The following is a 49,357-nucleotide window of genomic DNA, read 5'->3' as shown; positions in this document are numbered from 1 at the left end:
GCCAAACATTGTAATATGTGCCAGCTTCCAAAGGAATGAATGCCCAAACGATAGAAACCATACCGGAAAAATCTTTTAAGAAAGTAATAGAATTGTTATCACAATCATAATAAAATTCATCTTTATTGTAAGAATCCGGCCGAAAAGTCAAATTATTATCAGAATCAATAGAGTGCCCACAGCCACTATCAAAACCCGTGAAAAACTGAACATGAAAACAAGGGACAATTAACTCACCATCGGAAGAAACCTCCACAGCAGGAAGTAGTTTAATATACTCGTCCTCAGAAGAATCAGAGGAAAAAAGATCAGACCAAAAATCAAAAATATCACGGAAAGAATCACCCATGATATTAATCATCGTATCTCTAATCTCATCAGAACTTTGAAGAACATCAACAACAAGATCAGTCCAGGGAACAATAACATAATCATTGACTGTATCAGCCCAAGAAGCAGTAGCATGAACCGGGAAAACGCCAACTATTAAACAAAAAGCAGCCATAAATAAACAGAAAAAACGCCGCAACATTGACGTACCCCCCAAACACATGGTAAAATATCCAAAAAAGAGAAAGACAGGTGAGAAAATGAATTACCTGATAAAATCTCAAATCACAAACATGATTGCAATAGCAAAAACGTTTGACCAATCATGCAAAATGTCCACAATTATGGATGATGGCAAACCCGATAAAGCAGAAGCCAAGCTGCTCCAAAAGATAACCAATGCCACAACGCAATACATAAAAGAACTAGAAAAACTCAAAGGTACGGACGGTTTCCTTGATGTAGGAGAAATCTTAAAACTATTCAAAAAGAAGGCTGCTTAAATAAAAGCTAAGAGAAACCGTGAGAAATCACGGTTTCTTTTTTCTACACTACTTTTGAAAGTGCGCGGTCAAACTGGATCATCTACCACAGTAAAATAAGCCTTAACCTTGTCGGCAAAAGCTTCCTTCCGGGCCTGATGCTCCTTTACAATCAGCTCATACTTGGGATTGGGCTTGCAGCGGCGCATATTGACCATACTCACAAAATCATCAAATGTATCACAGACCTGGAGCATGGCATCAATGGCGTTACCCGCCATCTCAAACACATAGTGCTTGCACTTCTCCAGGTTATAGGCCCCGCCGGGCACTGTAAAGATCTTGATACGGGACACATCACCGATAAGATCATACCAATAATCCGTTGTCTGCCAACGGGACTTGTTACTGTCATCTTCATCCGGCTCCACATAGCGAAGGTAATTGAGCAGCACACCGGCAAAGGCCTCGCCCACATCCATGGGGATCTTGCTGAATTCTTCCGCCCGGCCATCCCGGAGCTGCAGCTCCACACGTACCCAATGACGACCATCACCGAAACCACGCTCGGCGGCCTTATCGTAGATCCGGACAAGGACCTTGCTCCTGGGACTGCCGATCTGGACACTGATGCCTTTGCAAGAACGTGTCACTTCCCACCAATTCATACGGCTGATGTAGTGCTGGGATTCAGTATCCTGCGCCACCCGGTTTATATCCAATATCCCGGTATGGTCGTCATAAGCTACATCCAGCCGGGTCATATGCAAATCATTGCCATGGATGAACGCAAAAAGATCTTCCCACTTATTGGCCAACGTGGTGAGATCCTCAAAATTCCGGCNCAGCGGCGCATATTGACCATACTCACAAAATCATCAAATGTATCACAGACCTGGAGCATGGCATCAATGGCGTTACCCGCCATCTCAAACACATAGTGCTTGCACTTCTCCAGGTTATAGGCCCCGCCGGGCACTGTAAAGATCTTGATACGGGACACATCACCGATAAGATCATACCAATAATCCGTTGTCTGCCAACGGGACTTGTTACTGTCATCTTCATCCGGCTCCACATAGCGAAGGTAATTGAGCAGCACACCGGCAAAGGCCTCGCCCACATCCATGGGGATCTTGCTGAATTCTTCCGCCCGGCCATCCCGGAGCTGCAGCTCCACACGTACCCAATGACGACCATCACCGAAACCACGCTCGGCGGCCTTATCGTAGATCCGGACAAGGACCTTGCTCCTGGGACTGCCGATCTGGACACTGATGCCTTTGCAAGAACGTGTCACTTCCCACCAATTCATACGGCTGATGTAGTGCTGGGATTCAGTATCCTGCGCCACCCGGTTTATATCCAATATCCCGGTATGGTCGTCATAAGCTACATCCAGCCGGGTCATATGCAAATCATTGCCATGGATGAACGCAAAAAGATCTTCCCACTTATTGGCCAACGTGGTGAGATCCTCAAAATTCCGGCAGCCCTGACCGGACATTTCGCACCAGACACCCATATCCTCACGGCCATTATAATGGATGGAGATACAGCCAAAATAGAGCCGGTCCATGTAACCACGGGCGCCTTTTGTTTCAGTCCAGGGACAATGCGACATACCAAGAGCCTCAATCAGCTGCTGCGGAGTATGCTTCTTACTGGTGAATGACAGCCAGTCATACAGCACAACATTTTCATTGATATTACTGTCCATGGTATGCCCCCCATTGTCTCCTATGTAGATAGTGCCCCCCTGTTAGCGAGGGGGGCCTCCCGGAGGGAGCAACCCTCCGGGAGTGCGAGCGCGTTTAACCATCCTGAGCCACCATGACGACCCGCTGCTTATCATCAAAGAACAGCTTTACACGAGTGCCGGGTTCAAGATCCTTCCAGACATCGGGCCCAGAACACTTCTTCTTTTCTGCCTTGTAGCCAGACGCCTGGTAATCCGCAGACTGATACGAACTGACCGGAGAAATGACATACATATTGTAATAGGGCCGTTTCTCCCCTTGCTCCGTGTCAAACTGGCCGGATGCCCAACCGACAAAAACGTAACATTCGTATCCGCCTTCTACGATGAATTCTTTGCCCATATAGAGCCTCTCTTTCTGGGGCTATACCCCTGTTTATATAACAAGCGGGAACCCCAACCAGCGGCAGGGAGCCTATCCTTCCCCTTTCTCTGGCGGATTCCCGCTTGTCTAAATACATATTAGAACTTGCTCGGCGGCCTGCATTGGAACTTTTTCTTGACGTATTCCATAATATATGGTAGAGTAAATAAACTCTTTGCACTGCATTACATCCTTTGACAGGATGCGAGATCAACAGTACAAACTGAGCAGGCGATGCCCGTCGGGCATGGGGCCGGGCCGCGATGGGCGGCAGCAGATGTTAGAAAAGCATCTGTGGGACAGTTGTATGTTCCGCAGATGCTTTTTTGTATTCTTTGGGGAACGGCTTGTCTCGATGAGGTGCTCATAGGAGAAACAACATGGCAATTCATATGTTGCCGACGGGAGGATTCTTTTATGGCAGCCAGAAAGGAAGCGCAGCTTCGCACAACCACACAGCGGGCAAAACCAGATGAGAATGCGGTCATCCGCAAGTTGTCGTTTGTCAGCATTTTCGGAAATACCGTTCTGTCCGGATTCAAAATGTTCGCCGGGATCTCCGGCCATTCCAGCGCCATGATCTCAGATGCGATCCACTCCTTTTCCGATGTGCTCACCACACTGATCGCCTGGATCGGCGTAAAGGTCTCCAAAAAGGCGTCGGATTCCGACCATCCCTACGGCCACGAGCGGCTGGAGTGCATCGCTTCCCTGCTTCTGGGCGCCGTGCTGATGGTAACGGGCCTGGGGGTGGGCAAAGCAGGGTTGGAAAACATCTTCTCCCGCAGTTATGAGACTCTGGCCATTCCCAGCGCCATTGCTCTGGTGGCGGCCGTAATCTCCATCGTGGGAAAAGAGGCCATGTACTGGTACACCCGCTATTATGCCAAGCTGATCAATTCCAGCGCGTTCATGGCGGACGCCTGGCACCACCGGTCGGACGCCTTTTCCTCCATTGGTTCCCTCATCGGAATCGCCGGTGCCATGTTGGGCTTTCCCGTACTGGACTCCGTGGCCAGCGTTGTGATCTGCCTGTTTATTTTGAAGGTATCCTATGACATTTTGAAAGACGCGGTAGCCAAGCTTCTGGACACCTCCTGCGGGGAGGATTATGAACGGAACCTGCGGGAGTTTGTATCCGCACAGGACGGCGTGGTCTGCGTTGATGTACTCCATACCAGAATGTTCGGAAATAAGGTCTACATTGATCTGGAAATTCAGGTGGACGGAGACAAACCGCTGCGTGAGGCCCACGCCATCGCCGAGCATGTGCACGCCAATGTAGAGCACGAATTTCCGGATGTAAAACACATCATGATTCATGTAAATCCCGCAAAGGAACCGACCCAGTACCAGTAAAGGAATACAGGTAATATGACAAAAATACTGTTTGTATGCCACGGCAGTATCTCGAAAAGTCCTAAAAAAGCTTGATATACCAATGGTTTTGCGGCTCAAACCGGTGGTTACTACACCACAACTACACCATATCTGAAAGAGCCTTGATGTGACAATCTGAGTTGCACCATAATATCATAACCACCTGGCATTCAATTGAAAAAATCAGAGCCGTATGTGCAGCGAAGGGAGAACCTTTTTGGAAAGTGATTCGTACGATCTGGCTTGTTTTCTTAAGCATAAAGATAACCCCCGGCTTAGCCGGGGATTTTAACTCAAAACATGATTGACAAAAACTCATCTGAATTTTTCCGCTTTTTTTAATGCTTTAATATATTGATTTTTCACGCCACTTTCGTTTTCTTTTGCGCATAAATCAGAAATCTGTTTGAATAAGGGGCTCTTAGCGTAATGAGGAATCATAATAATACGAGATAATGCATAAGCACTTGCCCATCTAATTACTGTGCCATCATTTCCCGCGTTTTGCAATAAAGCAGTTATCGCATTCTCAAGTTTAGTTGGAAATTTATTTGCAAGATTCCCTACAATTCTGGAAGCTTCCCGTTTGCAGGAATTATCAGAAGATAAAATATATTTTTCTGCCAAATCCAGATACTCTGGTTCTAAAGTAAACTCTTTGGAGCGACTTACTTCTTCAACGGCTTCGAGCAAAAGTGAAATATTTTTTTCAGGCAAAGATTCACAAGCCTCTGAAATTATTGAAAAATTGACTTCGCGATTGATAATTGCTTCAACAATGGAATTTCTCTTTTCTAAACGTTTTAATGATTTGTTATTCATTATTTCTGTGATAGTCATTCTTAATTTCTCCTAAAAAGTAAAATCATGCATTTTTACACTTGCGGTGGAGAAATGCATTGCGGGCGGCAAGTCCACCGGAGAGGATGAAAGCGAGCCCTGCGTTCCCAAGAAACAGTCTGCTTTTTCGTCTCATCATCAATTCCATAGTGATTTTACCATAAGAGTGCGAATAAATCTATCGTCTGACAATGAAAACGCCCTAACGGTTTCCCGCTGCTCAGACAATCTCGTTCAACCGTTTTCCTTCAGTTTGTTGCATCAAAACGCCATGCTGTGTCGCCACCATTCAAAGAACGCTGAAGAAACTGGATGAAGCCGGACCGTTGGAACGGAAAAGGGGCGGGGGTCTCCGCTGACAGTGATCGGTATGTAAAGCTGCCGCCTGACTGAATAATTCATTGAGCAGATGGCTTCCATCTGAAATTTGCGGTGGGAAAGACTGTCTGAATATGGTACAATCAAAGTGTTATAGTAAGGTTCTTTTCAGCACAGCAAGGCGTTTGACGATGTCAAGAAGCACGTATTATCAATTTATTTCTGGCTTGTGAAGGAATGTATAAGAGATGACCAAAATACTTTTTGTTTGCCACGGCAACATCTGCCGCAGCCCTATGGCGGAATTTGTAATGAAGGATCTGGTAAGGAAAGCAGGGCGGGAATCGGAATTCGAGATCGCCTCCGCCGCCACCAGCACCGAAGAGATCGGAAACCCGGTCTATCCCCCTGCCCGGCGAAAGCTGGCTGAGCACGGCATCAGTTGCGCCGGCAAGACTGCCCGTCAGCTGACCTCAGATGATTATGGCCGTTGGGACCTGATCATCGGCATGGACCAGGCCAACCTGCGCAACATGCGCCGGCTCTTTCCCGAGGACCGGGGGCACAAGCTTCATCTGCTGATGGACTATACCACCCGGCCCGGTCAGGTAGCCGACCCGTGGTATACAGGGGATTTTGACGCCACCTGGCGGGATGTCTCAGAGGGATGCCAGGCTCTGCTCGCTCAGATATAAGAAGAGAGGGGTGCGGACTGCTTTGCAGTCCGCACCCCTCTCTTTTCTCTGCCTCAGGCGGCGCGCTCCGCCGCCAGCTGCCTGCGAAACAGGGTCCGGAAAATCAGCCGGGCCAGCGGGCCGCAGAAAAGCAGCTGCCAAATCAGCGCCATAGGCATATTGCATCCAAAGGTCTGGATCCAGGTGCCAAAGCTGGGCTCCTTAAACAACAGCGTGGCGATCAGGCTCATAGTGGGACACATGATGCACACGATCATGGTAGAGATGGCGTAAGTAATGATCTGAGGCCGGTCAGTGGGCCGCACCACCGTAAAGGCCAATTTGGTAGCCAGTCTTTCCACTACAAAAAACTCCAGGACAAAGGCCACAGGCACCATGATCGGCATCTCATGGAGCGCCATCCCAAAGGTGGCGTTGGTGACCCCGCCGGTATTCAGCGCCACATTATAGACGATCATTCCGTAGACCATGATCACTGCCATGATGATGGTAAAAATCACATTCTGAAATTTCGTTTTCGGCATACCTTTTTGTCTCCCTTTCTTTTCTGTTCCAAAACGGCGCACAAAAAAATAGCAGCGAAACTTTCGTCTCGCTACTATCCTTCACTGCGACTACCATTCATTGGTATGATTATACCATGCTGCCATGGCCGATGTAAGCGTTTTTTGCTGTGCGGAACGAACAAACTTTATCTGCCAAGCGCCCCCCTTTTGCTGCTCCGCACAAAGGAGGGCCGTGAAAAAAGATGGAAATGCATGACCAGGAAGATAACTTTAAAAGCAGCAGATGATATATGACAGCATTTGAAGTATAATGGTGCTGACAAGAAATGATATCAGACACGCTTGCTGCAATAAAGGAGAATCAGATATGAAAGATGCTTTTATGGCAAGTTTCTTCCATGAGGGTGTCCTTGGCGGTGCAATCTATCTTCAAAGCGGCAAAGTACTATATAGGACAAACAAACTTCAAGTGGAAACAAAATATCGCAATCTGGAAATGCCATACAACAGCATTGAGCAGATTAAAACAGGACGGGCACTATGTTTCCCGACAGTCACACTAGCGATGAAAAATGGCAGCTCCTACAGGTTCATTATATTCAATCGGAAAAAGTTTTTGTCCAGATTAAATGAGTTGAGAAATTTATCCTGATTTTCAGCATCAATACTCAGGGCCAGCAGCGCTAAAAAGATAAGGGACATCCTTCCGGATGTCCCTTATCTGGAGCTAGTGGTGGGAATCGAACCCACGGCCTGCTCATTACGAGTGAGCTGCTCTACCTCTGAGCCACACTAGCAGTTTCCCACACGCCCAGTTTGAACGCAGGTAATATAATACTATACTTGTCTTGCCTTGTCAATCTTTTCATGCGGAAACGGAGAAGGACCGGAGCGAACTCCGATCCTTCTCCCTTTGGTCAGGTGCGCTCGGTTTTTTCCTGGCCCTGATTCTTCTTTTTATTGGGCATCTGGGTGGTCTGAGGCTCCGTCTGAGGATTGGGGTCCTGGTTTCTGGACTTCATGTTCTGTCCCTTGCTCTGATTCTGCATGGCACTCACCTCGCTTTCGCCGTTTTCATTCTGCCCCAAAATTTGAGAATTATACGGGAAATTTTTCTTGTGCGGGGATACCATATCCTGCGCTTTTATGTTATAATCCTATCAAATCCACACAAGGGAGGCAATTCGTCATGAGATGCCCGTACTGTGCCCACCCTGAAAGCAAAGTTGTTGATTCCCGCCCATCAGATGAAGGCGCCAGCATCCGCCGCCGCCGGGAATGTCTGGCGTGCCACAAGCGCTTCACCACCTATGAGACGATGGAAAGCCTGCCTCTCATGGTCATCAAAAAGGACGGCAGCCGTCAGAGCTTCGATAAAAGCAAACTGCTCAACGGTATGATCCGGGCCTGTGAAAAGCGGCCGGTCTCCTTCAACACACTGGAGGCCATCGCCAACGAGATTGAGCAGACCCTGCAGAATGATATGGACCGGGAGATTCCCTCTGCCAAAATCGGCGAACTGGTGATGGACCGTTTGAAGGGCGTGGATGAGGTGGCCTATGTCCGCTTTGCTTCCGTCTACCGTCAGTTTAAGGACATCAGTACCTTTATGGCGGAGCTGAACAAGCTGTTGGCAGAAAAATAGTCAAAACTTCCGGCTAAGCCGGAGGCTTGCGTATGCCTTTTATGCCTTCTTGTTCTCGCAACCCGTAAACGGGTCAACAAACTCTTTCAGTCCTATCTGGTCTGCTATTTGATCCGATGCCGATCTGCTTTTTATTTCGTCCCACTGTATCCACATAATATCCTCTGACCCAAAAGTGCTGATTCCCGTACTTATATTTCAGATTTGCATACCGGTCAAATATCATCAGACTACTCTCCCCCTTCAAATACCCCATAATCTGTGATACGCTGTATTTGGGTGCAAATACGACGTGATATTGACCTCTCCAGCTTGTATGCTCTAAACTACTTATGTCTTTGTCTTTCACGATAAAGACCTCCCTGTTATCGCAGTTGTGTGGTCGGCAAGCCACTTCTACCTTATCAGGGAGTTTTTTGTTTTTCTACTGGTGCCACCAGTCAGGACCCCCGGCTAAGCCGGGGGCTTGAGTAAGCCCTAGAAGGGCACAATACGGACAACGCCCCTAAAGGGGCCGCGAATGGGTCGGCCAACTGCATTGCTGACTCATGGCCGGCCCCTGAAGGGGCTATTTTTATGCCTTGGGATTCTTGCTACCCGTAAACGGGTCGATAAATTCCTTGATGCTGATCTGGTCTGCAATCCGGTCCTCCTCTAATTGATGCCGGATGTACTCCTGTATCTGCTTCTTATTGCGCCCCACTGTATCCACATAATACCCTCTTGCCCAGAAATGCCGGTCTCCGTACTTGTATTTTAAATTCGCATGCCGGTCGAATATCATGAGACTGCTTTTCCCTTTGAGATACCCCATGATTTGTGATACACTGTACCTGGGCGGTATGCTGATTAGCATGTGAATATGATCCGGACACGCTTCTGCTTCTATAATTTCCACACCTTTTTGCTCACACAATTTCCGCAGAATTTGTCCGATATCCTTCTTGATTTGTCCATATATCGCTAGCCGTCTATATTTGGGCGCGAATACGATATGGTATTGACATCTCCATGTCGTATGTTGCAAACTCCCTATATCTTTTTCTTTCATCGAAAAAACCTCCTGGTTCTTTGGTGTTGCAGTTGGCCGACCGCAACTTCCATTCTACCAGAAGGTTTTTTCACTATATAATTCTTTTTACTCTCCCCAGCATAGCTGGGGGTTGTCGTTGCGCTGAAGCGGTAACAACGCGAAAACGGGCCGCGGGGAATTTCCCCGCGGCCCGTTTGCATCCTGTTCCCGCTTCTTTATGAGGCTTCGCCTTCTTCAAACTGCGCGTTGTACAGGCCGGCATAGAAGCCGCCCTTGTCCAGCAGCTCCCGATGGGTGCCCTGCTCTATGATGTCGCCGTCCTTCATCACCAGAATCAGGTCAGCCTCCTTGATGGTGGACAGCCGGTGCGCGATCACAAAGGAGGTACGCCCCTTCATCAGGTTGTTCATGGCGGCCTGGATCAGGTGTTCGGTCCGGGTATCCACCGAGGAGGTGGCCTCGTCCAGGATCAGGATCCGGTTGTCCGCCAGGATGGCTCTGGCGATGGTGAGCAGCTGCTTCTGCCCCTGGGACACGTTGGAGGCATCCTCGTTCAGCTCCATCTGGTAACCGCCGGGGAGGGTCTGGATGAAATGGTGGACATGGGCCGCCTTGGCGGCGGCGATCACCTCCTCATCGGTGGCGTCCAGGCGGCCGTAGCGGATGTTTTCCATGATGGTGCCCTTGAACAGCCAGGTATCCTGGAGCACCATGCCAAAAGCCTCCCGCAGCTTGGTGCGGTTGAACTCCCGCACATCGTGGCCATCCACCCGGATAGCCCCGCCGTCCACGTCGTAGAACCGCATGAGCAGCTTGACCATGGTGGTCTTGCCCGCGCCGGTGGGACCCACGATGGCCACTGTCTGGCCCGGCTTTACCTTGGCGGAGAAATCGTGGATGATGGTCTTTTCCGGCACGTAGCCGAACTTCACATGGTCAAACTCCACCGCGCCGGTGAGCTGATCGGCGGGCACCGGGCAGGAATCGGTCTGGTCCTCCTCCTCCTCGGCCAGGAACTCGAACACCCGCTCAGCGGCGGCGGCCATGGACTGGAGCATATTGGACACCTGGGCGATCTGGGTCACCGGCTGGGTGAACTGCCGCAGGTACTGGATAAAGGCCTGGATATCGCCCACGGTGATGGCTCCGGCCACCGCCAGCATGGAGCCGGCCACCGCCACCGCCACATAGCCCAGATTGCCTACGAAGGTCATGATGGGCTGCATCATGCCGGAGAGGAACTGGCTCAGCCAGGCGGACTTGAAGAGGACGGCGTTAGTCTGGTCAAACTCCCGGACCACTTCCTCCTCCCGGTTGAAGGCCCGCACCACACTGTGGCCGGAGTAGGTCTCCTCCACCTGGCCGTTGATCTTGCCCAGGTACTTCTGCTGGGCCACAAAGTATTTCTGGCTGTGCTTCACCACCAGCATCACCAGAGCCGCCGACACCGGCAGGATCACCAGGGCGATCAGGGTCATCAGCGGGGAGATGGTGAGCATCATCACCAGCACGCCGATGAGGGTGGTCACCGAGGTGATGAGGGTGGTCACCGACTGGTTCAGGCTCTGGCCCAGGGTATCCACGTCGTTGGTGATGCGGGAGAGCACCTCGCCTACCGTGCGGGATTCAAAGTACTTCATGGGCATCCGGTGGATCTTTTCCGAGATATCCCGCCGCAGGCCGTAGCAGGTCTTCTGGGTGACCCCGCTCATGATCCAGCCCTGGAGCAGGGAGAAACCGGCACTGATCAGATAAAGCACCAGCAGGATGACCAGGATCCGGCCGATCTTGCCGAAGTCGATGCCCCCGGCTCCCTGTACCTTGGTCACCAGGCCGGTGAAGATCTCGGTGGTGGCCTGGGAGAGCACCTTGGGGCCTACGATATTGAAGATGGTGGAGCAAACGGCGAAGATGCCCACCAGGGCCAGCTGGAGCTTGAAGGTCCCCATGTGGGACAGCAGCTTCTTTACGGTACCCTTGAAATCTTTTGCCTTTTCACCGGGCACCCCCGGGCCGCGGTGACCCATGGGGCCCCGGGGACGGGGCGCGGTCTGATGCTCACTCATGCGCCTACACCTCCCAATTCCGCTTCTGAAAGCTGGCTTCTGGCGATCTCCTGATAGGTGGGACAGGTGGCCATCAGCTCCTCATGGGTGCCGATGCCCGCCACCCTGCCCTCGTCCAGCACGATGATCTGCTGGGCGTGGAGGATGGTGGAGATGCGCTGGGCCACGATGATAACGGCGGCATCCTTCACCTGCTCACTGAGGGCACGGCGCAGAGCCGCGTCGGTCTTGTAGTCCAGGGCGGAGAAGGAATCGTCAAACAGGTAGACCTTGGGGTTCTTTGCCACCGCCCGGGCAATGGACAGCCGCTGCTTCTGGCCGCCGGACACGTTGGTACCCCCCTGGGCGATGGGGGACTGATAGCCCTCCGGTTTGGCATCGATGAAGTCGTCGGCCTGGGCGATGGACGCCGCCTGGCGCATGGCTTCATCCGTGATGTCCGCCCCGCCGAATTTCAGGTTGCTCTCGATGGTGCCCGAGAAGAGCACTCCCTTCTGGGGCACATACCCCAGCAGGCTGTGGAGCTTGTGGAGGGACAGGTTCCGGATGTCCACCCCGTCGATGGTGATGCGGCCGTAGCTCACGTCAAAGAACCGGGGAATCAGGTTGAGCAGCGTGGATTTGCCGCTGCCGGTGGAGCCGATGATAGCGGTGGTCTCCCCTGGCTTCGCGGTAAAGGAGATGTGCTCCAGCACATCGGCCTGAGCGTCGGGGTAGCGGAAGGACACGTCCTCAAAGCACACTTCGCCCCGCCACTCTTTCTTGCTCTCGTCCCGGTTCTTGCCGGGCTCCGGGTCGTGGATGGTCACCCTGGTATCCAGCACCTCCTGGATGCGCTTGGCGGACACCCCCGCCCGGGGCAGCATGATGGACACCACCGAGATCATCAGAAAGGCCATGACGATCTGCATGGTGTAGGTGATAAAGGCGATCATGTCGCCCACCTGCATGGTACCCAGGTCCACCCCGTGGGCGCCCGCCCACACGATGAGCACGGAAATTCCGTTCATGACCAGCATCATCACAGGCATCATCATGGACATGGTGCGGTTGGTGAACAGCTGGGTGCCCATCAGGTCCCGGTTGGCCTTGTCAAAGCGCTTCTCCTCGTACTCTTCCCGGCTGAAGGCCCGGATCACCGGCAGGCCGGTGAGGATCTCCCGGGATACCAGGTTCACCCGGTCAATAAGGGTCTGCATCTTCTTGAACTTGGGCATAGCCACCGTCATCAGCACCACGATGAGGGCCAGCAGCACCCCCACCGCCACAGCGATGATCCAGCCCATGCCGGTGCGGGTGGTAGCCACCCGGACGATGCCGCCGATGCCGATAATGGGGGCGTAGAGCACCAGCCGCAGCAGCATGACCACAACCATCTGGATCTGCTGGATGTCGTTGGTGGACCGGGTAATGAGGGAAGCGGTGGAGAACCGGTCGATCTCCGCGTTGGAGAAGGATACCACCTTGCGGAATACCCGGCTCCGCAGCTCCATGCCCACGCTGGCAGCCACCCGGGAGGCCAGCATGCCCGCCGTAATGGCGGCCGCCACCATCAGCAGGGTGAGAGCCAGCATCTTACCGCCGGTGGTCAGCAGATAGCTCTGCTGGAGGGCGCCCAGATCCACCCCCAGGGCCTGATACTCCTGCCGGACGAACAGAATGGCCATCTGGTCGGTCATGGTCTCAGCGGTGGCGCCGTACTGGTCGGCCATGGCCGTCATCCGCTCCATGAGCTGGGCTTTGAACGCCTCACGGCCCATCTGCTCCGCCTGTCCCACCAGAGCGGCGGGGTCCATCCCCTGCTGCTCCATCTGATAGAGGGCCACCATGGGCAGGCCCAGCATCTCATCCAGGCGGTCCAGCGTATCCCTGTCCTTCACCGTCAGGGTATAGACCCCGGTTCCGTCGGCAGTGTAGGCTGACCGGAGGGCCGCCTCGTCCTCATCGCTCAAAAACAGGGTCAGCGCCTCCATGGTGCTCTCCCGCATCTGATCGGGAGTCACCCGCTCCACGCCGCTCTGCTGGATGCCCACATCCACAATATCCGACGTGTACCGGGGCAGCGTCAGATCACAGTAGGCCTGCACGCACAGCAGCGCCAGGATCAGCACCACCATGCCGCCATGCCGTTTCAAATACCTCAGGATATTCAGCATGTCCTCTACTCCTTATTCTACAGAAATCTTGCTCTGCTCCTCCTGCACGGCCTGGCTCAATCGGTTCAGCTGAGTCACCAGGGCCCGCAGCTCATCGGCGCCCATCCGAGCCTCCACCCGCCGGGCCAGCTCGCCAGTCTGCTCCCTGCACAGGGCCAGCAGCGCTTCTCCTTCTTCCGTCAACACCACAAAGGTGGTACGTCGGTCCCCGGGGTCGGTCCGGCGCTCCGCCAGACCCTTCTCCTCCAACCGCCGGAGGGTACGGGACACCGCCGGTGAAGAGACATGGATGCACCGGGTCAGCTCAGAGACGTAGACACCCTTGGCCTCCGGCTGCTCCTCCCGCCGGTGGCGGATGAGCTGAAGCATCAGGAACTCCCCCATGGGCAGCCCGCCTGTGGGCAGGCTGTGACAGGTATTGACCAGCCGCCGCAGCGCCTGACTGAGCTGAGGCATCAGATTCTCTTCCATTTCATCACCGCCTTAATTCTTAACATTGTTATCTTTTGTGCGTGTGATATGATACGACGGATGCCCCGGGAAGTCAAGGGGATTTCCGGACGTAATTGTAAACACTTTGTGAATCAAAGAGCCGGGCAAATGTTCCCATTGCCCGGCTCTTTGATTCTATTTACTTCTGTTTCCGTCCGGCCCTGGCAGAGCAGAGATAAAGGGGGATGGCAGCCAGCTGGGCCGCAACTGAGATGCCCACCATGACGGGAATACTGACGTCGTACAGCACACCCAGCAGCCAGCTGCCCAAAAACCAGAAGATGCCGAAGGAACACTCGAACATCCCGTAGCCGGTGGCCCGGCTGTCCTTGGGCACCATACTGGTGACCGCCGCCTTCAGGATGGATTCCTGGGCGCCCATACCCACCCCCCACAGGGCGATCCCCAGCAGCACGGCGGGAACCGAGCGGCCGGCAAAGATCAGGATGGGGAACGGAGCGGAGAGCAGCGTGGACAGCACCAGGGCGGCCACGCCCTTTTTGTCATAAATGGCTCCAAAGACCAGGGCGGCCACCGCGTCCACCAGCATGGCACCGGCGTACAGCAGCGGAAGAGTGCCGCTGCTCACCAGTGAGCCGGTCTCGGCCAGGCCGGCCGCCAGGGAGGTGTACGTGCGGGACACATGCATGATGACAATGGAGTAGTCGATGAAGCCGAAGGCAAACAGACTGATCCCCCCGATATACAGGACAAACTCCTTTTTCATACGGAAGGGGGCGCTCTGCTTGGGCTCCGGCTCAAAATTCTCCGGATTGGGGAACTTGCGCTTGGTCACGAACAGCAGCACCAGGGTAATGGCGCCCGGGATGGCCAGCACCGCAAAGGCGGTGGAATAGGCGTCAAACACCGTTCCCTCCGTCCGGAACAGCAGCACCAGATACATGAGGACCGGCCCCAGAAAGGCGCCGATCTGGTCCAGCAGTTCCTGGATACCGAAGCTTTTGCCGATACCCTCCTGGGAGGCGGCAAAGGAGAGAATGGTATCCTTGGCCGGCTTTTTGATGGCCTTGCCCATCCGCTGGATCACCAGCAGTCCGCAGGCCCACACCCAGCCGTACTTCCCCACCAGCGCCAGGGCAGGCACCGCCACGATGTCCAGCACATAGCCCAGAATGGTCATGGGCCAGTAACGCCTGGTCTTGTCGGTCAGCTTACCGAACACATAGCGCATGGAATAGCCGATCAGTTCCCCCAGGCCGGACACAAAGCCGATCACACCGGCCGACGCCCCCAGCAGGGAGAGGTACACCCCCCGGATGCTGTCGGCGCCCTCGTGGGTCACATCGGAAAACAGACTGACAACACCAAAGAGCAGAATGAACAGCATAGCCTGGGAGATCCGCTTTTTCTGTTTCGATCCCATTTCTTATTCCGCCTCCCGCACTTTCGCCTGCATCTGCGGGAAACCCGCCTTGCTCTCCGCCTTGCAGCGCTGATACAGAATGTCCAGCAGCCGGGCAAACTCCTCCCGCTCCTCCCCGGTCAGCGGTTCGGTCAGCCACTCGTAAAACAGCGTCTCCACATGGGCTTTGGAGTTCTTCAGCTGTTGGGCCTGCTCGGTGGCATACAGCAGCTGGCTGCGCCCGTCCGCCGGATTGGGTTTGCGGACCAGATAGCCCTTCTCCTCCAGCCGGACCGCCTGCCGGGCCACCGCCGCCTTGTCGATCCCCAGGATCCTGCACACCCCCGCCTGGGTGATGCCGGGATTCTTGCGGACGGCATGGATAAAGTCAAACTCCGAGGTACCGATCCCATCCGCCTTCAGCGTCCGCACCGTGAATTTCCCCACCTCCCGGGCAATTTTCGTGATCTTCCGCCGGGTAATGTCCATGGTTCTCGCCTCCAATTAGTTGATGGATCAACAAACTAGATGATACATCAACCAACTATCTCTGTCAACCCGACTGCGGAAAAAAAGCGAAGGTGAAAATTCCCATCAAACATGGTATATGGTTCAACATCCATACCTACGGCCTTGCGGTGATCAACTATAACTGTGTGATCCTGGACACCTCACCGGTCCATAGAGGATGTATGGATCGGCGCAAACGCAGTGGTCTGCGGCGGCGTCACCATCGGGAAAGGCTCCGTCATCGGAGCTGGCAGTGTGGTCACCCACGACATCCCGGCCGGGGTGGTGGCGGCGGGTGCTCCCTGCCGCCCGATCCCCCTGTCACAGAGCAGGACAGGATCCCCTGTGAGCAGTCAGCCTTTTAGTCCAAAGCAACCGTTTCTCCGGCCTGTACCATGGGCACCGGCCGGGGCTGGAGCCGGTCGGTAATCTGAGCATAATGCAGATAAAGCACTCCGAAGCGGTAAATGTAGCCCGGTTTCCATGGCTTCGCCTTGCCGCAGAAATGCAGAACCGCCGTATGGCTCATCACCCAGCGCAGATTGCGCTGCCCGGAGCTGGACACCAGGTAGGTGTTGTAGTTGCGGGCATCATAGTTCCAGACGGCGTCGTCCAGCGGGTAGATCTGGCTGCCGTAAAGGGCGTTGAGAATGTCCTGGTCGGGGAGCAGCAGCTCCTTGGCGTGTCTGGAGACGTACTGGAAGATCTCCTCCGGCACCATAAGCTTTCGGCAGGCGGCCACATCCATCAGGAGTACGCCCGAATTATAGTAATCGTGAGCCGTCCCCAGCCGCAGACGGTTTACGTTGTTGGCCAGCTCCGTCTTGCCCGTATGGGCGGCGGCAGCCAGCGCCTTGCCGCCCAAATCCAGCTCCCACAGAGGCCGGAGCGGGTTGAGCACAAGGACGTCGGGGTCCAGATAGAGGATCCGCTCTACCCCGTCCGGAAGCATCCGGCTGGACAGGAGGCGGTAATACATCTCCGGCGGGTAGCGCTTGGACACCGGCGCATCCGCAAATTGCTCCCGGTCTACAGAGATGGGAAACAGCGCGTATCCGTAGGTCTCACACCGGCGGGCCACCTGCTCCAGCTGGGCCGGCTCCATGCCGCTGTGCAGAAGATACAGATCAATCTTTTCTCCGGGATTGTTGCAGTAGATGGAGGTCAGCAGCACATGCAGCTGCGGGAGATAGTTGGCGTTCAGGGACACCAGAACGGAGATGGGATCCATAGGGTTCCTCCTTTGAAATAACAGATCAGGCATTGGACAAGAGGTTCTTTTTCATTGTACCCTTTCTTCACCTCCGGGAAAAGCTATAATGCGTGAAAACTGTATAGACAAAACCCTGAAAGTGGCAAAATTTTTGACACAGCCCGGCTTTTGTCCAGGTACCACATAAAAAATACCCGGCGGACCAACCCGCCGGGTATGTTCGATCATTGGGCGCTCTGAAGCAGCGCCTTCACCTCATCCTTTTTCAGCACACGGCCATAGGACACCACCCGCCCGTCGATGACCAGCGCAGGGGTCGTCATGACGCCGTAGGCCGCGATCCGGGCGGGATCGGTCACGTGGCCCACCGCGGGCTCCTGACCAAGCTCGGCCAGAGCCGCCCGGGCGGCCTCCTCCAGCTCGTTGCATTTGGCGCAGCCGGAGCCCAGCACTTTCACTCTGTACGCCTCCTCCCGCGCTTCCGTCTGGCCTCCGCAGCCACCGCAGCAGCAGGTCTTTTTCTTTCCGAACAGTCCCATTTCTATCAGCTCCTAAATTCAAATGATAAACAGTGCCAGCAAATTGAACAGATAGCCCACCAGAATGATGCCCACGGTACAGATACCCACGAACAGCGCCAGCAGCCTGGGCTTGATGGCACGGCGCAGCATAATGAGGGAGGGCAGGGACAGGGTGGTGACCGCCATCATGAAGGCCAGCACGGTCCCCAGCTGGGCTCCCTTGGACAACAGCGCCTCCGCCACGGGGATGGTCCCAAAAATGTCGGCATACATGGGGATACCTACCGCCACCGCCAGTACCACGCCCAGGGGATTCCCGCTGCCCAGCACGGTCTGGATCCATCCCTCCGGGATCCAGTTGTGAATGATGGCGCCGATGCCCACTCCGACCAGGATGTAGGGAAACACTTTCCGGAAGGTGCCGGTCATCTGCTCCGCGGCATAGGCGGCCCGCTCCCGGGGCGTCAGGCTGTCCGAGGCGGCATCCAGCTTCCCCGCCGAAAATACAAAGTCCTCCACGTACCGCTCCATGCGGAGCCGCTGGATGATCACGCCTCCGGCCACCGCAACCACAAGCCCCACCAGCACATAGAGCACCGCCACCTTGGCGCCGAACACGCTCATCAGCAGCACCAGGCTGCCCAGGTCCACCATGGGCGAGGAGATCAGGAAGGAAAATGTCACGCCCAGGGGCAGCCCCGCGCTGCTGAAGCCGATAAACAGCGGAATGGAGGAGCAGGAGCAGAAGGGCGTCACCGTCCCCAGCAGGGCCGACACCACGCTGGCCCAGATCCCCCGGAACCGCCCCAGGATCCGTCTGCTGCGCTCGGGGGGAAAATAGCTCTGGATGTAGGACACCAGAAAGATCAGCACACACAGCAGAATGGTAATTTTGATCACGTCATAGAGGAAAAAGTTCAGGCTCCCCCCTATCCGGCTGTCCAGGTCCACCCCCAAAGCAGCCAGACCGCCGCCGATCAGATCATTGAGCCAACTCATCCCCAGAATCTGGTTCTGGATCAGATCCCACAATGCCACACGCAACCACCTCGTCAAAAGAATAGATCAAAAATTTTTGATGTTTTGTCCGTAAGAAAGGCCGCCGGTCACAGCGGCCCCTCCGTATTGGGCGTGGTGAGCTCCAGCAGCAGCCTGACCGCCCGCTCCCGGCCCGATGCACTCAGCCGGTAGTGGGTCCACTTCCCCTCCTGGCGGCTGACCACCAGCCCCGACTCACACAAGATCTTCATGTGGTAGGACAGGCCGGACTGGGTCAGGTCCAGCGGCTCCTGCAGCTTACAGGCGCACGTCTCTCCGGTGCGCAGCCGTTCCAGGATGGCCAGGCGCTTGGGATCGCACAGAGCCTTGAACACCCGCGCGTCCTCCTGATAGGTCCCCATGGGGTCACCTCACATCAAATATTTTTGATGTATCGAAGTATATACCCGCCAGCCCGCTTTGTCAAGGGCTTTGAGACAGAAAAAAGCGGGCCCGCCGGTATTGCCGGCGGGCCCGCTGCTTTTCCTTATTCTGCTTTGGTGATGGACACGATGACAGGGTTGGTGCCCTCCGCATCCAGCTGGCCGGTGTAGGTCACGTCCACCTTGTCGCCCTCAGCATAGTCATCCAGGGTGACACCTTCGCCGAAGTCCATGACATGATACTCGCCGTCATCGGTCAGCAGCACCAGATAGTTGTCGATCTTGTTGATGACCCCGCTCACCATCTTTTCCTCCACCTGAGCGGTGGATTCCATGGGCGCGCTCTGGGGCTCATCCTTCTTCTTCCCGCCCCCCATCAGGCTGCAGGCCGTCAGGGAAGTAACCATCAGCATCAGGGCCATCATCATGCAAATTGTACGTTTCATATTCATTACCTCACATTCTGCTGCACAAAGTCCGGCAGCGGTTCTCCAGCAATCTGGTAGAAGGATTCCACCTTCTGCCAGTTCACTTCTTCTTCGTCGTCGTCAAGATCCTGCAGCAGACCACTCAGGCCCCGCAGCATCTCATCCTGCTCCTGCTTGTTGGCCTGAGCGAAATGCTGATCCATGAAGTCCAGCACCGTCTCCACCTTGTCGGCATGGAGCAGCACCCCATAGAACTGGTCCAAAAACCGGCTGCTCTCATAGTCCGCCATGCTCTGGAAAGAGGCGGGCACGTTGTTGCCCGTGCGCCGCTCCACCAGCAGGCCGGTTTTCGCAGCCGCAGCTTCAGCCTCCGCCTGTGTGGCGCACTGGGCAGTTTCCAGGAAGAACAGGCCCATCTCATCCCGCAGGATTCGGACGGAACCGTCCCTGTATTGGCCGGCCATCTCCGCCAGATGTTCCCCATCATAGGACAGGGTACGCACGGAATACACCGTGTCCAGCTGGATCTCCGCCGGCGTCAGCCGGATCACCAGACTGCCGGGATCCCGGTATTCCTGGATCTGCACATCCGCATCGCTCTCCAGCTCCAGCTGGATCACCGTGGTATCCCCGGCGGTCGTGGGCAGCTGGCAGACCGACTTGATGTACTGACTGGTATCCTGCGCCCTGGAGATCTCCGAGAGGATTGTCACGCCGTCGGTGCCGGGCAGGGTGATGGTGACCGTCTTGGGATAGGAGGCAAACTCCGCCTGATACCGGGAGGCGTCCGTCCCGGAGAACTCCAGCCGCATCTGCTCCGTCTCTCCGCTCCGCTCCATGGTGAGCGCCACCGTCCCCCCTTCTGCCTGGCTGCCGCCCTGGACCAGAGGCTCGTTCTCCCCAAAGGCCCGGACCAGCTGTCCGATCACCGGCAGCTCCCGGACGGCGGCGGCAAAGGCGGGCGACAGGTTGATTCCTCCCACAAACAGGGCGGATACCAGCACGACTGAGCAGACCGAGCGCATGACTACCCGTCTGGCACGGCTTCGGCGGGCCGCCGCCTGCTTTCCGTCGCAGATGCCCTGCCGTATCACTTCATCTAAATCTTCCGGAATGTCCACCTGCACATTCCAATTACTCTCCATAGACCAGCATCCTTTCCTTGAGCGATCTTAAACCGCGGTAATACAGAGACTTCACGCTGTTCTCCGATTTCCTGAGAATCTGCGCGATCTCCGCAAAGGTCATATTTTCATATACCTTTAAAATGATGACCGTGCGGCTCCTGCCATCCACCTGGGCCAAGGATTCCTTGACCCAGATGGCGTCTCCCCAGCGCTCCTCTTCCATAACCGGGGTGTCCAGAAGTTCTTCGTCCCATGCAACGGCACGGGTGTGCTTGCGCAGAAAGCTGGCGGCGGTATGGGTCAGGATCCGGTAAAACCAGGGGTAAAATTTGTCCCGGTCCTTCAGGTGGGCTTTGGCTACGTAGGCCCTGCACACCGCCTCCTGCACGATATCCTTGGCATCCTCCGCGTTGCGGACATATCCATAAGCCACTCGATAAAACGAGCCGCCCTTTTCTTCGATCAGTGTTAAAAATTCTCCGTCCGATAGTTGGGTGTGTTCTCTTTGCAGCTGCATTCGGCGAATAACCTCCTTTCACATAGTAAGACACAGTTCAGACACAGATAGTTGCAGCTTTTTCAAAAAGTTTTTTGAATGCCTGTTTTTCAGAAAAAATAAAAAATACCGCCCTTTCCGACCTGTAAAAAGGTGGGAAAGGGCGGTATTTGAGAAAACCGGAACTAGACCATGCCCATAACGCGGAACAGATAGAGCCACAGCGTCAGGGTAAAGGCGCTGAAAAAGGTGGTGAGCATCACGGTGCTGGCGCTCAAAGTGCCCTCATGACCCATGCCCCGGGACATGACGAAGCAGCTGACGGTGGTGGGACTGCCCAGCATGGCCAGGACCGCCACCAGCTTGTCGTCTCTGACCCCCATGGCCGCCGCCGCCGGCAGGAACAGGGCCGTAAATACCACCAGCTTCAGTACCGTCGCCGTCACCGCCGGCCGCCAGCAGCCGGCGGCCTTTTTCCAGTCGAAACTGGCGCCCAGGGCCATCAGGCCCAGAGGCGTGGCGGTAGCGGATACGCTGCTCACCGTTTTCTGCAAAATAGGCGGGAACGGGATCCGCAGCAAGGTCCACACCAGGCCGGCAACTATGCCCAGCAGGATGGGGTTGGTGGCGATCCCCTTCAGCGCCCGCTTCAGCGCCGCCCGGTCCAGACCGTTTTGGCCCGGGCTGGTGAGGGAAAGGGCTATCACCGCCGCCACATTGTACAGCGGCACCGCGCCAATAATCACCAGGCTGGCCGCCCCCGCGGTACCGTAGATATTCTCCAGAAAGGCAGTGCCCAGAAGCGCGATGCTGCTGCGGTAGCTGGCCTGGACAAACTCCCCTCGCATGGGGCGATTCCGGATGGCCTTGCTGATCGCCGCAGAGATGAAGATGGAGAGGAGACTGACCAGAAAGCAGAACAGCACAAAGGGCAGGTCCCACACCGCGAAGAAATTCGATTCCACCAGATCCCGAAAGAGCATCACCGGCAGGCTGACCTTAAATACAAAGGAGTTCAGCCTGTCCGCCAGGATCTGATCAAAAAAACCGATCCGACGGAACACCGCCCCCAGCACCATCAGCAAGAAGATGGGCACGGTGGCATTTAAACAATATATCAGATCATCCATACTTATCCTACCTTTTCGTTAACCGCTTTATTATAGCGGCTTCTTCTCATCCGCGCAAGAGGCGCGCCCGTCCCAATGTCTGATTTTGGGACTGTGCGCATATAAAAAGAGTATATGGGAGGTGCTGCATGATGAGATGCCGGGTTTCGGAACTGCGCTATAAGGAGATCATCGACGTGGCTGACGGCAGCCGGTACGGCTTTGTGGGTGACGTGGAGGTGGATCTGGAGACGGGACAGGTGACCCAGCTGATCGTGCCCGGCCGTCTGCGGCTGTTCGGTCTGCTGGGGCGGTGGGAGGACACTCTGTTCCCCTGGTCCTCCGTGCGCCGCTTCGGTGCGGACACCATTCTGGTGGAACGGGGCCTGCTCCGCCAGGAGAGGCGGCGGGAATAAGCGAGATTTCCACGGTTCCTCCATTGTCTATTCCTTATATCCGTGTTATACTGTATAATTGTTTTAAGTCAAAGTGCCAGGAGGAACGCACATGTGTGGTATCGTTGGATTTGTCGGCCGGGAAGAGGCCTCTCCTATCCTGTTGGACGGCCTGTCCCGTTTGGAATACCGCGGATATGATTCCGCGGGCATCGCGGTATATGATCCGAAACTTGGCCTTCAGGTGGAGAAGGCCAAGGGCCGCCTGAAAGTGCTCTATGATCTGACCAAGGGCGGCAGTACCGTCCACGGCACCCTGGGCCTGGGCCACACCCGCTGGGCCACCCACGGGGAGCCCTCCGATGTGAACTCTCACCCCCAGGTCAGCCAGGACGGCCGGTTTGCCGTGGTACACAACGGCATTATTGAGAACTATGTAGCCCTGCGGGAGTTCCTCCAGTCGGAGGGGGTCCGCTTCGTGTCCCAGACCGACACAGAGGTGGTGGCCCAGCTGCTGGAATACTATTATAAGGACGACCTGCTGGATGCAGTGGTCAAAACCCTCTCCCGCATCCAGGGCGCCTACGCTCTGGGCATCCTGTGCGCCGACTGCCCTGACCGGCTCATCGCCGTGCGCAAGGATTCCCCCCTGATCCTGGGCTTCGGCCAGGGAGCCCACTATCTGGCCAGCGACGTCACCGCCCTGATCAAGTACACCCGGGATGTGTGCTATCTGGACGACGGGGAGATCGCGGAACTGACCCCGGATCACCTGTGGGTATACGATTCCTACCTGCGTCCGGTGGAGAAGGAGCACCACCACGTGGACTGGGAGATCTCCGCCGCTGAGAAGGGCGGCTATGAGCACTTCATGGCCAAGGAGATCATGGAGCAGCCCGAGGCCATCCGCAAGACCATCTCTCCCCGGATCCAGGACGGCAGGGTGGTGCTGGAGGGCCTGTCCTTCACCGCCCAGGACATCCGGGATATGGACAAGCTGTGCATCATCGCCTGCGGCTCTTCCTACCATGTGGGCATGAACGCCAAATACATTCTGGAAAAGCTGCTGCGCAAACCGGTGGAGGTCACCCTGGCCTCGGAGTTCCGGTACTGCGACCCCATCGTGACCGACCGCACCCTGGCTCTGGTCATCAGCCAGTCCGGCGAGACCATCGACACCCTGGCCGCCATGCGGGAGGCAAAACGGCTGGGCGCCAAGGTGCTCTCCATCGTCAACGTGGTGGGCTCCACCATCGCCCGTGAGAGCGACGGTGTGCTGTACACCTGGGCCGGGCCGGAGATCGCCGTTGCCACCACCAAGGCCTACTCCACCCAGCTGGCGGTGATCTACCTCATCGGCCTGTACTGTGCCGACCTGCTGGGCTCCATCTCCCAGGAGGACTACCGGACCATTCTGGAGGAGCTCCAGCGCATTCCCGACAAGATGGAGGAGATCCTGGACAACCGCAGCGACATCCAGTATTTCGCCTCCATCTACTTCAACCACCCCTCCATGTTCTTCATCGGCCGCAACCTGGACTACACCGTGGGTCTGGAGGGCTCCCTCAAGCTGAAGGAGATCTCCTATATCCACTCGGAGGCCTACGCCGCCGGTGAGCTGAAGCACGGCACCATCTCCCTCATCGAGCCGGGCACCCTGGTGGTGGCTCTGGCGGGCTACGGCGCCCTGTTTGAAAAGACCATGAGCAACGTGGTGGAGGTCAAGAGCCGGGGCGCCGACGTGCTGGGTCTCACCACCCGCAGCCGGGCGGCTGAGATGGCCAAAACCGCCGACCACGTGATCTCCGTCCCCGACACTCACCCCCTGCTGCTCCCCTCCCTGGAGGTGGTGCCCATGCAGCTGTTCGCCTACTATGTGGCCCTCCAGCGCGGGTGCGATATCGACAAGCCGAGAAACCTGGCCAAGTCCGTTACGGTAGAATAAGGAGGGGTCTTTTGAAAAAGCTGACTGTATTGTTCCTGACTCTGATCCTGCTCCTCTCCCTGGCCGCCTGCAGGCCCAGCCAGCAAGCGGCCAGCGTGATGCGCTACGGCATGTCCAACGCCTGGGACACCCTCATGCCCTACAACAGCCCTTCGGGAAGCAATTACACCCGCATTGTGTGTGACAAGATCTACGACCGGCTGGCCTACGTCCACGCCGACGGCTCCCTGGATCCCCGGGGGGCAACTTCCTGGGAGAGCGCCGACGACGGCATGTCGGTGGTGTTCCACCTGGACGAGAACGCGGCTTTCCACGACGGCACCCCTGTAACGGCAGAGCACTGGGCGGACACCATCGCCCTGATGACCGACCCCGACTGCCCCACCCTGGGCCGGTCAGTATTCAATGTGCTGGCCGGCACCGATGAAAACGGCGCCGCCATCGAGGGGGAGGCTCTGGGCGCGGAGGCCACGGATGCATACACCCTGCGTCTCACCTTCAAGACCCCCACCACCCCGGAGGACTTCCTGCTGGACCGAAACCGGGAGTTCTACGTGCTGCCCACCTATCTGCTGGAGGACACGGATCCGGCGGAGGTCATGGATCTGGAGCTGTGGCAGGCCCCTGTCGGCTCCGGCCCCTGCAAGTTTGTGGAGGAGATTCCCGGCAGTCAGCTTACGCTCCAGGCCAATCCGGACTATCAGCTGGGGCGGCCCGGTTTTGACAAGCTGGTCATCACCGTGATGGACAAGTCCAATCTGCTCCCCTCCCTGATCGCGGGGGATCTGGACTACTACGCCTTCGGCGGCAACCTGGCCGCGGACGACCTTCAGACCGCCGAGGACGGCGGGATCGAAGTGCTGGAGGGCACGGTGCCCAACACCTTCTATGAGCTGATGCTCAACAACGAGACCATCGGCAGCTCCGCCATCCGCCGGGCCATCGACCTGGCCCTGGACAAGGAGGCCCTGTGTCTCCAGTCCACCCAGGGGCTGGGTGAGCCTACCGCCAGCGACCTGACCCCCGGGACGGCATATACCAGTTCCCTTACCTGGAGCCGGGATGTGGATGAGGCCAGGGCTCTGCTGGAAGAGGGAGGCTATGACGGCACCACCTATACCCTGGCCTGTACCTCCAACCGCTCCGGCCTGGCCGCTCTTATGCAGCAGCAGCTGGCCGAGGCGGACGTTGCCGTCACCATCGAGACGGTGGACTCCGCCACTCTGTTCTCCGGTATGGCGGAGGGCAAGTACGACATGGCCATCGCCAGTCACACCCCGGGCGCCCTCCCCCTCTGGTTCACCGAAAGCCGGTTCAGCCAGGGCAACAACATCTTCCACGTGGCGGATCTGACCCCCTATACCACCCTGATCGCCCAGATCAAGGCCGCTCCCGGCGGCGACGAGCGGCAGGCGCTGGTGGATCAGCTTCAGGACCTGCTGGCCCAGGAGCGGCCCTTCATCCCTCTGTGGTTCGGCCGCACCCTCCACGCCCAGTCACCCACCGTGGACAACATCGACTATCCCTCCTCCAGCTTCTCCAACGAGAACGTGTGGGAGTGGACTTTTAAGGCCGGCTGACCGGGCCGGTCCCATTCAGACAGAAAAAACCTCCGTAGGGCCGCCGCCCATAGCGGCCCGTGCCGCAAGGCCGGAAGTGCAGGAGGAACCGAACGCTTATGGGTCGCTATATCCGTCGCCGTCTCATCACGGCTATTCCCGTCTTTTTCGGGATCACCTTGCTCGTCTTTCTCATGGTCAACCTGGCCCCCGGCACCATCACCGACCTGATGGGTGAGGGAGCCTCCTCCGGGGCGGACAAGGCAGCGCTGGAGGCCTCGCTGGGGCTGGACCAGCCTCTGCCCGTCCGCTATGTGCAATGGCTGGCCGGACTGTTCCGGGGAAATCTGGGGCAATCCTACTTCTATGACCGGCCGGTGAGCCGCCTCATCGCCCAGCGGGTGGGCCCCTCCCTGCTGCTCACCGGCAGCGGGGTGGTGCTGGCGGTGGCCATCGCCCTTCCGCTGGGCATTCTGGCCGCCTGGAAACCCCGGTCGATCTGGGACCGGATCACCTCGGTCCTCAGCCTCATCAGCTACGGTGTGCCCGGCTTTTTCCTCTGCCTGGCCGGCATCGCTGTATTTGCCGTCACCCTGGGCTGGCTGCCCACCCACGGCATGTACACCGCCGGCACCTTCACCTCCCTGCCCGACCTGCTCCGCCACCTGATCCTCCCCGCCGGGGTGGTGTGCGTCAGCAGTCTGGGGGAGCTGGTCAAGCAGACCAGAGCCGCCTGCCTGGAGGCTCTGGGCCAGGACTACATCGTCACCGCCCGGGCCAAGGGGCTGACCGACGGCGCGGTCATGGTGCGCCACGCCTTCCGGGGCTCTCTGGTTCCGGTACTCACCACCATTCTCAGCCACATCCCCCATATCCTGGGCGGCTCGGTGGTGGTGGAGCAGATCTTCGGCTGGCCCGGCATGGGCAGCCTGCTCTTCTCCGGCATCTCCCAGCGGGATTACCCGGTGGTGATGGGTGTGACGGTGGTCATCGCCCTGGCGGTGCTGCTGACCAACCTGCTCCTGGACCTGGTGTATGGCTTTGCCGACCCCAGAGTGCGGTATGGGAAGGGGTAGGGCCATGGAATGTCACGCTTACCTGCCCCGCAGCCCCTGGGCCCGGTTCCGCGGGGATCGGCGGGCCATGTTCTGCCTCATCGTGCTCTGCCTGGAGCTTCTGCTGGTCTTTCTGCTGCCTCCCCTGCTGGGGCTGGAGCCCAATGCCAGCGATATGGAGGCCGGCTTCTGGGCCCCGCCCTCCCGGGAGCACTGGCTGGGTACCGACGACGTGGGCCGGGATCTGCTGGCACGGCTGCTGTGCGGCGGGCAGGTCTCCCTGCTCATCGGCCTGAGCGCCGCCGCCATCAGCGCGGCGGTGGGCATACCCCTTGGCCTGCTGGCCGGCTACCGCCGGGGAGCCTGGGAGTTCTGGATCATGCGGCTGGCCGACATCGTCCAGTCCTTCCCCAGCATCGTGCTGGTACTCTGCCTGGTGGCTCTGGTGGGCCCCTCCGCCCTGAACATCGTGCTGGTACTGGGCCTGCTGGGCTGGACGGGCATCGCCCGGCTGGTCTACGGCAATACCCTCACCATCCGGGATCAGGAGTATATTGTGGCGGTGCGGGCCCTGGGCGCCAGCCGCTCCCTCATCCTGCGGCGCAACGTGCTGCCCAACGTGATCTCCCCGGTGTGGTGCTCCATCCCCCTGCGGGCGGGCCGGGCCATCCTGTCCGAATCCAGCCTCAGCTTTCTGGGTGTGGGCATCCGCACACCCCAGGCCTCCTGGGGCAGCCTCATCAAGGCCGCCGCCGACCTGACCGTTCTCACCGGCCGGCCCTGGGCCTGGCTGCCTCCGGCCCTGTGCATCATCCTGACGGTGTTCTGTCTGGCCGGCATCGGCGACGGCCTGCGGGATGCCCTGGACACCCGGAACCGGCGGCTTCCCACCTGGTGAAGTTTCCCCAAAAAGTCCTCTTCCGTCTGCAGGAAAATATGCATTTTCTCTTGTCACAGGCAAACTTTCGGTGTTATCATTAAGATGACAATAAAAGGGGGGAGCCTGTACATGTCCAGAATCATCGACCTTGAGCAAAAAAGCCAGTTCCGCGTTCTGCTGCATCCTGTCCGACAGGAGATCGTACATCTGCTGCGTCTTGCGGACCACCCCCTGTCCGCCAACGGCGTGGCCAGACGCATGAACCTGTCCCCCGTCTCTACCCAGGGACACCTGAAAAAGCTGGTGGATCTCGGTCTGGTTCTGATGGAGACCAGGCAGGGAAAGAACGGTGAACCGGTCGTGCTCTACTCCCTGGACGACGTGGATATCCGGCTGCATCTGGGGCGAAAGGACACCTTTCAGGGTGAGCGGGAGGCCATGGCCGCCAATCTGGTGGACGGCGTCTTCCGTGGAATGATCAATACCACCCACTTATATTCTGAGGAGGAACTGGACCAGCACAGTCTGCTCCGGTTCGGCGCCCTCCACCTGTCCACGGAGGAGCGAAAGGAGCTGGCGGAACTGGTGGCCAACTACCTGGACAGCCACGGCACCCACACGCCGGAAAACGCGGAGCACTGGGAATACGTCGTTATGGCCTACCGCGCCGAAGAGCCGAAACAGTGACTGCATGAGGCCCGCCGCTTACGCGGCGGGCCTCATTTTTGGAATTTTAATAAAGGATCCCCTGATACGCCGCCAAAAGCCATGGATTTTCCCTATTGAATTCCATTCTGGAACTCTTATAATATTTCGTGCGAAAAAATTTGAGAAGGAGTTCCCATGGAAAAAGCTCTGTGCACCCCGGCGGCGCGGCCCCGCCGGCCCGGTACCATTCTCTCCCTTACCTGGCCTATTTTTATCGAGCTGCTGCTGCAGATGCTGGTCGGCAACGCCGACCAGATCATGGTGGGCTGGTACGACCCCAATGGTGTGGGGGCCATCGGCAACGCCAACCAGATCACCAGCCTGCTGCTGCTGGTCTTTTCGGTGATCTGCACCGCTTCCATGATCCTCATTGCCCAGTACCTGGGCGCTGAGGACACCAAACGGGTCAATGAGACCTACACCATCTCCCTGGTGGTCAACGGCGTGTTCGGTCTGGCCATCGGCGGGCTGCTCATCGCCCTGTGCGGCCCCATCTTCCACCTGATGAAGGTGCCGGAGGAGATCTTTGCCGACACCTGCCTGTACATCCGTATCATCGGCGGCGGCATGGTGTTCCAGTCCATCTACCTCACCTTCACCGCTTTCTTCCGCAGCAGCCAGATGATGAAGGAGACCATGATCATCTCGGTGCTGATGAACCTGCTGAATATCGGCGGCAACGCCCTGCTCATCAACGGAGCCTTCGGCCTGCCGGCCCTGGGTGTGGCGGGGGCCGCGCTGTCCAGCGATATCTCCCGGGTCTTCGGCGTGGTGGTCATCGCACTGCTGTTCCGGCGGCGGTTCGGCCCGGTGATCCGGCTGTCCCACCTGCGCCCCTTCCCCGCCGACCAGCTGCGGCGGCTGCTGCGCATCGGCCTGCCCACCGGCGGCGAGTCCATCTCCTACAACCTCTCCCAGATCTGCATCCAGTCCATCTGCAACCACTTCGCCCTGTTCGTCATCAATACCCGGGTGTACGCCAACATGTTCGCCATGCTGACCTATATGTTCGCCTCCGCTATCGCCCAGGCCGCCCAGGTGGTGGTGGCCCGGCTCATGGGGGCGGAGCGCATCGACGAGGTGGATCGCCGGGTCAAGACTACCCTGGCGGCGGCAGTGACCATCTCCACCATCGTATCTGTGGTTCTGTTCCTGTTCAGTACCCCCCTGCTGCGGCTGTTCACCAGCGATGTGGCTGTGCTGACCCTGTTCCACACCATCATGCTCATTGAGATTCCCCTGGAGGTGGGCCGGGCGGTGAATATCGTCATGTGCCGTACCCTGCAGGCCTGCGGCGACATCCGCTTCCCCATCACCATCTGCGTCATCAGCGCATGGCTTACCGCTGTGGGCGGCGGCCTGCTGCTGTCCATGTCCGCCGGGCTGGGCCTGGCAGGTCTGTGGATCGCCATGGCCTGCGACGAGTGCTTCCGGGCCCTTCTCTTCCTGTGGCGCTGGCACAGCCGGGCCTGGTGCCGCAAGCGGCTGCTGTCCATGTGACCGCGAAAAATGGCTGTCGTCTGAGACGACAGCCATTTTCTTTATTTCTCCCGGCGCCCGAAGATCCTGGCCAGCAGGCCCTTCTTCCGCTCCTGCACCGGCGGGGTCTGGACAGCGGCCAGCGCCTCCCGCTTCGCCTCCTCCATCAGCGCCTCCTGGGCGTTGACGGCGGGAGCGCCCTCCGGCCGCTCCACACGGGTATAAGAGCCGTCGGGCTGGAGTACCCGGGCCTTCACATTGTCGGAGCAATACAGCTCCACATAGTGGCGGATCTGCCGGCGGACCGCCGGGTCCAGCACCGGGCAGGCGATCTCCACCCGACGCTCGGTGTTCCGGGTCATCAGGTCCGCCGAGCCGATATAGAGCTTCGTCTCCTCCCCCACGCCGAAGGCGTAGATCCGGGGGTGCTCCAGGAACCGGCCCACGATGGAGAACACTTTGATATGGTCGGTGAGACCCGGCACACCGGGCCGCAGGCAGCAGATGCCCCGGACATTCATGGTCACCGGCACGCCCGCCTGACTGGCCTGGGCCAGCTTGTCAATGAGGGCCCGGTCGGTCACCGAGTTGACCTTGACGAAAATCCGGGCCGGCTTGCCCTGACGGGCCTTTTCGATCTCCCCGTCCATCAGGTCCAGCAGCTTGTTCTTCAGACTGTTGGGGGCCACCAGCAGCTGGTGGTACTCCCCGTTCAGGTTGGAGATGGCCATGTTCTGGAAAAAAGCCGTCCCGTCGGCACCGATGGCGGGGCTGGCGGTCATCAGGCAGAAGTCGGTATACATCCTGGCGGTCTTTTCGTTGTAGTTGCCGGTTCCGATCTGGGTAATGTACTGGATGTGTCCCTTCTCCCGGCGGGTGATGAGGCAGATCTTGGAGTGGACCTTGTACCGCTCAAAGCCGTACAGGATGGTACACCCCGCCTCCTCCAGGCGCTGGGCCCAGGCGATGTTGTTCTGCTCGTCAAACCGGGCCCGCAGCTCCATGAGCACCGTCACGTCCTTGCCGTTTTCCGCCGCGGCGGCCAGGTACTCCACCAGCTTGGCAGTGGAGGCCAGACGGTAAATGGTGATCTTGATGGAGAGCACCGCCGGGTCGTTGGCGGCCTCCCGCACCAGCTGGAGGAAAGGTTCCATGCTCTGGTAGGGGTAGAACATCAGCGCGTCCCGCCGCAGGATCTGTGGGATCAGCTTCTCCCCCTTCACCAGTCCGGCAGGCCACTGGGGGGTGTAGGGCGGATAGCACAGGGCGGCGGCGCTCTCCTGGGGCAGCTTGCTCTCCAGAGAATACACATAATTCATCATCAGCGGGCTCTTGGAGCGGAACACCTGCTCCGGGGTGAGGGTCAGCCGCTGACACAGGTACTGCTGCAGCTCGGCGGAGGCCTCCCCCTGGATCTCCAGACGCACCGGAGCCAGACGGGCCCGCTTTTTCAGCACCTTCTGCATGTGGGCCCGGAAGTCCTCTCCCACGTCATAGTCCTCGTCCTCGGGACTGATGTCGGCGTTGCGGGTCACCGAAATGACGCACTTCTCCTCCACCTGGCAGTTCTCAAACAGGGTGTCGGCAAAAGCCAGCACCACCTGCTCGGTGAGCAGATACCGCAGTCCCCGCTCCTCCAGCCGCAGGTAGGGGGGCAGATTCTTGGGGATGGGGACCAGACCAAAGCACTGCCTGCCCTCCATCTGCAGGGTGAGGGCGATGGTCAGGCTGTTGGAGGGCAGATGGGGGAAGGGGTGGTGGCTGTCCACCACCATGGGGGAGAGCACCGGCTGCACGTAGTCCCTGAACCACCGCTCCACCTGCTTGCGCTCCTTGCCGTCCAGCTCATCGGGGGACAGATTGCAGATATTGCAGGTGCGCAGCCGCTTTTCCAGCTGGGCAATGATCTTGTCCCGCTGCTTGTACAGGCCGGGCACCGTCTTGAAGATGGCCTGGAGCTGCTGGGCGGGGGTCAGGCCGCTTTTGCTGTCCACGTGGGTCTGCTTGGACAGGGTCATGTCGCTTATGGAGCCTACCCGGATCATAAAGAATTCGTCCAGGTTGCTGGTAAAGATGGCGGCGAACTTCAGCCGCTCAAACAGCGGCACGCTCTCGTCCTTGGCCTCCTCCAGCACCCGCTCGTTGAACCGCAGCCAGGACAGCTCCCGTTCCTGGGTGTAGCGGGTATCAATTTCCTTCGTCATGCTGATTGTTCACTCCTATCACGCGGTTGAGCAGATAGCCCTCCCGCACGCCGCAGGTGCTCACCGACACAGTCTCCACCTGGTAGGCCCGCAGAACGGCGGTCAGGATGGCCAGGCCGGGCAGAATGGTGTGGACCCGGTCGGGCACCGATCGCAGGATCTGCCGCAAAGTGTCCCGGTCCCCCTTCTTCAGGTCCTTATAGAGAGACCTGATCTCCCCCACCGGAATGATCCGGTTGTCCGGGTCCGCCCCGGACAGGTCGTTGCACAGCTTGGCCGCCGCCCGGATGGTGCCGCCCACGCCGGTCAGGTGTCTGCACCGCAGGCCGGCGATCCTGGCCTTCTCCAGCTCCTCCTCCACCTGAGCTCGGATGGCCTTCCGCTCCTCCTTGGTGGGAAACAGGCCGGAGACATATTTGGTAAAGAGGGACAGCGAGCCCATGGGCAGAGAACAGCCGGAGGTGATAGCGCCGTCCCGGTAGGTCACCAGCTCGGTGGAGCCGCCGCCGATATCCGCCAGCAGCCCGCAGCCGGGAGCGCCGCCTCCCACCGTGGCGCCCAGGAAGGAGAAGGACGCCTCCTCCGCCCCGGAGAGCACCTCCACCTGGAGGCCGGTCACCGCCTGGATGGTCTCCAGTGCCTCCTCGGTGTTGACGATGTTCCGCAGCGACGCGGTACCGAACACATAGAGCTGGTCGATATCGAAGTTCCGCAGCAGGGCCTTGAACCCCGCCAGCACCCGGCAGGCCACCAGGATGCCGCTGTCGGAGAGCACGCCGTTTTTGATATAGCCCGCCAGTCCCGCCATTTCCTTCTTGTTCATCAGGAGCTTGAAGGTCTGCCCCTCCCAGTGGTAAATGGACAGGCGGATGGTATTGGAGCCCACGTCCACGATTCCGCACTTCACGGCCCCGTCCCCCTTTCTCACACTTGGCTTAGTTTACGTTATTTTCCCCACAATAGCAATGGATTTTACAAAAGATTTACAGGGCCGCGCCAAACGGCGCGGCCCTGTCGCTTTTTCTCTCTGCTGTTACATAACGCCCTTGCGGACATTGACCACGAAATCCTGTACGTTGGTGACGATGGTGCGCACCGACAGGCTGCCCCGGTCCCGCAGTTTGTTCACCGCGAACTCCGACACATCCACTGAGTAGAAGTACACCGGGCGTACCACCCCGTTCACCACCCGGTAGGAGGGGGTCATGTTGCCGGTGGCCACTGTATGGAGGGTGGAGGCCATGCAGATAACAGTGGTGGCATCTTTCACCAGATTGCGCATGGCGTCCTGGCCCTCGTACACGTTGCCGTACACCTCAGGCAGGGGGCCGTCGTCCCGGACGGAACCCACCAGCACAAAGGGCACATCATGCTTCACGCACTCGTAGATGATGCCATCCTTCACCTTGCCGGAGTTGACAAAGGCGGCGGTGGAGCCGGCCAGCCGGACGGCGTTGATGGTGTCGATATGGTTATAGTGGCCGTTGGGCATGCTCTTCTGGGTGTAGATATCCTGGCCCAGGGCGGTGCGGAGATAGCCCGCCTCCAGATCGTGGGTGGCCAGGGCGTTGCCCGCCAGCACGCCGTGGACATAGCCGCCCCGCACCAGAGCGGCAAAGGCGTCCCGGGCGTCGTGGTCGAAGGCGCAGGCGGGACCCATCACCCACAGGATGCGGCCATGGTCCTTCTCATAGCGCAGCAGCTCATAGATGGAATCGTAGTCCATGGAGTAGGCCGTCTCACGGGAGCGGCCCTGCCGGAAAGAAAAGGTCTCCTGCTCCCCCTTCTCCTCATTGAAGCCATTGGCATAAATATAGATGCCCTGGGAGCCGTCCTCCGTGCGGCCCACCACCACCGGCTCACCGGCCTTCAGGTTGCGGAACTCCACCACTGCGATCTTTCCGTCCCGCAGGGCGGCCACGCAGTCCATCCGGCTCTCCTCCGCCAGCAGCCAGGTCCCGTTTACTTTGAAATACTCCGGGAAAATGCTGGTGGCATGATACCCCTCCGGCGCCACGCCGTCCATGGGGGCGGGCTGGAACGTCACGTCAGGTGCGTTCTTCAGCTGCGCCTGCTCAAAGTCAGGCCCGTGATACTGCGGGAGTGTAAAGCTCATGGGAAACAGGACCCCTTTCTATTTCTGTGTTCTGTGATCTTGTTTATTGTATCACGGCGCACCCGGGAATGGCAATCGCTTTCCAGCGTTCCTCAGATATTCTTTTTGATCTGATTGATCGCATTCTTTTCCAATCTTGAGACCTGGGCCTGGGAGATGCCCACCTCGGCGGACACCTCCATCTGGGTCTTGCCCTGGAAGAACCGCAGGGCCAGAATGTGCCGCTCCCGATCGGTGAGCCGGGCCATGGCCTCCTTCAGGGCGATGTGCTCCAGCCAGCTCTCATCGGTGTTCTTGGAATCCTTCACCTGATCCATGACGCAGATGGTGTCCCCGCCGTGGTCATACACCGGCTCATAGAGGGACACCGGGTCCAGCACCGCGTCCAGGGCAAACACCACGTCCTCCCGCTTCAGCTCCAGCATCTTGGCGATCTCGTCGATGCTGGGCTCCCGCTGGTGCTCGGCCATGAACTTCTCCTTGGCCTGAAGCACCCGGTAGGCGGTGTCCCGCATGGAGCGGGATACCCGCATGGTGGAGTTGTCCCGGAGATACCGCCGGATCTCCCCCACGATCATGGGCACGCCGTAGGTGGAAAAGCGCACGTCCATGTCGATGTTGAAGTTGTCAATGGCCTTGATGAGGCCGATGCACCCCACCTGGAACAGGTCGTCCACGTTCTCGCCCCGGTTGGAGAACTTCTGGATCACAGAGAGCACCAGGCGCAGGTTGCCGGCAATGAGCTGTTCCCGGGCCTCCATGTCCCCCTGCTTGGTGCGGCGGAGCAGCTCCATGGTCTCCTCGTTTTTCAGCACCTTCAGTTTTGACGTGTTGACGCCGCAGATCTCTACCTTTCCCTGCACAGTTCTGCCCCCTTGCCTCGGAATCTGTGTTCAGTATTTCCGCGGCAGACCCTTTCATACGGCAGGGCCGGGGGGTATATTTTTTATCGTCAGACCGCTTTCGATGGACTTCGCCCCTCCCCGTTGCTATTTGGTCTGGTCTTGTTTATACTAAACAGGAAATCTGATCAGGTCAGTCGGGAGGCACGCTTATGCTCACACCCATTCTGGATGCCGGGGACCGCCGGCCGTTGTACGAACAGCTCTACCGCCACATCCGGGGCGAGATCGAGACCGGGCAGCTGAAGGCCGGGGCCCGGCTGCCCTCCAAACGCGCTCTGGCCGCCCATTTAAAGGTGAGCGTGGTGACGGTGGAGGGGGCCTACGACCAGCTGCTGGCGGAGGGCTATCTCCGCTCGGAGGCCAGGCGGGGCTTTTTTGTCCAGGCCGGGGCCCAGGAGCCTCAGCCGCCGGAACCTTCCCCCTCCCCCGACCTGCGGGAGCCGGTAAGGCCCGCCTTCCGCTGGGACTTCTCCACCGGCGGCGTGGACACCTCCCTGTTCCCCTTCTCCACCTGGGCCAAGCTCATGCGGGAGGTACTGTCCGAGCAGGAGGACCGTCTGCTCTCCGCCCCCCATCCCCAGGGAGTGCCTGAGCTGCGGCAGGCCATCGCAGGACACCTCTACCGCTTCCGTGGCATCCGGGCCCACCCGGACCAGATCGTGGTGGGGGCCGGGTCGGAGACCCTCATCGGCCTGCTGGTCCAGCTGCTGGGCCGGCAGGGCGCCTACGGCGTGGAGGACCCGGGATACGGAAAGACCCACCGTATCCTGGCCAGCTGCGGCGCCCGGGTGGAGCCCATCTCCCTGGACAGGCAGGGTCTGCGGGTGGACCAGCTGGACCTCCGCCAGGTGCGGGTGGTCCATGTCACCCCATCCCACCACTTCCCCCTGGGCATCATCATGCCCGCTCCCCGGCGGCAGGCCCTGCTGCGGTGGGCCTCGGAAGAGCCAGACCGCTATATCATCGAGGACGACTACGACAGTGAGTTCCGCTTCTCCGGCAAACCCATCCCCGCCCTCCAGAGCCTGGACGGCGGGGGCCGGGTGATCTACCTGAACACCTTTGCCAAAACCCTGGCTCCCTCCCTGCGGGTGAGCTATATGGTGCTGCCCCCCGCCCTGCTGGAGAAATGGCGGCGGGACTTCTGGTTCTACTCCTCCACCGTCCCCTCCTTTGAACAGTACGCCCTGGCCCGGTTCATGGAGCGGGGTCACTTTGAGCGGCACCTCAACCGCAGCCGCACCCGGTACAGGGCCCGGCGGGAAGCTCTGCTGGCCGCCGCCCGGGGCTCCGGCCTGCTGGAGGCCGGCTCTTTTTCCGGCGGAGACGCGGGGCTCCACCTGCTGCTGTGGATGGACAAACGGTGGAGCGAGGCCGACCTGGTGGAGCGGGCCGCCCGGGCAGGGGTAGGGCTCTCCCCTCTGTCGGCCTATGACCTGTCCCCCACCCCTGCCGACCGCCCTCCCGCCCTCATTCTGGGTTATACCCGCATTGCCGCCCAGGAGATGGCCCCTGCTCTGGAACAGCTCAAACTGGCCTGGGGCTTCTGAGCATCAAAAAGCCGCCGCTGACGCCATTCGGCATCAGCGGCGGCTTTCCTATCTCAATCAACGAGCCGCACAGTAGGCCCCGATGGCCCGGAATTGACGGGTCACCGCTCCGCACAGCTCATTGTAATATTTTAAGTAGTCCTTCTTGGCCTGGCGCTCCGCCCGCAGCCGCGTCTGAAATACCGCCCACTGGGCGCAGTTCTTGTGGCAGCCCTCACAGTAGGCCGAACAGCTCTTTTGACAAGGAATCACAGAAAAAACCCCTTTCCGTTCAGATCAATTTCCGAAACACAGCTGGCCTTTATGAGAACAGGATAGCAGTTTCCCGGCGCGCTTTCTATCAAGATATGGTAAAAGGCAGCTAAAATCTTACCCCTAAAGCCCCCTTGATCCGCCAGATTCCGACATTCCTCCCGCCGTATACTGGCAGCGGGAGGGAATGTGATGAAGCGATTTCTTCGGCGGACCGCCGCGTGCATCACCCTGTTCTGCGCCAACCCCCGGGCCTTCCTGCGGGCAGTGAGCCGTCCGGACAGTCCCCAGGGCCGTCAACTGCGCAGGCTGCTCAGAGAATAGCCCGAAAAAGCGCTTTGAAAATATGAAATTTTTGTATTGACATGTTGCAAAGCTGAGGGTATCATATCTCTGTTCAAGGACAGAGACGTCCCGGATGGCATTCTGGGACTCTCTGTCCCTTTATTTGGGAAAGGAGTCCTCACTGTGACGAAATACATTTTTGTGACCGGCGGCGTGGTATCCGGTCTGGGCAAGGGCATTACCGCCGCCTCTCTGGGCCGGCTGCTGAAGGCCCGGGGGCTGAAGGTGGCAGCCCAAAAGCTGGACCCCTATATCAACGTGGACCCGGGCACCATGAGCCCCTATCAGCACGGCGAGGTATTCGTCACGGAGGACGGTGCGGAGACAGACCTGGATCTGGGCCACTATGAGCGGTTCATTGATGAGGACCTGAACCAGTATTCCAACCTGACCACCGGCCGGGTCTACTCCAACGTGATCTCCAAGGAGCGCCGGGGGGAGTACCTGGGCGGTACAGTACAGACCATCCCCCACATCACCGACGAGATCAAGCACTTCATCTACAGCGTGGGCCGCAAGACCGACGCCGACGTGGTCATCACCGAGATCGGCGGCACCACCGGCGACATCGAGAGTCAGCCCTTCCTGGAGGCCATCCGCCAGGTGGGCCGGGAGGTGGGCCGGGACAACGCCCTCTACATCCACGTGACCCTGGTACCCTATCTGCGGGCCTCCGGGGAGCACAAGTCCAAGCCCACCCAGCACTCGGTGAAGGAGCTGCAGGGCTTCGGCATCTCCCCCGACATCATCGTGCTGCGGTGCGACGAGCCCATCCGGGACGAGAGCATCTTTGAAAAGATCTCCGGCTTCTGCGGCGTGAAGCGGGACTGCGTCATCGAGAATATCACCCTGCCCAACCTGTATGAGGCTCCCCTGATGCTGGAGCAGGCCCACTTCTCCGAGGTGGTGTGCCGCCAGCTCCACATCGACGCCCCCGCCCCCGACCTGACCGAGTGGCGCGGCCTGGTGGAGCGGATCCGCCAGCAGGACCGGACGGTGACCATCGCCCTGGTGGGCAAGTACGTCCAGCTCCACGACGCCTATCTCTCCGTGGCCGAGGCCCTGCGCCACGCCGGCTATGCCCTTCGGACCCGGGTGGATATCCGGTGGGTGGATTCCGAGACCATCACCCCCGAGACCTGCGGTCAGATCCTGGCCGGAGCAGACGGCATCCTGGTGCCCGGCGGCTTCGGCAGCCGGGGCATCGAGGGGATGGTGCTGGCCGCCCAGTACGCCCGGACCCACAAGGTGCCCTATCTGGGCATCTGCCTGGGAATGCAGACAGCGGTCATCGAGTTTGCCCGGGATGTGGCCGGCATGAACGGCGCCAACTCCGGGGAGTTTGACCCGGACTGTCCCTATAAGGTCATCGACTTCATGCCCGGTCAGAGCGACTCCATCGACAAGGGCGGCACGCTGCGGCTGGGCAGCTGGCCCTGCCAGACTGCGCCGGACAGCCTGCTGGAGCGGTGCTACGGCCAGTCCCTCATCCACGAGCGTCACCGCCACCGCTATGAGTTCAACAACGACTACCGCCAGGACCTGGAAGAAGCCGGCCTGACCCTCAGCGGCACCTCCCCTGACGGCCGGCTGGTGGAGGCGGTGGAGCTGAAGGACCACCCCTTCTTCCTGGGAGTCCAGTTCCATCCGGAGTTCAAGAGCCGTCCCAACCGGCCTCACCCCATCTTCCATGGCTTTGTGTCCGCCGCTCTGGAGAGCGAAAAATAATTCGTAACCTGTTGGAAGCACAGCAGCCTGCCTGAAAAGGCAGGCTGCTTTTCTATACCCCCCGCCTTGACGCAATATGTGAAAAAACGCTATAATAAAACAAAATAAGAAATCCAACTGCCGGAAGGGGTGTCACCGATGGCGGGCGTGCGGCTGGAACATGTGGTTCGGGAATATGTGATGGGTAAGACCACCATCCGGGCGGTGGACGACGTGAGCTTTACCATCCCGGAGGGCAAGTACACCATCATTCTGGGGGCCAGCGGCGCCGGTAAGTCTACGGTACTCAACATTCTGGGCGGTATGGATTCCCCTACCGCCGGCAAGGTCTTTGTCAACGACAAAGAGATCTCCAGCTTCAATAAAAAGCAGCTCACCCAGTACCGGCGGGAGAGCATCGGCTTTGTGTTCCAGTTCTACAACCTGATGCCCAGCCTGACGGTGCTGGAAAATGTGGAGCTGGCCAGCCAGATCTGCAAGAATCCTCTGGACGCCAAAGAGGTGCTGAACATGGTGGGGCTGGGTGACCGGATGGGCAACTTCCCTGCCCAGTGCTCCGGCGGTGAGCAGCAGCGGGGCGCCATCGCCCGTGCCCTGGCCAAAAATCCCGACGTGCTGCTGTGCGACGAGCCCACCGGCGCCCTGGACTATGTGACGGGCAAGGCCATCCTGGCCTTGCTCTACGATCTGTGCAAGAAGAGCAAAAAGACGGTGGTGGTGGTCACCCACAACGGGGCCCTGGCCCCCACCGCCGATATCGTCATCCGCATGAAGAGCGGAAAGATCGAATCCTTTACGGAAAATCCCAACCCGGTACCGGTGCAGGAGCTAGAGTGGTAGCATGATCTGGAGGAATTTTTTCCGGGATCTGCGGCGCACCGCCTCCCGGCTTATCTCGGTGAGCATCATCACCATGATCGCCGTGGTGGTGTATACCGCCCTCAGCGGGATCATCTATAATGTGGACCGCATCATGGGGAACTACTATGACACCCAGAACGTGGCCGACTACTGGATCACCGGCGTGGGGCTGGACATGGCGGACTGCCGGGCTTTGGAGGCTCTGGACGGAGTCACCGGAGTGCAGCCCCGGGTGGTGCTGGACGCGGAGGAGCGGCACGACAGCGACATCACCCTCTCTCTCTATGGTGTGCCGGAGGATCAGGCCATCAATACTCCCTACGTGACGGAGGGCCGCCTGCCCCAGGGCAACCAGGAGATTTTCCTCAGCGATCAGTTTGCCGAGGCCAGGGGGCTGCGGGTGGGGGACTGGTATGAGATCACCCTCACCGGCCTGGGCGTCCACCTGCGGCTGCAGGTGTGCGGCGTGGGCAAGGACCCGGAGTGCCTCTACCCCGTCAACACCACCACCCCCTCCCCCGACCTGTCCCGCTACGGCTTCGCCTATGTGAAGGAAGAAGTGCTCAGCGGCGTGATGGGCTCCCACATCTATAATCAGATCTGCATCACCACCGCCGACGACGTGTCCACCGCCCAGATCCGCGGCCAGGTGGACGACGTGCTGGGCAGCAAGGTGGTCAATATCCTGGCCCTGGAGGACAACCAGCAGGCCTACTCCCTGATGGAGACCAAAAACAATCTGGTGCCCATCCTCACCTTCTTCCCCACCCTGTTCTTCCTGTGCGCGGTGCTGATGATGGTGAGCACCATGAACCGGCTCATCGAAAGCGCCCGGTCGGACATCGGTACCTTCAAGGCCCTGGGCTACTCCGACCGGACCATTCTGTTCTACTACCTGCTCCACGCCCTGCTGGTGGTCATCGTGGGCTTCCCGCCGGGAGCGCTGCTGAGCAAATACATCTCTGCCCTCATCGTCTGGACCATCGCCACCGGCTGCGACCTGCCTCCCACCGACATCGTCCACGACTTCCCCGCCTGGGGACAGGCCCTGGGCCTCACCGCCCTGTGCTGCATCGGCAGCGCCTGGCTGGTGGCCCGGTCCCTGCTGAAGGAGACCCCCGCCCAGTGTATGCGGCCCAAGGCCCCCAAGAGCGGCGGGTCCCTGATGCTGGAGCATATCCGCCCCCTGTGGCGGCGGCTGGGCTTCAATCAGAAATACATCCTGCGCAATACCTTCCGCAACAAGGTGCGCATGTTCACCTGCGTGGTGGGCATCGCCTTCTGCATGGCCCTGGTGTTCATGGCCTTCGCCATCAAGGATTCCATGGACGCTTACTCCAATGCCCTGGCCCAGAACCAGAACCGCTATGACGTGATGGCCGATCTGAATACCTCGGTCACCGAAAGCCAGTACAGCCGTCTGGTTACCACCCCCGGCGTCACCAGCGCGGAGCTGGAGATGACCACCACCTGCTGGCTGTACAGTGAGGACCAGCGGGCCACCTCCACCCTGACGGTGGCGGAGGACAGCGTATCCCTCCACCTGTATGACCCCTACGCCGACGCTCCTCTGGCTCTGCCGGAGGACGGACTGGTGCTGGAGCAGCAGCTGGCGGACGACCTGGGACTGAAGGAGGGGGACACTGTCACCCTCCGCTTCACGGGAGAGAGCGGCTATGTCACCCTGAGGGTGGCAGAGGTCAACCGCTGTGTCAGCGGAGCTTATGTCAGCCGGAGCATCTGGCGGAACCTGGGCCGGGCCTATACCCCCACTGCCGCCTACCTGACCGCCGGTGACACGGCCATGCTGGAGACCCAGTTGGACAGCTATGACTTTGTGGACGGCTGGCAGAGCCGGGAGACCGTCACCGCCGCAGTGGTGGAAAAGATGGCAAACACCTCCATGGTGGTGTACATTCTTATCGTCTTCGGCGGCGGACTGGCCTGTATCGTCATCTATAACCTGGGTATCATGAGCTTCTTTGAACAGATCCGGAGCCTGGCCACCCTGATGGTGCTGGGCTTCCACGAGCGGGAGATCAAGTATCTTCAGCTCAGCGAGAATCTGATCTTTGCCGCCGCAGGCATTCTGCTGGGTATCCCCCTGGGCATCGGACTGGACCGGTTCCTGATCCTCTCCATTACCTCCATGCCCCTGGAGGTTGTCATCACCGCCAGGGCCATCGGTCTGTCCTGTGCAGTGACCATGCTGTTTGCCCTGGCGGTCAACGTGGTCATCGGGCGGAAAATGCGGGAAATCGACATGCTGGGTGCGCTGAAAAGCGTGGAATAGGTCCGGCAGAGCAAATACATGGTTCCTTCACAGCAAAAGGGGTGGATCTGATGCGAGATCGCAGAAAACACGGGAGTACGGTGCTGGCCTGTCTGCTGAGCCTGGCTCTTCTGGCGGGATGCTCCAGCGAGGACGACCAGGAGCAGGAGACCGTCTTTCCGGACATCGGGCCGGTAGAGAACACAGTAGAAGATACCGGCACCGTCACTTATCGGGACAATTACAGCATTGTCCCTCAGGTCAGCGGCACGGTGGTGTCCTGCGCCATTGAGGAGGGTGACACCGTCACCGCGGGGCAGGAGCTGTACGTCATAGACGCAGGGGACCTGGAGGACCAGATCGAGCAGGCCAAGCTCTCTCTGGACAGCGCTCAGGCCGCCCTGAGCCAGGCCCAGGCCGCCTGCGACGACCTGACGGTTACCGCCTATGCCTCGGGCACCATCACCGCCGTCAACGTCCACGTGGGAGACTTCGTGTCCTCCGGCACCCCCATCGCTCAGGTGGTGGACAGCCAGAACCTGAAGCTCACGGTCCCCTTCTTCACGGAGGACGCCGCCGGATTTTCCGTGGGCGCCTCTGCCGTCATCTCCTTCCCCAGCCGGGCCGAGACGGTGACCGGCACGGTGAAGCGGATCTATGACACCTCCAGCGCCCTCTCCGGCGGCAGGACGGGGGTATATGTGGAGCTCTCCTTCCAGAACCCCGGCACCGTGCTCAGCGGAGACGTGGCCTCCGCCAGCATCGGCGGCGCGGCCTGTATGGACACGGGCACCGTCAGCTACGCCACTGAGCAGTCCATCTACGCCACCCAGTCCGGTCAGGTGGTCTCTCTGCCCATCCAGGTGGGCACCGCCGTCACCGCCGGGCAGACGGTGATGACCATCAAGAACGACAGCCTGACCAACGCGGTCACCAACGCCTCCCTGTCGGTGGAATCGGCACGCACCTCCCTCTCCCAGCTGGAGGACAAGCGGGTGGACTACACCATTCTGGCGCCCGCTGACGGCGTCATCCTCACCCGGTCGGTAAAGACCGGGGACATGGCGGCGGCAGGCACCCCCATGGCGGTGCTGGCCCAGCCGGAGGCGCTGTGCGTCCACGCCGACATCAATGAGCAGTACATCGAGCGGATCTGGCCCGGCCAGCAGGCTCAGATCTCCTTCACCGACGACAGCGGCCAGCCCAGGAGCTATACCGGCACGGTGGAGCGCATCGACGACACCGGCATTACCTCCGGCGGCGTCACCGACTACACCGTGGAACTCTCCCTGGACGACACCACCGGCCTGCGGGACGGTATGAACGTCAATGTGGCCATCATCACCGAGCAGAAGGAGGACTGCCTCCGGGTACCCTCCCGGGCGGTCAGCGGCGGCAAGGTGCAGGTGCTCCGGGACGGCAAGGCTGCGGAGGTGGAAGTGGAGACCGGCGTCTCCGGCGGCGGGTATACCGAGATCCTCCAGGGGCTGACCACCGAGGACCAGGTCCTGCTTCCGTAAATCAGTAAAAAGAAAGGCAGGCACACGGGACAATCCGTGTGCCTGCCTTTTTTCTTCCTTTAATGGGGCCGCTTTTTCCGGGGCCGGGCGTTCTTCTTGGGTTTGGCCGCCGCCCAGCCTGCCTTTTTTACCGGGCGGGCCTTCTTTTCCGGGCGGCTGGGCCGCTCCGGCTCCTTTCCCTTCCGGCGGGTCTCCCCTTCCGGCTTCCGGCTGACGGGCCGCAGGAGACATTCCTTGCCGTAGCCGATCAGGTCCTCCCGATGGGCCACGTGGAGGGCCTCCCGCACCAGCGCCCGCTTCTCCGGCCGCTTCCACTGCATCAGTGCCCGCTGCATGGCCTTTTCGTGGGGATTCTTGGGCACGTAAACCGGCTGCATGGTGCGGGGGTCGATACCGGTATAGTACATGCAGGTGGACAGGGTGCCGGGGGTGGGATAAAAATCCTGGACCTGCTCCGGCTGGCGGCCCGACTTGTTCAGCCACTCCGCCAGGCGCACCGCGTCCTCCATGGTGCAGCCGGGGTGGGAGGACATGAGATAGGGTACCAGATACTGCTCCTTGCCGTACTTCTGGTTCAGGGACTCGTACTTGCGCCGGAACTTCTCGTACACCGCGATATGGGGCTTGCCCATGTAGTCCAGCACACTGTCCACGCAGTGCTCCGGCGCCACCTTCAGCTGACCGGACACGTGGTATTTTACCAGTTCGGCAAAAAACTCCCCGCTCTTGTCCTTCATCATGTAGTCGAACCGGATGCCGGAGCGGATGAACACCTTTTTCACACCGGGTATCGCCCGAATCTTCCGCAGCAGCATCAGGTAGTCGGTGTGGTCGGCGTCCAGATTGGGGCAGGGTTCCGGGGCCAGACAGGCCCGGTTCCGGCACATTCCCGCCTTCAGCTGCTTCCTGCAGGCCGGGCGGCGGAAGTTGGCGGTAGGACCGCCCACGTCGTGGATGTAGCCCTTGAAGCCGGGGTGATGGGTCAGGGCCTCCACCTCTCTCAGCACACTCTCGTGGCTGCGGGAGGAGATAATCCGCCCCTGGTGGAAGGCCAGGGAGCAGAAGTTGCAGGCTCCGAAGCAGCCCCGGTTGTGGGCCACCGAGAAGCGCACCTCTTCAATGGCGGGCACACCGCCCATGGAATCGTACATGGGATGGGGCTCCCGCACATAGGGCAGTTCAGCCACATAGTCCAGCTCCGCCGTGGTCAGAGGCATGGCAGGAGGATTGACGATGAGCAGACGGTCCTCATGCCGCTGGAGAATTGCCTTTCCCCGCACCGGGTCGTGCTCCTCATACTGGATCTGGTTGGCCACCGCGTACTGCCGCTTGTCAGAGCGCACCTGCTCAAAGGAGGGGCACTCCACCATGGGATAGGCGCAGTCGCCGGGGGTCCGTCCAATAAAGGCCGTTCCCTTTACATCTCTGATCTCGCCGATGGGGGTGCCGGAGGCCAGACGGGCGGCGATCTCCTTGGTGGCGGTCTCCCCCATGCCGTACACCAGCAGGTCGGCCTGGCTGTCGAACAGCACCGAGCGGCGCACCTTGTCCTCCCAGTAGTCGTAGTGGGCAAACCGCCGCAGGGAGGCCTCCAGCCCGCCGATCACCAGAGGGATATCGCCAAAAGCCTCCCGCACCTTGTTGGAGTAGACGATGACCGCCCGGTCCGGCCGCAGGCCGGCCTTGTTTCCCGGGGAATAGGCGTCGTCATGCCGGCGTTTTTTGGCCACGGTATAGTGGGCCACCATGGAGTCGATGTTGCCGGCGGAGAGCATCACACCCAGCCGGGGCCGGCCCAACACTGTAAAGGATTCCGCCTTGCGCCAGTCCGGCTGGGCCAGAATGGCCACCCGGTACCCCTCCGCCTCCAGCAGCCGGGAGATGATGGCCGGGCCGAAGGAGGGGTGATCCACATAGGCGTCGCCAGTGATGATGAGAAAGTCGTACCAATCCCAGCCCCGCTCCGCCAGGTCTGCCTTGGAAACGGGAAGAAACTTGTTCATATTACCTCGATTCGTCCGTATCAAAGCCGATGTATTTTTCCAGCAGATCCAGCGGCACGCCGCCGGCCCCCTGGACCTCCCCGACTTTTACGAACCCATATTTTTTATAAAAACGCTGTGCCACCCCGTTGTCCGGCGCGCAGCGCAGCCGCAGCCTGGTGCGGCCCAGGGGCCGGTAGGTGGACACCGCCTGGCCGATCAGCTGGACCCCCAGGCCCTTTTTCCGGTAGTCCGGGGACATGTACACGAAGGGGATATAGCCGATCCCCTCATCCGCCCAGCGCTCCAGATCCAGCTGGAGAACACCGGCAAACTCCTCCCCCAGCATAGCGGCCATCACCGCCTTTTGGGGATCCTGGGACCAGCAGCGCAGGGCGTCCCGCCGGAAGCCCTCACTGTCGCAGGGGATCTCCGTGCCGTGGATGTCCTGCCAAGCGTCGCTCCGGGCGTCCCGATAGCGCTCCCCCTCCGTCTCCATATCCAGAGGGCGGAACCACAGATTGGCGTCAGCCAGGCTGCTCTCCCGGGACTTCCACCACTTCTGCCGGGCCAGGGTGGAGATCTCCTCCGGCAGGTGGGAGCTGTCGTTTTCAAACACCAGGCGGCAAATGCCGTGGGAATCCACCGTCAGGCAGGTGACGCCGGTATTGTCGCTGTGGCCCAAACCGTCCATCTCACCCGGTCCCAGGCCGCGGATCCTGGCCTGAAGACTGCGGATCGCGGTACCGTGGGAGAACACCGCTACTGTCTGGTCCGGATGCTGCTCGGCAATATCCCGCACCGCATCCAGCATCCGCTTCTGCACCTGGGCAAAGGTCTCGCCGCCCTCCACCTGGAACTTGGGGGAGCTGTGGTTGAACTCATACAGCCGCTCCCCGTCCCGGTGGGACAGTTCGCCCCAGGGCACATCCTCCCATTCCCCTACGCCGATCTCCCGCAGGTCGGGGCGGGTATGCAGCTCCAGGCCGTGGGAGACATAGATGGCCTTGGCGGTGGTCATGGTTCGGAACAGATCGCTGGAATATACCGCGTCAATGGGGATATTGTCAAACCGCCCGCGCAAAGCGGAAATCTGCCGGTAACCGTTGTCGGTGATCAGGCTGTCATACCATCCGTGGACACGGCGGTACAGATTGCCCTCCGCCTCTGCATGGCGGATCAGATAGATTCTTGTCATGTCTGTATATACCTGCTCTCTCTTTGGTAAGTAATCGCACGCTCTGTGAGCTCAGAGCATATAGGGCGACAGTGCTTCCTCCACCACGCCCTCAAAGGATTCCGCAGCGCCCCAGTCAAAACGGAACAGGCCCTCGCCGCCTCCGCCGCCAATGGTATGCACTCTGGTACGGCCGCTCATATTGTCGATGGTAACCGTGAGGGTCAGGCGGTTGCCCGCCCGCCAGTAGTGCTTTTCATACACCATCACCGCACACTTCAGGCCGTTGGGGCCCTGGATCACATAGTGGTCCAGCAGTTCGCCGGTGATACTGCCGTCCACGATGGCGCTGTGGATCAGATCGCCGCACTGCTCCATGGAGCAGGATACGAAATAAGTATTCTCCATCGTATCTCCTTCCCTTACCAGGGGCGCACGCCGCCTGTCAGGTCAGATACCTTGTCAAGGCCCTGTTTTGCGGCAATCTCCGCCAGGGCGTCCCGCACCTTGATGGGGGCATAGGGATCGGCAAAGCAGGCAGTACCCACCGCCACGGCACTGGCGCCCGCCAGCATCAGCTGGGCCGCGTCCTCGCCCTTGGCCACGCCGCCCATACCCAGGATGGGCAGGTCCACCGCATTGGCCACCTCCCATACCATCCGCACCGCCACAGGCAGTACGGCGGGACCGGACAGGCCGCCGGTGTTCATCTTCAGAATGGGACGGCGGGTGTTCACGTCAATGCGCATGCCCCGCAGGGTGTTGATGAGGGACAGGGCATCCGCCCCGGCGTCAGCCACCGCTTTGGCGATCTCGGTGATGTCGGTGACATTGGGGGACAGCTTCACCATCACGGGGACGGTGGCGTGCTCCTTGGCCATCCTGGTGACCTCAGCGGCCAGTTCCGGCTTGGTACCGTAGGCCAGGCCGCCGGCCTTTACGTTGGGACAGGAGATGTTAACCTCGATCATGTCCACCCCAGCCGCCGACAGCTTCTCACACATAATGCCGTACTCCTCCGGGGTGTTGCCGGAGATGTTGGCGATCACGGCCAGGTCGTGCTTCCGCAGCTCGGGCAGCTCATGCTCAATAAAGGCGTCCACACCGGGGTTCTGGAGCCCCACGGAGTTGAGGATGCCCATGGGGGTCTCGGCGATGCGGGGAGGCGGATTGCCCTCCCGGCGGTGGAGGGTCAGGCCCTTGGCGCAGATCCCGCCCAGCTCGCTGAGATCATAGAACTGGCCGTACTCCCGGCCGAAGCCGAAGGTACCGGAGGCCACCACGATGGGGTTTTTCAGACGCACACCCGCCAGATCGACGGACAGATCCACCTTAGACATTCCAGTCCACCTCCTTGGCGTCGAATACCGGGCCGTCCTTGCACACGTGCTTCATGGTGCCGTCGGCCATCTGGATGGCGCAGCCCAGGCAGGCGCCCACGCCGCAGGCCATCCGCTCCTCCATGGAAACCTGGCAGGGCACGCCGTACTCCGCCGCCGCCTTGGCCACATTTTTCAGCATGGGCTTGGGGCCGCAGGCCAGAATGGCTGTAAAGTCTTTATCCTGTTCAAGAATGTCCCTCACCTGGGCGTCCACAAATCCATGGCGCCCAAGGCTTCCGTCATCTGTGCAAAGGTATACCTCTTTACAGCAATTCCGGAAGCGGTCGGCCAGGATCACCCGGTCTGCCGAGCGGAAGCCCAGCACGGCCACGGTGTTTTTATGGAAGGCTTCGGCATACCCCAGCAGAGGAGGCACTCCGATGCCGCCGCCTACCAGGAGGTAGCGGCCGCCCTCCTCCACGGCAAAGCCGTTGCCCAGGGGGCCCAGTACGTTGATTTGATCCCCCACTTTGCGCTGAGCCAGCCAGCGGGTGCCCTCCCCCTTCACCTCAAAGATGAGAGCGGCGGTATTCTCCGGTTCGTCGTCCAGGGCATAGGCCACGGAGATGGGGCGGCGGAGCAGCAGGCCCTCGCCGCAGGCCACGTGGAGGAACTGTCCGGCCCGGAGCCCCTGCTCGGCCACCATCTGCCCCACTTCCAGAGTCATCCAGTAAGTGCTGTCGTTGAGAGGAGCCATCTCCACGACCTTACAGAGCTGTTCGATGGGCATGGTCTCCCCTCCTTACTCGATGGTGATGAACCGGCAGATGTCATCCCGCATGGCGATG

The 49,357-nt window shown here is 59.3% G+C and carries 50 protein-coding genes, 1 tRNA gene, 2 pseudogenes and 1 riboswitch (1 of these 54 cut by a window edge); of the genes and pseudogenes, 19 read left to right on the top strand and 34 right to left on the bottom strand.

Going from position 1 to position 49,357, the window contains the following annotated elements; genetic code table 11:
• Nucleotides 1–532, bottom strand: a 532-nt coding sequence (locus E0E41_RS18220) for a hypothetical protein (protein WP_130871286.1), incomplete at its 3' end; no start/stop codon positions are given.
• A gap of 58 nt (nucleotides 533–590) precedes the next feature.
• On the opposite strand from E0E41_RS18220, the gene E0E41_RS18215 reads away from it, so the two are divergent.
• Nucleotides 591–833: a hypothetical protein gene (locus tag E0E41_RS18215; RefSeq protein ID WP_130871285.1), complete on the top strand. Its 243-nt coding sequence runs from the start codon at nucleotides 591–593 to the stop codon at nucleotides 831–833.
• 68 nt (nucleotides 834–901) lie between these two features.
• On the opposite strand, the gene E0E41_RS18210 is transcribed toward E0E41_RS18215, so the two are convergent.
• From E0E41_RS18210 to E0E41_RS18200, 3 genes are all read right to left on the bottom strand, one after another.
• Nucleotides 902–1,576, bottom strand: coding sequence for a replication initiation factor domain-containing protein (locus tag E0E41_RS18210; protein WP_130871284.1), 675 nt, complete (start codon nucleotides 1,574–1,576; stop codon nucleotides 902–904).
• On the bottom strand, nucleotides 1,573–2,532 hold the full coding sequence (locus E0E41_RS18205) for a replication initiation factor domain-containing protein (protein WP_130871283.1): 960 nt from the start codon (nucleotides 2,530–2,532) through the stop codon (nucleotides 1,573–1,575). The genes E0E41_RS18210 and E0E41_RS18205 overlap by 4 nt, the downstream gene beginning before the upstream one ends.
• Nucleotides 2,533–2,626: 94 nt before the next feature.
• Nucleotides 2,627–2,914 carry a hypothetical protein gene (locus E0E41_RS18200; RefSeq protein WP_130871282.1) on the bottom strand — a complete coding sequence of 96 codons (288 nt, stop codon included), beginning with the start codon at nucleotides 2,912–2,914 and terminating at the stop codon, nucleotides 2,627–2,629.
• A 234-nt stretch (nucleotides 2,915–3,148) separates the two neighbouring features.
• Nucleotides 3,149–3,240: riboswitch (NiCo riboswitch) on the top strand.
• A gap of 112 nt (nucleotides 3,241–3,352) precedes the next feature.
• Between E0E41_RS18200 and E0E41_RS18195 the strand changes: the two genes are divergently transcribed.
• On the top strand, nucleotides 3,353–4,294 hold the full coding sequence (locus E0E41_RS18195) for a cation diffusion facilitator family transporter (RefSeq protein ID WP_130871281.1): 942 nt from the start codon (nucleotides 3,353–3,355) through the stop codon (nucleotides 4,292–4,294).
• A 336-nt stretch (nucleotides 4,295–4,630) separates the two neighbouring features.
• Here the strand turns inward: E0E41_RS18195 and E0E41_RS18190 are convergent, their stop codons facing one another.
• Nucleotides 4,631–5,155 carry a HEAT repeat domain-containing protein gene (locus E0E41_RS18190; protein WP_130871280.1) on the bottom strand — a complete coding sequence of 175 codons (525 nt, stop codon included), beginning with the start codon at nucleotides 5,153–5,155 and terminating at the stop codon, nucleotides 4,631–4,633.
• A 566-nt stretch (nucleotides 5,156–5,721) separates the two neighbouring features.
• On the opposite strand from E0E41_RS18190, the gene E0E41_RS18185 reads away from it, so the two are divergent.
• Complete coding sequence (locus E0E41_RS18185) at nucleotides 5,722–6,168, top strand: low molecular weight protein-tyrosine-phosphatase (protein ID WP_130871279.1); 447 nt, start codon at nucleotides 5,722–5,724, stop codon at nucleotides 6,166–6,168.
• 53 nt (nucleotides 6,169–6,221) lie between these two features.
• On the opposite strand, the gene E0E41_RS18180 is transcribed toward E0E41_RS18185, so the two are convergent.
• Nucleotides 6,222–6,692 carry a DUF2798 domain-containing protein gene (locus tag E0E41_RS18180; protein WP_130871278.1) on the bottom strand — a complete coding sequence of 157 codons (471 nt, stop codon included), beginning with the start codon at nucleotides 6,690–6,692 and terminating at the stop codon, nucleotides 6,222–6,224.
• Between the two features lie 349 nt (nucleotides 6,693–7,041).
• On the opposite strand from E0E41_RS18180, the gene E0E41_RS18175 reads away from it, so the two are divergent.
• Entirely contained in the window at nucleotides 7,042–7,326 is a 285-nt protein-coding gene (locus tag E0E41_RS18175) for a hypothetical protein (RefSeq protein WP_130871277.1), read from the top strand.
• A 70-nt stretch (nucleotides 7,327–7,396) separates the two neighbouring features.
• On the opposite strand, the gene E0E41_RS18170 is transcribed toward E0E41_RS18175, so the two are convergent.
• Nucleotides 7,397–7,471: transfer RNA gene (locus E0E41_RS18170), tRNA-Thr, on the bottom strand.
• Between the two features lie 120 nt (nucleotides 7,472–7,591).
• Nucleotides 7,592–7,723 carry a hypothetical protein gene (locus E0E41_RS19215; protein ID WP_278045199.1) on the bottom strand — a complete coding sequence of 44 codons (132 nt, stop codon included), beginning with the start codon at nucleotides 7,721–7,723 and terminating at the stop codon, nucleotides 7,592–7,594.
• A 140-nt stretch (nucleotides 7,724–7,863) separates the two neighbouring features.
• Here E0E41_RS19215 and nrdR point away from each other — a divergent pair, with 140 nt between their 5' ends.
• Nucleotides 7,864–8,319 (top strand): transcriptional regulator NrdR, encoded by a 456-nt coding sequence (nrdR, locus tag E0E41_RS18165; RefSeq protein ID WP_130871276.1) that lies wholly within the window; start codon nucleotides 7,864–7,866, stop codon nucleotides 8,317–8,319.
• A 39-nt stretch (nucleotides 8,320–8,358) separates the two neighbouring features.
• On the opposite strand, the pseudogene tnpA (E0E41_RS18160) reads toward nrdR, so the two are convergent.
• The 7 genes and pseudogenes from tnpA (E0E41_RS18160) to E0E41_RS18130 all read right to left on the bottom strand — a co-directional run bounded on the left by tnpA (E0E41_RS18160) (nucleotide 8,359) and on the right by E0E41_RS18130 (nucleotide 15,918).
• A pseudogene (tnpA, locus tag E0E41_RS18160) lies at nucleotides 8,359–8,671 on the bottom strand (IS200/IS605 family transposase).
• Nucleotides 8,672–8,893: 222 nt separating this feature from the next.
• A complete protein-coding gene (gene tnpA, locus E0E41_RS18155; RefSeq protein WP_130869097.1) occupies nucleotides 8,894–9,370 on the bottom strand; it encodes an IS200/IS605 family transposase in 477 nt (158 codons plus the stop codon).
• Between the two features lie 197 nt (nucleotides 9,371–9,567).
• Nucleotides 9,568–11,418, bottom strand: a complete 1,851-nt coding sequence (locus E0E41_RS18150) for an ABC transporter ATP-binding protein (RefSeq protein ID WP_130871275.1) — start codon at nucleotides 11,416–11,418, stop codon at nucleotides 9,568–9,570.
• Complete coding sequence (locus E0E41_RS18145; protein ID WP_130871274.1) at nucleotides 11,415–13,574, bottom strand: ABC transporter ATP-binding protein; 2,160 nt, start codon at nucleotides 13,572–13,574, stop codon at nucleotides 11,415–11,417. The genes E0E41_RS18150 and E0E41_RS18145 overlap by 4 nt, the downstream gene beginning before the upstream one ends.
• A gap of 12 nt (nucleotides 13,575–13,586) precedes the next feature.
• Nucleotides 13,587–14,045 (bottom strand): MarR family winged helix-turn-helix transcriptional regulator, encoded by a 459-nt coding sequence (locus E0E41_RS18140; protein ID WP_130871273.1) that lies wholly within the window; start codon nucleotides 14,043–14,045, stop codon nucleotides 13,587–13,589.
• Nucleotides 14,046–14,205: 160 nt separating this feature from the next.
• The gene (locus E0E41_RS18135; protein WP_130871272.1) at nucleotides 14,206–15,450 is read right to left on the bottom strand and encodes an MFS transporter; all 1,245 of its coding nucleotides are present in this window, start codon (nucleotides 15,448–15,450) and stop codon (nucleotides 14,206–14,208) included.
• A gap of 3 nt (nucleotides 15,451–15,453) precedes the next feature.
• Entirely contained in the window at nucleotides 15,454–15,918 is a 465-nt protein-coding gene (locus E0E41_RS18130) for a MarR family winged helix-turn-helix transcriptional regulator (RefSeq protein ID WP_130871271.1), read from the bottom strand.
• Between the two features lie 122 nt (nucleotides 15,919–16,040).
• On the opposite strand from E0E41_RS18130, the pseudogene E0E41_RS18125 reads away from it, so the two are divergent.
• Nucleotides 16,041–16,304 (top strand): annotated as a pseudogene (locus E0E41_RS18125) (DapH/DapD/GlmU-related protein); the annotation flags it as partial.
• Here E0E41_RS18125 and E0E41_RS18120 read toward each other — a convergent pair.
• From E0E41_RS18120 to E0E41_RS18085, 8 genes are all read right to left on the bottom strand, one after another.
• On the bottom strand, nucleotides 16,301–17,170 hold the full coding sequence (locus E0E41_RS18120) for a glycosyltransferase family 8 protein (protein ID WP_130871270.1): 870 nt from the start codon (nucleotides 17,168–17,170) through the stop codon (nucleotides 16,301–16,303). The pseudogene E0E41_RS18125 and the gene E0E41_RS18120 sit on opposite strands and share 4 nt — an antisense overlap.
• Nucleotides 17,171–17,376: 206 nt before the next feature.
• Complete coding sequence (locus E0E41_RS18115; protein ID WP_130871269.1) at nucleotides 17,377–17,691, bottom strand: thioredoxin family protein; 315 nt, start codon at nucleotides 17,689–17,691, stop codon at nucleotides 17,377–17,379.
• An 18-nt stretch (nucleotides 17,692–17,709) separates the two neighbouring features.
• Nucleotides 17,710–18,711 (bottom strand): permease, encoded by a 1,002-nt coding sequence (locus E0E41_RS18110; protein ID WP_242623875.1) that lies wholly within the window; start codon nucleotides 18,709–18,711, stop codon nucleotides 17,710–17,712.
• A gap of 68 nt (nucleotides 18,712–18,779) precedes the next feature.
• Entirely contained in the window at nucleotides 18,780–19,073 is a 294-nt protein-coding gene (locus E0E41_RS18105) for an ArsR/SmtB family transcription factor (protein ID WP_130871268.1), read from the bottom strand.
• 125 nt (nucleotides 19,074–19,198) lie between these two features.
• Nucleotides 19,199–19,540: a hypothetical protein gene (locus E0E41_RS18100; protein ID WP_130871267.1), complete on the bottom strand. Its 342-nt coding sequence runs from the start codon at nucleotides 19,538–19,540 to the stop codon at nucleotides 19,199–19,201.
• 5 nt (nucleotides 19,541–19,545) lie between these two features.
• Nucleotides 19,546–20,667 carry a hypothetical protein gene (locus E0E41_RS18095; protein WP_130871266.1) on the bottom strand — a complete coding sequence of 374 codons (1,122 nt, stop codon included), beginning with the start codon at nucleotides 20,665–20,667 and terminating at the stop codon, nucleotides 19,546–19,548.
• Nucleotides 20,657–21,166, bottom strand: coding sequence for an RNA polymerase sigma factor (locus E0E41_RS18090; protein WP_130871265.1), 510 nt, complete (start codon nucleotides 21,164–21,166; stop codon nucleotides 20,657–20,659). Before E0E41_RS18090 ends, E0E41_RS18095 begins: the two co-directional genes overlap by 11 nt.
• A gap of 164 nt (nucleotides 21,167–21,330) precedes the next feature.
• Nucleotides 21,331–22,275: an AEC family transporter gene (locus tag E0E41_RS18085; protein ID WP_130871264.1), complete on the bottom strand. Its 945-nt coding sequence runs from the start codon at nucleotides 22,273–22,275 to the stop codon at nucleotides 21,331–21,333.
• 128 nt (nucleotides 22,276–22,403) lie between these two features.
• On the opposite strand from E0E41_RS18085, the gene E0E41_RS18080 reads away from it, so the two are divergent.
• The 7 genes from E0E41_RS18080 (at nucleotide 22,404) to E0E41_RS18050 (ending at nucleotide 30,296) form a co-directional block, all read left to right on the top strand.
• Complete coding sequence (locus E0E41_RS18080) at nucleotides 22,404–22,670, top strand: YlmC/YmxH family sporulation protein (protein WP_242623874.1); 267 nt, start codon at nucleotides 22,404–22,406, stop codon at nucleotides 22,668–22,670.
• 91 nt (nucleotides 22,671–22,761) lie between these two features.
• Nucleotides 22,762–24,594, top strand: a complete 1,833-nt coding sequence (gene glmS, locus E0E41_RS18075; protein WP_130871263.1) for a glutamine--fructose-6-phosphate transaminase (isomerizing) — start codon at nucleotides 22,762–22,764, stop codon at nucleotides 24,592–24,594.
• Nucleotides 24,595–24,605: 11 nt separating this feature from the next.
• Entirely contained in the window at nucleotides 24,606–26,174 is a 1,569-nt protein-coding gene (locus E0E41_RS18070; RefSeq protein WP_130871262.1) for an ABC transporter substrate-binding protein, read from the top strand.
• A 98-nt stretch (nucleotides 26,175–26,272) separates the two neighbouring features.
• A complete protein-coding gene (locus tag E0E41_RS18065) occupies nucleotides 26,273–27,229 on the top strand; it encodes an ABC transporter permease (RefSeq protein WP_130871261.1) in 957 nt (318 codons plus the stop codon).
• Between the two features lie 4 nt (nucleotides 27,230–27,233).
• Nucleotides 27,234–28,106 (top strand): ABC transporter permease, encoded by an 873-nt coding sequence (locus tag E0E41_RS18060; RefSeq protein ID WP_242623873.1) that lies wholly within the window; start codon nucleotides 27,234–27,236, stop codon nucleotides 28,104–28,106.
• Between the two features lie 111 nt (nucleotides 28,107–28,217).
• A complete protein-coding gene (locus E0E41_RS18055) occupies nucleotides 28,218–28,775 on the top strand; it encodes an ArsR/SmtB family transcription factor (protein ID WP_130871259.1) in 558 nt (185 codons plus the stop codon).
• 156 nt (nucleotides 28,776–28,931) lie between these two features.
• Nucleotides 28,932–30,296 carry an MATE family efflux transporter gene (locus E0E41_RS18050; protein WP_130871258.1) on the top strand — a complete coding sequence of 455 codons (1,365 nt, stop codon included), beginning with the start codon at nucleotides 28,932–28,934 and terminating at the stop codon, nucleotides 30,294–30,296.
• A 41-nt stretch (nucleotides 30,297–30,337) separates the two neighbouring features.
• Here the strand turns inward: E0E41_RS18050 and ppk1 are convergent, their stop codons facing one another.
• The 4 genes from ppk1 to sigG form a co-directional block, all read right to left on the bottom strand.
• Complete coding sequence (gene ppk1, locus E0E41_RS18045; protein WP_130871257.1) at nucleotides 30,338–32,479, bottom strand: polyphosphate kinase 1; 2,142 nt, start codon at nucleotides 32,477–32,479, stop codon at nucleotides 30,338–30,340.
• Nucleotides 32,463–33,386, bottom strand: a complete 924-nt coding sequence (locus E0E41_RS18040; protein ID WP_130871256.1) for a Ppx/GppA phosphatase family protein — start codon at nucleotides 33,384–33,386, stop codon at nucleotides 32,463–32,465. The genes ppk1 and E0E41_RS18040 overlap by 17 nt, the downstream gene beginning before the upstream one ends.
• 126 nt (nucleotides 33,387–33,512) lie before the next feature.
• Nucleotides 33,513–34,595, bottom strand: coding sequence for a hypothetical protein (locus E0E41_RS18035; RefSeq protein WP_130871255.1), 1,083 nt, complete (start codon nucleotides 34,593–34,595; stop codon nucleotides 33,513–33,515).
• Between the two features lie 92 nt (nucleotides 34,596–34,687).
• On the bottom strand, nucleotides 34,688–35,458 hold the full coding sequence (sigG, locus tag E0E41_RS18030; RefSeq protein ID WP_130871254.1) for an RNA polymerase sporulation sigma factor SigG: 771 nt from the start codon (nucleotides 35,456–35,458) through the stop codon (nucleotides 34,688–34,690).
• Between the two features lie 191 nt (nucleotides 35,459–35,649).
• Between sigG and E0E41_RS18025 the strand changes: the two genes are divergently transcribed.
• Nucleotides 35,650–37,050: a PLP-dependent aminotransferase family protein gene (locus E0E41_RS18025; protein ID WP_130871253.1), complete on the top strand. Its 1,401-nt coding sequence runs from the start codon at nucleotides 35,650–35,652 to the stop codon at nucleotides 37,048–37,050.
• A gap of 57 nt (nucleotides 37,051–37,107) precedes the next feature.
• Here E0E41_RS18025 and E0E41_RS18020 read toward each other — a convergent pair whose 3' ends face one another.
• Nucleotides 37,108–37,302: a hypothetical protein gene (locus tag E0E41_RS18020; protein WP_130871252.1), complete on the bottom strand. Its 195-nt coding sequence runs from the start codon at nucleotides 37,300–37,302 to the stop codon at nucleotides 37,108–37,110.
• A 192-nt stretch (nucleotides 37,303–37,494) separates the two neighbouring features.
• On the opposite strand from E0E41_RS18020, the gene E0E41_RS19210 reads away from it, so the two are divergent.
• The 5 genes from E0E41_RS19210 (at nucleotide 37,495) to E0E41_RS18000 (ending at nucleotide 44,028) form a co-directional block, all read left to right on the top strand.
• Nucleotides 37,495–37,626: a hypothetical protein gene (locus E0E41_RS19210; protein WP_278045198.1), complete on the top strand. Its 132-nt coding sequence runs from the start codon at nucleotides 37,495–37,497 to the stop codon at nucleotides 37,624–37,626.
• Nucleotides 37,627–37,770: 144 nt separating this feature from the next.
• Complete coding sequence (locus E0E41_RS18015; protein WP_130871251.1) at nucleotides 37,771–39,375, top strand: CTP synthase; 1,605 nt, start codon at nucleotides 37,771–37,773, stop codon at nucleotides 39,373–39,375.
• Nucleotides 39,376–39,513: 138 nt separating this feature from the next.
• Complete coding sequence (locus tag E0E41_RS18010; RefSeq protein ID WP_130871250.1) at nucleotides 39,514–40,215, top strand: ABC transporter ATP-binding protein; 702 nt, start codon at nucleotides 39,514–39,516, stop codon at nucleotides 40,213–40,215.
• A gap of 1 nt (nucleotide 40,216) precedes the next feature.
• On the top strand, nucleotides 40,217–42,529 hold the full coding sequence (locus E0E41_RS18005; protein WP_130871249.1) for an ABC transporter permease: 2,313 nt from the start codon (nucleotides 40,217–40,219) through the stop codon (nucleotides 42,527–42,529).
• A gap of 50 nt (nucleotides 42,530–42,579) precedes the next feature.
• Nucleotides 42,580–44,028 (top strand): efflux RND transporter periplasmic adaptor subunit, encoded by a 1,449-nt coding sequence (locus tag E0E41_RS18000; RefSeq protein ID WP_130871248.1) that lies wholly within the window; start codon nucleotides 42,580–42,582, stop codon nucleotides 44,026–44,028.
• A 59-nt stretch (nucleotides 44,029–44,087) separates the two neighbouring features.
• Here the strand turns inward: E0E41_RS18000 and E0E41_RS17995 are convergent, their stop codons facing one another.
• The 6 genes in view from E0E41_RS17995 to pyrF are tightly spaced (at most 51 nt apart) and all read right to left on the bottom strand, a layout consistent with a single transcriptional unit that may run on beyond the window.
• Nucleotides 44,088–46,031 carry a YgiQ family radical SAM protein gene (locus E0E41_RS17995; RefSeq protein ID WP_130871247.1) on the bottom strand — a complete coding sequence of 648 codons (1,944 nt, stop codon included), beginning with the start codon at nucleotides 46,029–46,031 and terminating at the stop codon, nucleotides 44,088–44,090.
• A 1-nt stretch (nucleotide 46,032) separates the two neighbouring features.
• Entirely contained in the window at nucleotides 46,033–47,208 is a 1,176-nt protein-coding gene (locus E0E41_RS17990; protein WP_130871246.1) for a bifunctional histidine phosphatase family protein/GNAT family N-acetyltransferase, read from the bottom strand.
• A gap of 51 nt (nucleotides 47,209–47,259) precedes the next feature.
• The gene (locus E0E41_RS17985; protein ID WP_130871245.1) at nucleotides 47,260–47,595 is read right to left on the bottom strand and encodes a DUF6054 family protein; all 336 of its coding nucleotides are present in this window, start codon (nucleotides 47,593–47,595) and stop codon (nucleotides 47,260–47,262) included.
• A 14-nt stretch (nucleotides 47,596–47,609) separates the two neighbouring features.
• Nucleotides 47,610–48,527, bottom strand: coding sequence for a dihydroorotate dehydrogenase (locus E0E41_RS17980; RefSeq protein ID WP_130871244.1), 918 nt, complete (start codon nucleotides 48,525–48,527; stop codon nucleotides 47,610–47,612).
• A complete protein-coding gene (locus E0E41_RS17975; protein ID WP_130871243.1) occupies nucleotides 48,520–49,299 on the bottom strand; it encodes a dihydroorotate dehydrogenase electron transfer subunit in 780 nt (259 codons plus the stop codon). Before E0E41_RS17975 ends, E0E41_RS17980 begins: the two co-directional genes overlap by 8 nt.
• A gap of 12 nt (nucleotides 49,300–49,311) precedes the next feature.
• Nucleotides 49,312–49,357 carry the end of an orotidine-5'-phosphate decarboxylase gene (pyrF, locus tag E0E41_RS17970; RefSeq protein WP_130871242.1) on the bottom strand. 881 nt of this gene lie beyond the right edge of the window, so only the last 46 of its 927 coding nucleotides appear in the window; the start codon falls outside the window, past its right edge; the stop codon is at nucleotides 49,312–49,314.

Source organism: Intestinimonas massiliensis (ex Afouda et al. 2020), from assembly GCF_900626285.1.
Classification (GTDB): domain Bacteria; phylum Bacillota; class Clostridia; order Oscillospirales; family Oscillospiraceae; genus Flavonifractor; species Flavonifractor massiliensis_A.
Note: the sequence above shows the minus strand (reverse complement) of the source record. Positions and strands in the feature narration are given on the sequence as shown.

What these genes read in the sequence shown, in the direction of transcription:
- E0E41_RS18215 (WP_130871285.1), top strand. Translation starts at nt 591, where the DNA reads ATGAATTACCTGATAAAATCTCAAATCACAAACATGATTGCAATAGCA.
- E0E41_RS18210 (WP_130871284.1), bottom strand. Translation starts at nt 1,576, where the DNA reads ATGACCCGGCTGGATGTAGCTTATGACGACCATACCGGGATATTGGAT.
- E0E41_RS18200 (WP_130871282.1), bottom strand. Translation starts at nt 2,914, where the DNA reads ATGGGCAAAGAATTCATCGTAGAAGGCGGATACGAATGTTACGTTTTT.
- E0E41_RS18195 (WP_130871281.1), top strand. Translation starts at nt 3,353, where the DNA reads ATGGCAGCCAGAAAGGAAGCGCAGCTTCGCACAACCACACAGCGGGCA.
- E0E41_RS18190 (WP_130871280.1), bottom strand. Translation starts at nt 5,155, where the DNA reads ATGACTATCACAGAAATAATGAATAACAAATCATTAAAACGTTTAGAA.
- E0E41_RS18185 (WP_130871279.1), top strand. Translation starts at nt 5,722, where the DNA reads ATGACCAAAATACTTTTTGTTTGCCACGGCAACATCTGCCGCAGCCCT.
- E0E41_RS18180 (WP_130871278.1), bottom strand. Translation starts at nt 6,692, where the DNA reads ATGCCGAAAACGAAATTTCAGAATGTGATTTTTACCATCATCATGGCA.
- E0E41_RS18175 (WP_130871277.1), top strand. Translation starts at nt 7,042, where the DNA reads ATGAAAGATGCTTTTATGGCAAGTTTCTTCCATGAGGGTGTCCTTGGC.
- E0E41_RS19215 (WP_278045199.1), bottom strand. Translation starts at nt 7,723, where the DNA reads ATGCAGAATCAGAGCAAGGGACAGAACATGAAGTCCAGAAACCAGGAC.
- nrdR (WP_130871276.1), top strand. Translation starts at nt 7,864, where the DNA reads ATGAGATGCCCGTACTGTGCCCACCCTGAAAGCAAAGTTGTTGATTCC.
- tnpA (WP_130869097.1), bottom strand. Translation starts at nt 9,370, where the DNA reads ATGAAAGAAAAAGATATAGGGAGTTTGCAACATACGACATGGAGATGT.
- E0E41_RS18150 (WP_130871275.1), bottom strand. Translation starts at nt 11,418, where the DNA reads ATGAGTGAGCATCAGACCGCGCCCCGTCCCCGGGGCCCCATGGGTCAC.
- E0E41_RS18145 (WP_130871274.1), bottom strand. Translation starts at nt 13,574, where the DNA reads ATGCTGAATATCCTGAGGTATTTGAAACGGCATGGCGGCATGGTGGTG.
- E0E41_RS18140 (WP_130871273.1), bottom strand. Translation starts at nt 14,045, where the DNA reads ATGGAAGAGAATCTGATGCCTCAGCTCAGTCAGGCGCTGCGGCGGCTG.
- E0E41_RS18135 (WP_130871272.1), bottom strand. Translation starts at nt 15,450, where the DNA reads ATGGGATCGAAACAGAAAAAGCGGATCTCCCAGGCTATGCTGTTCATT.
- E0E41_RS18130 (WP_130871271.1), bottom strand. Translation starts at nt 15,918, where the DNA reads ATGGACATTACCCGGCGGAAGATCACGAAAATTGCCCGGGAGGTGGGG.
- E0E41_RS18120 (WP_130871270.1), bottom strand. Translation starts at nt 17,170, where the DNA reads ATGGATCCCATCTCCGTTCTGGTGTCCCTGAACGCCAACTATCTCCCG.
- E0E41_RS18115 (WP_130871269.1), bottom strand. Translation starts at nt 17,691, where the DNA reads ATGGGACTGTTCGGAAAGAAAAAGACCTGCTGCTGCGGTGGCTGCGGA.
- E0E41_RS18105 (WP_130871268.1), bottom strand. Translation starts at nt 19,073, where the DNA reads ATGGGGACCTATCAGGAGGACGCGCGGGTGTTCAAGGCTCTGTGCGAT.
- E0E41_RS18100 (WP_130871267.1), bottom strand. Translation starts at nt 19,540, where the DNA reads ATGAAACGTACAATTTGCATGATGATGGCCCTGATGCTGATGGTTACT.
- E0E41_RS18095 (WP_130871266.1), bottom strand. Translation starts at nt 20,667, where the DNA reads ATGGAGAGTAATTGGAATGTGCAGGTGGACATTCCGGAAGATTTAGAT.
- E0E41_RS18090 (WP_130871265.1), bottom strand. Translation starts at nt 21,166, where the DNA reads ATGCAGCTGCAAAGAGAACACACCCAACTATCGGACGGAGAATTTTTA.
- E0E41_RS18085 (WP_130871264.1), bottom strand. Translation starts at nt 22,275, where the DNA reads ATGGATGATCTGATATATTGTTTAAATGCCACCGTGCCCATCTTCTTG.
- E0E41_RS18080 (WP_242623874.1), top strand. Translation starts at nt 22,404, where the DNA reads ATGATGAGATGCCGGGTTTCGGAACTGCGCTATAAGGAGATCATCGAC.
- glmS (WP_130871263.1), top strand. Translation starts at nt 22,762, where the DNA reads ATGTGTGGTATCGTTGGATTTGTCGGCCGGGAAGAGGCCTCTCCTATC.
- E0E41_RS18065 (WP_130871261.1), top strand. Translation starts at nt 26,273, where the DNA reads ATGGGTCGCTATATCCGTCGCCGTCTCATCACGGCTATTCCCGTCTTT.
- E0E41_RS18060 (WP_242623873.1), top strand. Translation starts at nt 27,234, where the DNA reads ATGGAATGTCACGCTTACCTGCCCCGCAGCCCCTGGGCCCGGTTCCGC.
- E0E41_RS18055 (WP_130871259.1), top strand. Translation starts at nt 28,218, where the DNA reads ATGTCCAGAATCATCGACCTTGAGCAAAAAAGCCAGTTCCGCGTTCTG.
- E0E41_RS18050 (WP_130871258.1), top strand. Translation starts at nt 28,932, where the DNA reads ATGGAAAAAGCTCTGTGCACCCCGGCGGCGCGGCCCCGCCGGCCCGGT.
- ppk1 (WP_130871257.1), bottom strand. Translation starts at nt 32,479, where the DNA reads ATGACGAAGGAAATTGATACCCGCTACACCCAGGAACGGGAGCTGTCC.
- E0E41_RS18035 (WP_130871255.1), bottom strand. Translation starts at nt 34,595, where the DNA reads ATGAGCTTTACACTCCCGCAGTATCACGGGCCTGACTTTGAGCAGGCG.
- E0E41_RS18025 (WP_130871253.1), top strand. Translation starts at nt 35,650, where the DNA reads ATGCTCACACCCATTCTGGATGCCGGGGACCGCCGGCCGTTGTACGAA.
- E0E41_RS19210 (WP_278045198.1), top strand. Translation starts at nt 37,495, where the DNA reads ATGAAGCGATTTCTTCGGCGGACCGCCGCGTGCATCACCCTGTTCTGC.
- E0E41_RS18010 (WP_130871250.1), top strand. Translation starts at nt 39,514, where the DNA reads ATGGCGGGCGTGCGGCTGGAACATGTGGTTCGGGAATATGTGATGGGT.
- E0E41_RS18005 (WP_130871249.1), top strand. Translation starts at nt 40,217, where the DNA reads ATGATCTGGAGGAATTTTTTCCGGGATCTGCGGCGCACCGCCTCCCGG.
- E0E41_RS18000 (WP_130871248.1), top strand. Translation starts at nt 42,580, where the DNA reads ATGCGAGATCGCAGAAAACACGGGAGTACGGTGCTGGCCTGTCTGCTG.
- E0E41_RS17995 (WP_130871247.1), bottom strand. Translation starts at nt 46,031, where the DNA reads ATGAACAAGTTTCTTCCCGTTTCCAAGGCAGACCTGGCGGAGCGGGGC.
- E0E41_RS17990 (WP_130871246.1), bottom strand. Translation starts at nt 47,208, where the DNA reads ATGACAAGAATCTATCTGATCCGCCATGCAGAGGCGGAGGGCAATCTG.
- E0E41_RS17985 (WP_130871245.1), bottom strand. Translation starts at nt 47,595, where the DNA reads ATGGAGAATACTTATTTCGTATCCTGCTCCATGGAGCAGTGCGGCGAT.
- E0E41_RS17980 (WP_130871244.1), bottom strand. Translation starts at nt 48,527, where the DNA reads ATGTCTAAGGTGGATCTGTCCGTCGATCTGGCGGGTGTGCGTCTGAAA.
- E0E41_RS17975 (WP_130871243.1), bottom strand. Translation starts at nt 49,299, where the DNA reads ATGCCCATCGAACAGCTCTGTAAGGTCGTGGAGATGGCTCCTCTCAAC.